At 63.2% G+C, this 51,588-nt stretch carries 51 protein-coding genes; 28 read left to right on the top strand and 23 right to left on the bottom strand.

Annotation, left to right across the window (positions count from 1 at the left end; all coding sequences use genetic code 11):
• The first annotated feature begins 146 nt into the window (after positions 1-146).
• From DNA98_RS17835 to cas6, 6 genes are all read left to right on the top strand, one after another.
• Positions 147-302, top strand: coding sequence for a hypothetical protein (locus tag DNA98_RS17835; protein WP_158531657.1), 156 nt, complete (start codon positions 147-149; stop codon positions 300-302).
• A gap of 95 nt (positions 303-397) precedes the next feature.
• Complete coding sequence (cas3, locus tag DNA98_RS14785; RefSeq protein ID WP_110532081.1) at positions 398-2,956, top strand: CRISPR-associated helicase Cas3'; 2,559 nt, start codon at positions 398-400, stop codon at positions 2,954-2,956.
• Positions 2,947-4,338, top strand: a complete 1,392-nt coding sequence (locus DNA98_RS14780; RefSeq protein ID WP_110532079.1) for a hypothetical protein — start codon at positions 2,947-2,949, stop codon at positions 4,336-4,338. Before cas3 ends, DNA98_RS14780 begins: the two co-directional genes overlap by 10 nt.
• Positions 4,335-5,324: a DevR family CRISPR-associated autoregulator gene (locus DNA98_RS14775; RefSeq protein WP_110532077.1), complete on the top strand. Its 990-nt coding sequence runs from the start codon at positions 4,335-4,337 to the stop codon at positions 5,322-5,324. The genes DNA98_RS14780 and DNA98_RS14775 overlap by 4 nt, the downstream gene beginning before the upstream one ends.
• Positions 5,325-5,332: 8 nt before the next feature.
• Positions 5,333-6,079 (top strand): hypothetical protein, encoded by a 747-nt coding sequence (locus DNA98_RS14770; protein ID WP_110532075.1) that lies wholly within the window; start codon positions 5,333-5,335, stop codon positions 6,077-6,079.
• The gene (gene cas6, locus DNA98_RS14765) at positions 6,079-6,915 is read left to right on the top strand and encodes a CRISPR system precrRNA processing endoribonuclease RAMP protein Cas6 (protein ID WP_110532073.1); all 837 of its coding nucleotides are present in this window, start codon (positions 6,079-6,081) and stop codon (positions 6,913-6,915) included. Before DNA98_RS14770 ends, cas6 begins: the two co-directional genes overlap by 1 nt.
• A 152-nt stretch (positions 6,916-7,067) precedes the next feature.
• On the opposite strand, the gene mmsB is transcribed toward cas6, so the two are convergent.
• The 3 genes from mmsB to chvE form a co-directional block, all read right to left on the bottom strand.
• A complete protein-coding gene (gene mmsB / locus DNA98_RS14760) occupies positions 7,068-8,207 on the bottom strand; it encodes a multiple monosaccharide ABC transporter permease (protein ID WP_304598417.1) in 1,140 nt (379 codons plus the stop codon).
• 11 nt (positions 8,208-8,218) lie between these two features.
• Positions 8,219-9,784, bottom strand: a complete 1,566-nt coding sequence (gene mmsA, locus DNA98_RS14755; RefSeq protein ID WP_304598416.1) for a multiple monosaccharide ABC transporter ATP-binding protein — start codon at positions 9,782-9,784, stop codon at positions 8,219-8,221.
• Positions 9,785-9,845: 61 nt separating this feature from the next.
• On the bottom strand, positions 9,846-10,907 hold the full coding sequence (gene chvE / locus DNA98_RS14750) for a multiple monosaccharide ABC transporter substrate-binding protein (RefSeq protein ID WP_110532067.1): 1,062 nt from the start codon (positions 10,905-10,907) through the stop codon (positions 9,846-9,848).
• Between the two features lie 327 nt (positions 10,908-11,234).
• Here chvE and DNA98_RS14745 point away from each other — a divergent pair, with 327 nt between their 5' ends.
• The 4 genes from DNA98_RS14745 (at position 11,235) to araA (ending at position 16,660) form a co-directional block, all read left to right on the top strand.
• Positions 11,235-11,939, top strand: a complete 705-nt coding sequence (locus DNA98_RS14745; RefSeq protein ID WP_199489399.1) for an L-ribulose-5-phosphate 4-epimerase — start codon at positions 11,235-11,237, stop codon at positions 11,937-11,939.
• A gap of 489 nt (positions 11,940-12,428) precedes the next feature.
• Positions 12,429-13,490: a LacI family DNA-binding transcriptional regulator gene (locus tag DNA98_RS14740; protein ID WP_110532065.1), complete on the top strand. Its 1,062-nt coding sequence runs from the start codon at positions 12,429-12,431 to the stop codon at positions 13,488-13,490.
• Entirely contained in the window at positions 13,483-15,123 is a 1,641-nt protein-coding gene (gene araB, locus DNA98_RS14735) for a ribulokinase (protein WP_110532063.1), read from the top strand. Before DNA98_RS14740 ends, araB begins: the two co-directional genes overlap by 8 nt.
• A 28-nt stretch (positions 15,124-15,151) precedes the next feature.
• Complete coding sequence (gene araA, locus DNA98_RS14730) at positions 15,152-16,660, top strand: L-arabinose isomerase (protein WP_110532061.1); 1,509 nt, start codon at positions 15,152-15,154, stop codon at positions 16,658-16,660.
• A gap of 169 nt (positions 16,661-16,829) precedes the next feature.
• Here the strand turns inward: araA and DNA98_RS14725 are convergent, their stop codons facing one another.
• The 8 genes from DNA98_RS14725 to DNA98_RS14685 all read right to left on the bottom strand — a co-directional run bounded on the left by DNA98_RS14725 (position 16,830) and on the right by DNA98_RS14685 (position 26,381).
• The gene (locus tag DNA98_RS14725) at positions 16,830-17,861 is read right to left on the bottom strand and encodes a zinc-binding dehydrogenase (protein ID WP_110532059.1); all 1,032 of its coding nucleotides are present in this window, start codon (positions 17,859-17,861) and stop codon (positions 16,830-16,832) included.
• Positions 17,862-17,882: 21 nt separating this feature from the next.
• A complete protein-coding gene (locus DNA98_RS14720) occupies positions 17,883-18,392 on the bottom strand; it encodes a gluconokinase (RefSeq protein WP_199489398.1) in 510 nt (169 codons plus the stop codon).
• A gap of 284 nt (positions 18,393-18,676) precedes the next feature.
• Entirely contained in the window at positions 18,677-20,101 is a 1,425-nt protein-coding gene (locus tag DNA98_RS14715; protein ID WP_110532057.1) for an aldehyde dehydrogenase family protein, read from the bottom strand.
• A 4-nt stretch (positions 20,102-20,105) separates the two neighbouring features.
• A complete protein-coding gene (locus tag DNA98_RS14710; RefSeq protein ID WP_110532055.1) occupies positions 20,106-20,879 on the bottom strand; it encodes a glucose 1-dehydrogenase in 774 nt (257 codons plus the stop codon).
• Positions 20,880-20,896: 17 nt separating this feature from the next.
• The gene (locus DNA98_RS14705; RefSeq protein ID WP_110532053.1) at positions 20,897-22,270 is read right to left on the bottom strand and encodes a glutamine synthetase family protein; all 1,374 of its coding nucleotides are present in this window, start codon (positions 22,268-22,270) and stop codon (positions 20,897-20,899) included.
• Positions 22,267-23,757, bottom strand: a complete 1,491-nt coding sequence (locus DNA98_RS14700) for a PLP-dependent aminotransferase family protein (RefSeq protein ID WP_233493236.1) — start codon at positions 23,755-23,757, stop codon at positions 22,267-22,269. Before DNA98_RS14700 ends, DNA98_RS14705 begins: the two co-directional genes overlap by 4 nt.
• Positions 23,754-25,352 carry an amino acid permease gene (locus DNA98_RS14695; protein WP_233493235.1) on the bottom strand — a complete coding sequence of 533 codons (1,599 nt, stop codon included), beginning with the start codon at positions 25,350-25,352 and terminating at the stop codon, positions 23,754-23,756. The genes DNA98_RS14700 and DNA98_RS14695 overlap by 4 nt, the downstream gene beginning before the upstream one ends.
• Positions 25,353-25,730: 378 nt before the next feature.
• Positions 25,731-26,381, bottom strand: a complete 651-nt coding sequence (locus tag DNA98_RS14685) for a GntR family transcriptional regulator (protein ID WP_110532049.1) — start codon at positions 26,379-26,381, stop codon at positions 25,731-25,733.
• A 137-nt stretch (positions 26,382-26,518) separates the two neighbouring features.
• Between DNA98_RS14685 and DNA98_RS14680 the strand changes: the two genes are divergently transcribed.
• From DNA98_RS14680 to DNA98_RS14660, 5 genes are read left to right on the top strand one after another with little or no spacing between them, the layout of a single operon-like run.
• Positions 26,519-27,481: a tripartite tricarboxylate transporter substrate binding protein gene (locus DNA98_RS14680; RefSeq protein ID WP_110532047.1), complete on the top strand. Its 963-nt coding sequence runs from the start codon at positions 26,519-26,521 to the stop codon at positions 27,479-27,481.
• 11 nt (positions 27,482-27,492) lie between these two features.
• Positions 27,493-27,927, top strand: coding sequence for a tripartite tricarboxylate transporter TctB family protein (locus DNA98_RS14675; protein WP_110532045.1), 435 nt, complete (start codon positions 27,493-27,495; stop codon positions 27,925-27,927).
• Between the two features lie 3 nt (positions 27,928-27,930).
• A complete protein-coding gene (locus DNA98_RS14670; RefSeq protein WP_110532043.1) occupies positions 27,931-29,427 on the top strand; it encodes a tripartite tricarboxylate transporter permease in 1,497 nt (498 codons plus the stop codon).
• On the top strand, positions 29,424-30,383 hold the full coding sequence (locus DNA98_RS14665; RefSeq protein ID WP_110532041.1) for an alcohol dehydrogenase catalytic domain-containing protein: 960 nt from the start codon (positions 29,424-29,426) through the stop codon (positions 30,381-30,383). The genes DNA98_RS14670 and DNA98_RS14665 overlap by 4 nt, the downstream gene beginning before the upstream one ends.
• A 9-nt stretch (positions 30,384-30,392) precedes the next feature.
• Complete coding sequence (locus tag DNA98_RS14660) at positions 30,393-32,216, top strand: bifunctional sugar phosphate isomerase/epimerase/4-hydroxyphenylpyruvate dioxygenase family protein (RefSeq protein WP_110532039.1); 1,824 nt, start codon at positions 30,393-30,395, stop codon at positions 32,214-32,216.
• A gap of 24 nt (positions 32,217-32,240) precedes the next feature.
• Here DNA98_RS14660 and DNA98_RS14655 read toward each other — a convergent pair whose 3' ends face one another.
• The 5 genes from DNA98_RS14655 to DNA98_RS14635 all read right to left on the bottom strand — a co-directional run bounded on the left by DNA98_RS14655 (position 32,241) and on the right by DNA98_RS14635 (position 35,472).
• Entirely contained in the window at positions 32,241-32,897 is a 657-nt protein-coding gene (locus tag DNA98_RS14655) for a hypothetical protein (protein WP_110532037.1), read from the bottom strand.
• Between the two features lie 79 nt (positions 32,898-32,976).
• Positions 32,977-33,174 carry a hypothetical protein gene (locus DNA98_RS14650; RefSeq protein WP_110532036.1) on the bottom strand — a complete coding sequence of 66 codons (198 nt, stop codon included), beginning with the start codon at positions 33,172-33,174 and terminating at the stop codon, positions 32,977-32,979.
• Between the two features lie 373 nt (positions 33,175-33,547).
• Positions 33,548-33,850, bottom strand: a complete 303-nt coding sequence (locus DNA98_RS14645) for a metal-sulfur cluster assembly factor (RefSeq protein ID WP_110532034.1) — start codon at positions 33,848-33,850, stop codon at positions 33,548-33,550.
• Positions 33,847-35,016 (bottom strand): hypothetical protein, encoded by a 1,170-nt coding sequence (locus tag DNA98_RS14640; RefSeq protein ID WP_110532032.1) that lies wholly within the window; start codon positions 35,014-35,016, stop codon positions 33,847-33,849. Before DNA98_RS14640 ends, DNA98_RS14645 begins: the two co-directional genes overlap by 4 nt.
• Positions 35,017-35,061: 45 nt before the next feature.
• Positions 35,062-35,472, bottom strand: coding sequence for an Rrf2 family transcriptional regulator (locus DNA98_RS14635; protein ID WP_110532030.1), 411 nt, complete (start codon positions 35,470-35,472; stop codon positions 35,062-35,064).
• Between the two features lie 126 nt (positions 35,473-35,598).
• Here DNA98_RS14635 and nirK point away from each other — a divergent pair, with 126 nt between their 5' ends.
• From nirK to DNA98_RS14605, 6 genes are all read left to right on the top strand, one after another.
• On the top strand, positions 35,599-36,741 hold the full coding sequence (nirK, locus tag DNA98_RS14630) for a copper-containing nitrite reductase (protein ID WP_110532028.1): 1,143 nt from the start codon (positions 35,599-35,601) through the stop codon (positions 36,739-36,741).
• A 203-nt stretch (positions 36,742-36,944) separates the two neighbouring features.
• A complete protein-coding gene (locus tag DNA98_RS14625; RefSeq protein ID WP_110532026.1) occupies positions 36,945-37,169 on the top strand; it encodes a DUF2249 domain-containing protein in 225 nt (74 codons plus the stop codon).
• Between the two features lie 17 nt (positions 37,170-37,186).
• Positions 37,187-37,963 carry a DUF2249 domain-containing protein gene (locus DNA98_RS14620; protein ID WP_110532083.1) on the top strand — a complete coding sequence of 259 codons (777 nt, stop codon included), beginning with the start codon at positions 37,187-37,189 and terminating at the stop codon, positions 37,961-37,963.
• Between the two features lie 3 nt (positions 37,964-37,966).
• Positions 37,967-38,227 carry a ferredoxin family protein gene (locus DNA98_RS14615; RefSeq protein WP_110532024.1) on the top strand — a complete coding sequence of 87 codons (261 nt, stop codon included), beginning with the start codon at positions 37,967-37,969 and terminating at the stop codon, positions 38,225-38,227.
• A 3-nt stretch (positions 38,228-38,230) separates the two neighbouring features.
• On the top strand, positions 38,231-38,482 hold the full coding sequence (locus tag DNA98_RS14610; protein WP_110532023.1) for a 4Fe-4S dicluster domain-containing protein: 252 nt from the start codon (positions 38,231-38,233) through the stop codon (positions 38,480-38,482).
• Between the two features lie 17 nt (positions 38,483-38,499).
• A complete protein-coding gene (locus tag DNA98_RS14605; RefSeq protein ID WP_110532021.1) occupies positions 38,500-38,949 on the top strand; it encodes a hypothetical protein in 450 nt (149 codons plus the stop codon).
• A gap of 40 nt (positions 38,950-38,989) precedes the next feature.
• Here the strand turns inward: DNA98_RS14605 and DNA98_RS14600 are convergent, their stop codons facing one another.
• From DNA98_RS14600 to DNA98_RS14590, 3 genes are read right to left on the bottom strand one after another with little or no spacing between them, the layout of a single operon-like run.
• Positions 38,990-39,784 (bottom strand): YwiC-like family protein, encoded by a 795-nt coding sequence (locus DNA98_RS14600; RefSeq protein WP_110532019.1) that lies wholly within the window; start codon positions 39,782-39,784, stop codon positions 38,990-38,992.
• A 4-nt stretch (positions 39,785-39,788) separates the two neighbouring features.
• Positions 39,789-40,100: a cupin domain-containing protein gene (locus DNA98_RS14595; protein WP_110532017.1), complete on the bottom strand. Its 312-nt coding sequence runs from the start codon at positions 40,098-40,100 to the stop codon at positions 39,789-39,791.
• Between the two features lie 60 nt (positions 40,101-40,160).
• Positions 40,161-40,841: a Crp/Fnr family transcriptional regulator gene (locus DNA98_RS14590; protein WP_110532015.1), complete on the bottom strand. Its 681-nt coding sequence runs from the start codon at positions 40,839-40,841 to the stop codon at positions 40,161-40,163.
• A gap of 279 nt (positions 40,842-41,120) precedes the next feature.
• Here DNA98_RS14590 and DNA98_RS14585 point away from each other — a divergent pair, with 279 nt between their 5' ends.
• Positions 41,121-41,705, top strand: a complete 585-nt coding sequence (locus DNA98_RS14585; protein ID WP_110532013.1) for an MBL fold metallo-hydrolase — start codon at positions 41,121-41,123, stop codon at positions 41,703-41,705.
• Between the two features lie 374 nt (positions 41,706-42,079).
• Here the strand turns inward: DNA98_RS14585 and DNA98_RS14580 are convergent, their stop codons facing one another.
• The 4 genes from DNA98_RS14580 to DNA98_RS18180 form a co-directional block, all read right to left on the bottom strand.
• The gene (locus DNA98_RS14580; RefSeq protein ID WP_110532011.1) at positions 42,080-42,904 is read right to left on the bottom strand and encodes an ABC transporter permease; all 825 of its coding nucleotides are present in this window, start codon (positions 42,902-42,904) and stop codon (positions 42,080-42,082) included.
• Entirely contained in the window at positions 42,904-43,821 is a 918-nt protein-coding gene (locus DNA98_RS14575; protein ID WP_110532009.1) for an ABC transporter permease, read from the bottom strand. Before DNA98_RS14575 ends, DNA98_RS14580 begins: the two co-directional genes overlap by 1 nt.
• A 61-nt stretch (positions 43,822-43,882) precedes the next feature.
• A complete protein-coding gene (locus DNA98_RS14570; protein ID WP_233493234.1) occupies positions 43,883-45,226 on the bottom strand; it encodes an ABC transporter substrate-binding protein in 1,344 nt (447 codons plus the stop codon).
• Positions 45,227-45,408: 182 nt separating this feature from the next.
• Positions 45,409-45,828 (bottom strand): hypothetical protein, encoded by a 420-nt coding sequence (locus DNA98_RS18180; RefSeq protein WP_110532005.1) that lies wholly within the window; start codon positions 45,826-45,828, stop codon positions 45,409-45,411.
• A 173-nt stretch (positions 45,829-46,001) separates the two neighbouring features.
• On the opposite strand from DNA98_RS18180, the gene DNA98_RS14560 reads away from it, so the two are divergent.
• From DNA98_RS14560 to pxpB, 6 genes are all read left to right on the top strand, one after another.
• Entirely contained in the window at positions 46,002-46,412 is a 411-nt protein-coding gene (locus DNA98_RS14560; RefSeq protein WP_110532003.1) for a hypothetical protein, read from the top strand.
• Entirely contained in the window at positions 46,402-47,376 is a 975-nt protein-coding gene (locus tag DNA98_RS14555) for a hypothetical protein (protein ID WP_110532001.1), read from the top strand. The genes DNA98_RS14560 and DNA98_RS14555 overlap by 11 nt, the downstream gene beginning before the upstream one ends.
• A complete protein-coding gene (locus tag DNA98_RS14550; protein WP_110531999.1) occupies positions 47,345-48,064 on the top strand; it encodes a hypothetical protein in 720 nt (239 codons plus the stop codon). Before DNA98_RS14555 ends, DNA98_RS14550 begins: the two co-directional genes overlap by 32 nt.
• 3 nt (positions 48,065-48,067) lie before the next feature.
• Positions 48,068-48,604, top strand: a complete 537-nt coding sequence (locus DNA98_RS14545) for a hypothetical protein (RefSeq protein ID WP_110531997.1) — start codon at positions 48,068-48,070, stop codon at positions 48,602-48,604.
• 490 nt (positions 48,605-49,094) lie between these two features.
• Positions 49,095-49,847, top strand: a complete 753-nt coding sequence (locus tag DNA98_RS14540) for a LamB/YcsF family protein (protein ID WP_110531995.1) — start codon at positions 49,095-49,097, stop codon at positions 49,845-49,847.
• Positions 49,848-49,850: 3 nt separating this feature from the next.
• Entirely contained in the window at positions 49,851-51,392 is a 1,542-nt protein-coding gene (gene pxpB, locus DNA98_RS14535; RefSeq protein WP_110531994.1) for a 5-oxoprolinase subunit PxpB, read from the top strand.
• Positions 51,393-51,588 lie beyond the last annotated feature (196 nt).

Raw genomic sequence — 51,588 nt, 5'->3', positions numbered from 1 at the left:
ATCATCAGCCGCTGGATCTGTTTGCCAAACTCAATCACCAGCAACTCCTGCTCGGCTATATTCTTCCCCTCTCCCAGCCGCTCGTACTCATCCACCAACTGATGCATCCGTTCCCGTATTTCGCTCATTCCAACAGTTTAGGCTGTTTGCCTATTTTCAGGACACACCCCCCCCTCATCGAGATCGCCCTGGAGTTTGTTAATCCCCACGATAGGGAGGCTGCGGCAGCAGCGCTCGAGCAGGTAAAGTCCGATCTAGATTTTGAGTATCGGGTTTTGCCCGAGTACGGCCTGGACGACTAGCCAGAGGAGTGGCCTCGAGATTGTCGAGGCCACCGATTTAGCTTGTTACCGAACGGTGCGACAACCTTTGTTCATATTGAACGTACGGAGGTGCAATGGATTTCCGGTCGTTTCAAACCAGAGCCGCCGAAGCGCTGAAACGCGGTAGCTCAGTGCTGTTGCACGCCCCCACAGGCATAGGAAAATCCGTGGGGAGCGCGTTAGGGTTCACCCAAGCGCTACCGAAGAATCCGGCAGACACGCCTCGCAACCCCCTTTTGGGGACGCGGCTGCTGCACGTCCTCCCTATGCGGGCCCTGGCCAGCAGCGTGGCTAAGGACATCGCGGGGTTACTCGAGCAGCAAGGCTTTGGCGAGATGTACCGACCCGCCATCCACCACGGTCAGCAGCAAGAGAGCGAGATCTTCGCCGAGCGGGTAGGGGTCACCACCATCGACCAGTACCTCGCGGGGTTCGCGGGGGCACCCCTGAGCTTCTCCAGCAGGAGCGGGCACGCCGTGGCAGGGGCGGTCGTGGCCTCGTACAGCGTGTTTGACGAGGTGCACCTCCTGGGGCCCGAGCGCGGCTTGCCCCTGTTGTACGCCGTGCTGCAGCAGCGCAGGCGCTGGGGCCTGCTCTCGACGGTGATGACGGCGACGCTGCCGAAGTCGGTGCGCGATTTCCTGGTGGAGCAAGTAGGTCTAGAGCCCGTAGAGTTGACCTATGCCGACATCCAGGCCCGCGACGGTTGGCGGGAGGTTACCTTGAGCCTGGAAGAGATCGAGGAGCCCGCCGAGCGCGTCCTCGAGGAGTTCAAGGCCCACGGGCGGGTGATCGCCTTCGTCAACACGGTTGAAGCCGCCATCGAGCTTTACCGGCAGCTTCAGGCCAAGCTCGGCCCCGAGGACGGAGAGTTGTTCCTGGTCCACTCCAACTTCGCGCCCAGTCACCGCAAGGCCCTTGAGGAGCGCCTGCTCGAGGTGTTCGGCCGGGGCTCTACGGCCCGGGCCGTCTGCGTCCTCACCCAGGTCGGCGAAGCGGGGATCAACATCTCCGCCCCGGTCGTGCTCTCCGAGCTCGCCCCCATCGACAGCCTGATCCAGCGGGCGGGGCGCTGTGCCCGGTTCGACACCCAGCCGGAAGGCCGGTTCGTGGTCTACCGGCCCAGACGTGAGCGGAGCCACACCCCCTACAGCGAAGACCTGGTGAAACGCACCGAAGTCGCCCTGCACAACCGCGGCGACGGCTTCCGGCTCGACTGGACCGCCGAGAACGAGCTGGTGGATGAGGTCTTGGACGCCTACTATGCACACTTCATCCGCGGCGAGACCGTCAGCCGCAAGGACGCCGAGATCAAGAAAGCCAAAAAGGGCGAGCGAGGGGAACTTCCGCAGCCCGCGCCGAAGACAAAGTCCATCACCATCGCGGACGCGCTCGGCCTGCTCGACCAAACCTTCCACAGCCGCAGCGCGGACGTGCTCGAGGGCACCCTGCGCGAGATCAACAACGTTCAGGTGGTGGTGGTCAGCGAGCCTCCCCGGAACGCCGCAGGCGCGGAGATCGTCGGTGCCGAGGGCACGGAGAACCTCTCGGAGTTCGAGCGCTACCTCGACCAGCAAAACCGGCTCAAGCCCTACCAGCGTGACACCCTCGAGAGCATCCCGGTGAGCTACGGCCGCTTCGCCCGCAGGCTCGAGGAGCAGGACCTGTGGGAGCTCAAGCTAGTGAAGGAAGAAGAGCACGACAAGCCCCTCTACGTGCTGCAGCGGGCCGAGCGGGTGCGGTCCAACCGCACCTACCTTCTGACCCAGGCCGACGCGGGTTACTCACCCACGGTGGGCCTGAGCTTTGGCGAGGTGGACTACGTGGAGCCTGTCCACGGCCTGATCACGCCCGTGGTACCTCGCGACGGTGAGCAGGACCAGCCGCCCAAGCACAACTTTCAGAGCTGGCGGGAGCACTGCTCGAGGGTCTACCGCGCCGTGGACGCGATGCTGAAGTCGAAGTACTTGGCCTGGATCCTCCACATCGCCAAGCAGATGCAGGCGAGAGGGGTGTTGGAAAGCGCTGAGCAGTTCGCCCAGACCCTCGAGAGCATGATCCGCCTGGCCGCGCTGCTGCACGATGTCGGGAAACTGAGCCGGGGCTGGCAGCGAGAAATCGGCTGGAGGGAAGGAACAGGCGAGGAGTTCTGGGCGAAAAGCAAGGAGGGGGTGGAGGTCGGGGAGCTCCCGCCCCACGCCTTCCACGCCCTGCCTGTCCTGCGCTACTTGTTCCGTAAACTCGGCGTGGTCGACGAGCAGGGCAAGGTAGACCGGCTGGCCGAGCTGATCGCCCTGGCCGCTGCGCGGCACCACTCGCTGGGCAACCCGGACGGGACGCTGCAATGGCCGCCCTTCGAGCTGCACGCGGGGGTTCTCGAGGAAATTCGGCAGCTCCTGCAGGACGAGCTCGGCGAGGACTCCGAGCCGATACGGGCGCTGATCACCCCGGAGCTTTTCGACCACATCAACGACGACAGCACTTACAAGCTGGAAAAGGGGAAACACACCTACGTCCTCGACACGCCGAGCCCATCCGAGGACTACTACCCCTTCTACGTGCTCGCCAACCGGATGATCAAGGTGGGCGACTGGGAGGCGAGCGGGGAGCGGGAGGTGGAGCTGTGCCGCTGAAGTTCGGACGGCTAGGCGTAGCGACCAAGACCTACTACGTCCAGAAGACGGGTTTCCCCTTCTACGACGCCTGCCAACTGGTAGGGGCGATGCACCTGTTCTTCGGCTCGGGGGCCTCGAGCCTGCGCGACCTGCGCACGCACTGGGAGCTTTCCGGCCCCGTGGCGGGGGCCAACCCCGCCAACTACGGCGAGCGCCTCAAGGGCAAGGGCTTGGAACGTGTGGAGCAGACAACTCTGGCCGTCCTGGACGAGCTCGAGGCCTCCCGGGGCGATATCGAAAGCTTTTTCGAGGCCAGGCCCCCGAAGGCCGAGGTGCTGCAAAGGGCTAGGCAAGAGGGCGTCTCGCGCTACCTCGAGCCCGCCTGGCAGATGGGAGCTCGCAGCCCCGACGCCGCCCAGCATGGGGTGCTCGCGTCCCAGCGGGGGCTGCCGAGCAAGCGCCCTGTCCCTGAGATCCTCGTGGCGACCTTGGGGCTCACCCAGGCCGCCCTAGCCTACGGCAACGACGAGGTTACCACCGTGCTGCCCGTGTTGGAAAACTCGGTCCAACCCATGACCCCTTTCATCACCTTCAAGCAGCGCTACCAGCACCAGGCGGGTGGTGCGGTCTCGGCGGTGTTCGCCGCCGTGGGGATCCTTGCCGACCTCGGCCTGAGGTACCGCATACAGGACTTTGCCTTCGCCTACCACGGCGGGAGGGGGTTTTACTACAGCGGCCTCCTCGGGTTGCACCGGTTGTGCGCGGCCTTCGCGGGCGTGAAGAAATTCGCCCACGAGGCCCTAGATTACCTCGAGCGCACCCGCAGCCTCGAGAAGGGTGTGCCGCTCGACCTGGCGCGGCTGCTGGCGGACTTCCTCAAGAACCCCTCGCCGGACACCCTGGCGGCGATGGCGCGGGCCAAGGCGAGGGTGCTGGTGGACGAAAGTCTGCCCGTTAATGTGCGGGCGGCGGCCAGTGGGCTTTTAGGTACCCCGGTATCAATACAGGAGGCGATGAGAATGGCAGAAATTAGGCAGATCCCACCCCCCAGCGAGGCTCTGGTGAAGGCATTGGGTGAGGTTTTCCGCGGTGAGGGCAATGGCGATTGGATCGGAGCGTACATCGGCCTCGAGCGCGCCGACAAGCCCGAGAAGTTCTACGCGGAGGTCGCCAAGATCCTCTCGAGGGCACTCGCGAAGGCGGAGAAGGAGCGGAAATGGCTGGCGAAGAACCTCAAGGAGGCCATGGATTCGCTGAGTTCCGAGGAAGTTTTGTCGGCCTATGACCAGCGTACTTTCCCTGCGCATAAGACCGCTTTCTTACTGCGCGTGCTGGCCAGCATGAAGTACCAGTCCGCCAAACTCGAGGCTGTCGAAGCCGCCCAAGGAGAAGAAGCATGAATTACACCAGTCTTTCGATCAGCTTCCGCATCGGCCTGGCGTTTCACGCCATGAACAACGAGGGTAGCAGCGGGACCAACGTGATGGAGCCGCGGCGCATCAGCGTGGGCGGCCACAATTACGACGGCATTTCGGGCGAGATGATCCGCCGCCACGTCTTCGAGAACCTGGTCCAGATCGCCAAGGCTAGAGGCCTCCCGCTCTCGCCCGACGGCGAGGGGTTGCTCCCGGACCGCGGCAAACGGGTCATCAAGGCCTACCTAAGCAGTCCGGCTAGCGAGGTGAAGGCAAAGGGAGAGGTTTTTGAGCTCGAGCCCGCCCACCTCCCCCTGGTCACCAAGGCTGCGCTCGAGCGCTGCACCATCACCGACATCGGCGGCTACCTGGCGGCCTTCGAGTCCAGCGAGAAGGTAAAGGGTGCCACGCCTAAGCGTGATTCGGTTTTCGACGTGGGGTGGCTGATCTCCGAGGAACCAGCCGTCGTGGAGTTCTCGCAGCATGCCGCCTACCGCCCTGACGGACAGCACAACCTCTTTACCCAGAACATGCGGGCGGCAATGTATGGCGGGGTGGCCCGGCTCGACCTGGGGCGCATCGGCTACAACGACTGGGCCTGGCTCGCGCCGGACCGCAACGACCTCCACCTGAGCGATGAGCAGCGTCGCCAGCGGGCGGCGGCCCTGCTCGACGCCTGGGAGCAATGGCTGCTCTCCCCGGCAGGGGCAAAGCAAGCCGGTTGGTTGCAGCACACGGGGCAGCTCGAGGGTGTCTTGGTGCTCTCAAACTTCGGGCCCGCCCCTTTCCGTTCTCCCATTGAGGTCGAGCTCAGGTACGACGCCGAGCGGATCAAGCCCAACCCGCGCTACAGGGCCGAGCTCACCACGCTGGCGGAGGCCAAGCCCGAGCGCTACCGCGCGCTCGAGTTCGACAACCTGGCCGGTTTGGCTAAGGCTTTCGACCAAGCCCGGGCCGCGATCGGCCTGTAGGAGCGGCCATGTCGGAGATTTGGCTGCGGGCCCGCTTCCTTGCGCACTCCTTCCACTACCGCATGCCCGACACGGTAGCCATCAGCGCCGTCAACCCGGCGGTGCCCTCGCCCCTCACGGTGCAGATGGCCATGCTGGCCGCGTACCTGCGCGAGGGTGAGCGGGGAAAGGCCCAGGCCCTGCTGGAGCTGTTGCCCTTGAAGGTGCAGGTGCGCCCCCCGCAGGGTGCCGTCATCTACCGGGGCATCATGCGCTATGTGCGACCGCCCAAGGATGCGGGCGATCTCGACAAAAACACCGGCGCGGGCTACAAGATCTCGCCGCACTTCCGCGAGTTCGCCCTGCTCGACGGGCCCCTCGAGGTCTACGTGCTAGCCCCAGCCGAGCGCCGTGAGATTGTAGTGGAGGCCCTCGAGCGCATCCCCTACCTCGGCGCCAAGGACTCCCTGGTGAGTTGCTTGGGAGTGGAAGAGGTTTCCGGACCCCCACCTGACTGTGCGGTGCTTCTGGAGGACGCCGACGTGACCAGGGTTGCTGACTATGTGGTGCTGCAACTCGCCGATTTCGGAGCGCGCGAGCACCTGTTCCCTCCCCCTAAGGGCAAGCAGAAGGCCCAGGACAAGGCGCTTACCCTGGAGCGGTTACTGCCTAGCCAGAGGCTCAAGGAGCACTACCGGCTGAACACTTACCTGGTCGAGGGGCGGGTTTACTCTTCTGGTAACGTGAAGATATTCCGCCGCAGTGGGAGAGACTGATGCCCCACGCCTTCCTGCTCCACCTGACCTCGAGCGACCCCCGCCCTCCGCGTTACCCCGGGCTTTACGCGCATGGCCTGTTCTTCGCGCTGTTGGGTAAGCTCGATCCGGGCCTGGCTGCCGCGCTCCACGCGGCCCCCCGCAAGCCCTTCACGTTGGCGGCGCTCGAGCCCTCCCCGCCAACGGGTAGGGGAGGGGTTGGCGTAGTCCCTGCGATAGCAGCGGCCAGGTCTCCCGGGGAGGTGGTGCTGCGGATCACCACCCTCGATGACGGTCTGTTCAGCCCGCTGCTGGGGGTCCTCCTCCGCGAGGGCGTGAACGGCTTGGCCTTGGGCGACCACCCCTACCGCCTGGCCCGGGTCCTGGCCACCCCCCAGGGCAGCCCTCTCGCCGGCCGCCGCACCTGGGAAGAGCTGGCCGCGGCGCCGCCTACCCGCTGCCTGCGCCTGCGCTTTTGCACCCCCACCGTGTTCGCGACCTCCAAGCCCGGGCGGCGCGCCCGCCACACCCCGCTGCCGGACCCCCTCCTCATCGCCAAGTCCCTGTTGTCGAGCTGGCAGCACCACAGCCCCTTGCGCTTCCCGGAGGTCGAGGCCGCTGCCCTCCTGGCGGTCTTCGAGCTCGACCTCGAGCTCACCCGCTTCGCTGGCCTCCGGTTCGAGCGGGTCCAGGCGGCCAAGGGGTTCTTCCCCGGCTTCACCGGGGCGGTGGAGGTGTACTGCCACAGCGACAGCCTCGAGGTGCAGCGGGCGCTGGGGATCCTCCAGGCATACGCCTTTTACGCCGGAGTAGGGGCCAAGACCGCCTACGGCCTCGGGCTCACCATCCCCTGCTGAAGCTTCCGATGCTGAAAGGGGCTTTTACCGTCCTGAAGCAGTCAGCCCGGGTTGGGGAAAGTCACCCAGGCTTAGCGCTTTACAAGAAGTGCTTCATGGTGCGGCGAGCGAGCCGGTGCCTCCTTGTCGAAGAAACTCTTTACCAAGCGGGGTCATGCGCGGTTACGGTTGTAGACGTCAACAAACACTGCGGCTAACAACACTAGACCTTTGATGACTTGCTGGTAGTCAATGCCAATACCCAGAATAGACATTCCATTGTTCATCACGCCCATGATAAAAGCGCCGATGACCGCACCCATCACTCTGCCCACGCCGCCTGATGCAGAGGCTCCACCAATAAAGCATGCGGCAATCACATCGAGCTCAAATCCCGTTCCTGCTTTAGGGGTGGCCGTATTGAGTCGTGCCGCAAAGATGATGCCCGCGACTGCCGCCAAAAAGCCCATATTTGCAAAAGTCAAGAAGATCAGCCGGGAAGTATCTATGCCTGATAGACGAGCCGCCTTCTCATTACCACCTAACGCATAGATGCGCCGACCAATAACCGTACGGCTAGCGACAAACTGGTAAAGCAGGATTAGCCCTCCCATGAGTACTAGCACAGTGGGCAATCCCTTGTATGTGGCCAATTGCCAAGCCAAATAGATGATTACGGCCGCAAAAAGCAGATTTCTGATTCCGAAAAGTACTGTAGGCTCATTAGCCAAACCATGCATTCGTGCTCTGACATGCTGGCGCCAATCTATCCCTACCAAGATCCCCGCCAATACTATGCCGATAATCAGCGAGAGCAGACGTATATCCTTTCCCCCTAAGGGGTCAGGCAGAAAACCCGTGCTGATGCTTTGAAATGCTAGGGGGAAGGGGCCTACTGATTGGCCTTGTAGCAACGCTAGAGCGGAGCCTTTGAATACCAGCATACCGGCTAAAGTTACAATAAATGACGGAATACGTGCATACGCTACAAACCACCCCTGAACCGCGCCAATGAATATACCTGCTAACAAAGCCACGATGATGGTAGGGGCCACTGGCCATTCGTAGTGCACCATTAATACTGCAGCCAAGCCGCCAATAAAGCCACTTACTGCTCCCACTGACAGGTCAATGTGTCCGGCCACAATTACTAGCAGCATCCCTAAGGCCATGACCACGATATAGCTGTTTTGCAATATGAGGTTGGTCAGGTTCAGCGGCTGCAACAAGATACCTTTGGTTGCAACCTGGAAAAATCCTATTATGATGACTAAAGAAATCAAAAGTCCGTAATCGCGAAGGTTGGTTCTCAAAGCGCTCGGTCTCATAGGTGGATTTCTCTGTTGTATGATGTTTGGGCTTGAACAGCGTTGACGATGGCGCGCATAATGCGTTCTTGGCTGGCCTCGCTTCTGGGCAATTCGGCTACGAGCTGTCCTTCGCTCATCACATAGATACGGTCACACATACCAAGCAACTCAGGCATCTCGGAAGAGATTAGCAGAATGCCTTTACCTTCCGATGCTAGCTCGTCCATGAGGGTGTAGATATCGTATTTGGCGCCAACGTCAATGCCTCGGGTGGGTTCGTCCAAGATCAGCAAGCGCGGTTGGGTAAATAGCCACTTGCTAAGCAGTACCTTTTGCTGATTACCGCCCGAGAGGTTCACCACAGGTTGCTCGATGCTCGAGCAGCGTATACGTAAAGCTTCACGAAATCTCTGCGTCACCTTGGCTTCGGCATTCTCGTCAATAACCCCCCGCTGAGCAACCTTAGGTAGGTTGGCCAAGGTTACGTTTTTGCGGATTTCCTGTTCCAGGATCAACCCCCAACCCTTGCGATCCTCGGTGACGTAAGCTAAGCCACAGCGAATAGCCCTGCCGATGGTTGAGGCGTCCACCTCCTTCCCGTCAATAAAAATCCGACCACTCACGCGCCTGCCATAAGCACGACCAAATAGGCTCATAGCTAATTCTGTGCGCCCTGAGCCCATTAGCCCCGCAATTCCTACAATTTCCCCTCTACGCACATAAAAACTCACCCCTTTAATAACTTCGCGGTCGGTATATTGTTCGTGGTACACACGCCAATCGCGCACCTCGAATATCACCTCTCCGATCTGTGGGTGACGTTGTGGGTAACGATGTTGCATGTCCCTTCCTACCATGCCTCGAATGATGCGGTCTTCGCTGACCAACTCCTCGGCGCAGTTTAGGGTCTCGATCGTTGTGCCGTCACGAAGTATGGTAATTCGATCGGCTATTTGTGTGACCTCGTTGAGCTTATGTGAGATAAGAATACAAGCGATGCCCTGAGCTTTTAGATCCAATAAGAGTTGGAGTAACGCTTCGCTATCGGTTTCGTTAAGGCTTGCCGTAGGTTCATCGAGAATCAACAACCTTACCCGTTTGGCCAATGCTTTGGCGATCTCCACTAGTTGTTGTTTCCCTACTCCTAGCTTACCTACAATGGCGGAGGGAGATTCTCTTAATCCGACTCGGTCTAAGAGTTCTTGTGCACGGCTATGAGCAGCGTGCCAATCGATCACCCCGGCCTTCGCCGGCTCGTTGCCCAGAAAAATGTTTTCTGCAATCGAAAGCATGGGAACCAGGGCGAGTTCTTGGTGGATGATGATGATTCCTTGGGCCTCGCTGTCTCGAATGTTTTCAAAGCGCTGTAATTTGCCCTCGAAATAGATCTCTCCCTCGTATTGGCCATGCGGATATACGCCGCTTAGCACCTTCATGAGGGTAGATTTCCCCGCCCCGTTTTCTCCCACTATGGCGTGAATTTCACCGGGATAAACTGTCAAATTGACGTTATCCAAGGCTTTGACCCCAGGGAAGCTTTTACTAATGTTGCGCATGGATAGAATGGGTTCTTGTTCCACACTACCTCCTGGCAAACCCCTGGTGGCGTCTAAGCCACCAGGGAGGGAGTTATAGCTTCGTTTATTTGAGTTGCGCTTCGGTGTAGTAGCCGCTGTCTATGAGTACTTGCTTCCAGTTAGAAGCAGTCACCAGTACTGGCTCGAGCAGGTAAGATGGCACGACTTTTACACCGTTGTTGTAGGTTTTGGTGTCATTGACTTTGGGTGGTTTGCCGCTCATTATCGCGTCAATCATGTCGGCTGTGGCCTTGGCCAGTTCACGCGTATCTTTGAAAATAGTCGAATACTGCTCACCACGCAAAATGGATTTTACTGAAGGTATTTCCGCATCTTGACCAGTGACGACGGGACAAGGTTGTTTAGGAGTACAGTAGCCCACCCCTTTTAAAGAAGAGAGAATACCGATGCTCAAGCCGTCATAAGGGCTTAACACCGCGTCCACCTTTTCTGTAGTGTAGTAGGCCGATAGGAGGTTATCCATGCGGGCTTGGGCCGTTGCTCCATCCCAGCGCAGCGTACCCACTTTATCCATGCCCATCTGTTTACTGCGAACCACCAGCTTGCCGCTTTTGATGTACGGCTCTAGTATGCTCATAGCGCCGTTATAGAAGAAGTAGGCGTTATTATCGTCGGGGGAACCCCCAAACAGTTCAATGTTGAAGGGACCTTTGCCTGCTTTTAGACCCAATTTGTCCACGATGGACTGCGCTTGCAGGACACCAACTTTAAAATTGTCGAAGGTTACATAGTAATCTACGTAGGGACTATTTCTGATGAGTCGGTCGTAGGCGATAATCTTTATGTTTGCGTCATGCGCCTTCTTGAGTATATCGGTAAGGGTTGTGCCATCTATGGGAGCGATTACTAGTACTTTGGGTTTCTTGGCAATCATGGCCTCGATTTGCGCAATCTGGTTGGGAATGTCATCTTCGGCATATTGAAGATCGGTGGTATAGCCCTTATCTTTGAGGTACTTGACGAGGTTGTTCCCGTCGGATATCCATCGGGCAGAAGACTTGGTTGGCATGGATATGCCGACCAAGCCTTTATTTTGTGCATTAGCCACCCCTAGCAAAGACAGAGCCACGCTGGCAAAAAAGATGTTTAAGAGCAGACGTTTCATTGACTTAACCTCCTCGAGCCCAGTTTTTCACCTTAGTCGAAATTTTGTGGGTAAGCTTGGCAGAGCTGGTCATCTTTGAGCTATTAACCGATGATTTTTTGATTATCCTCCTCCTTCCCTGTGAGTTTCTAGCAGCGAGAATTTCACGACGCTCCTATAAGGGGCGTGTATGTGGTTTTAAAGCTTAACCTTCTCGCTTACTCGAGTTTTTCATCACAAATTTTGTGATCGCTCACATCCTAACATTAGCCCCAAAAATAGTCAAGACGGGCGGGTTAAGGTACTTGGAGCTTTACCGGGATTGCTATGGTGGCGTAGACTTACGGCATGGTGGCCAAAGAATTACGCGAACGAGCCCTGGAAGCAAATCTGGCTCTGCCCCGGTACGGGCTGGTGGTGTTTACCTGGGGCAATGCTTCGGCCTATGATCCTACGACTGGCCTTTTAGCCATCAAGCCCAGTGGCGTAGCCTACGAGGATTTGCGCATAGAAAGTATGGTGGTAGTAGAAGTGAGCAGTGGTAGGGTGGTCGAGGGCGATTTGCGACCCTCTTCCGACACCCCTACGCATCTGGTGCTGGCTCGGGAGTTCGGGGTAGGAGGAATTGTCCATACACATTCGCCTTATGCCACAGCTTGGGCACAAGCTGGCCTGGACTTGCCCTGCTACGGCACCACCCAGGCCGATTACTTCGGCCATACTATTCCTTGTACCCGTGACCTTACGCCTGAGGAGATCCGCCAAAGCTATGAGTACCATAGCGGGCAGGTGATTGTTGAGGAATTTCGCCGTAGGGGAATTAATCCCTGTGACGTACCTGCGGTGCTACTGCGTAACCATGCTTCTTTTGTATGGGGTAAGGATGCGAAGGAAGCAGTACATAACGCGGTAGTACTCGAGGAGGTTGCCCGGATGGCGCTGTATGCCCGCTTACTCAACCCTGATCTGAGCGAGATCCCTCCAGCTTTGCTCCAGAAGCACTATCGCCGTAAGCATGGCCCCGACGCCTACTACGGACAAAATAACCCGTGAAACCCAAGGCTGTATCAACGCTCCTTAATCGCCTCGTGCCCATTACACACGGATGGATGGGCTATAAAACCCCTGTTGTGGGAGCCCCAATTGTTGGGCGGGTACCTGGATGTTTGGCTTGACTTGACCCTTCTCTCCGAGGATGTTAACATGTGAGCGATCACAAAGCTTCTGGGATTGCCGAAGTAGACGATGTGCTAGACGGCGTTTAAGGCCTTGGAGGTGCTAGATACCATGGGAGAAAAATGCGTGTTGGTCAATCACTTTAGCGTTGAGAATATCCTTGGGAGGGATGGCCGTTGCCCAATAAGTTCGTTTTGGTCAGATACCCAAGGAACTTGGCGATGCCGCCGACAAGCTTTGGATACCCTTTGGCGTTTTTGTCCCTAAACCGTGTCGGTGTGGTCAGAGTTGCCAACTTGCTGTTCCAGCGGAAAGCTACTAAAGGGATCGTAGCTACTGCGGGGTTCATAAGAATAAGATGCTTTTATGATAGACCCTGACCAGAAACCCGCCACTATCAAAGACGTAGCTCGAGCGGCAGGAGTTTCTTATCAAACAGTTTCGAGGGTCATTAACAACCACCCTTCGGTGCGGGAAGACACTCGGCAGCGGGTTAAGGACGCCATCCGTCGGCTTAAATACCAGCCCTCGAGCGTGGCCCGTAGCTTAGCGACCCGGCGCAGCAACCTGATCGGGGTAGTAAGCTTTGGCTCGCCTGAGTTTGGCCCCACCCAGATGCTCTACAACATCGAGCAGGCTGCCCAGATGCGCGGTTATCACGTAAGCATTAGCAGCATCCCCGCTTTGAGCCGGAGGGAATTAGGATTGGCGGTCAACGCCCTGCGGCGCCAGCGGGTGGATGGTATCTTAATCATCGCTCCCCTACTGGAGGCCGAAACCGGGTTTCTACGTGAGTTCACCGTACCGATCGTATTAGTAGACGCTGATCCTTCGGCAGGGCTACCGACTAGCGGCATTGACCAGCTACACGGGGCACGGTTGGGGGTGGAGCATCTACTACAATTAGGCCACCGTCGCTTAGCTTTAATCGGCGGCCCTCAGCAGTGGAATAATGCTCGCCAACGCCACCAAGGCTGGAAGGAAGCTCTCCTCGAGGCGGGGTTAAGGCCAGTATCCCAGGCCTTTGGAGACTGGAGCGCTCGAAGTGGTTACGCTGCCGCACGGGCCCTGCTTGAGACAAAACAGCCCTTTACCGGCTTGTTGGTGGCCAATGACCAAATGGCCTTGGGAGCTTTGCGGGCTTTGCGGGAGGCTGGGTTGAGGGTGCCGGGGGAGGTCTCGGTGGTGGGGTTTGATAACATCCCTGAATCGGAGTTTTTTGATCCGCCCCTTACTACCGTTTACCAAGATTTCCCCAGCTTAGGGCAGAGCAGTTTGGCCCAATTGCTCACCCTCATCGAAGCTCCAGCTGAGGCTAAAGCCCCTCGCCTCATTCAACCAAAACTGGTGGTGCGGGCCAGTACGGCGGGGATCAAGGCAGGAAGGCAAAAGATCTTCTCATCCAAACGGGAGAAAACGAATGAGTGAGCGGTATACGGTAGGCGTGGATTTTGGCACCGAGTCGGGGAGAGCGGTAGTGGTGCGGGTTTCCGATGGATTAGAGTTGGCTAGTGCGGTATGTGTCTATCCGCACGGGGTAATGGACACCGCGTTGCCTAGCGGCAAACCTTTGCCTCCAGAGTGGGCCTTACAGCATCCTGAAGATTACCTTTTGGTCTTCAAGCAGGCGGTGCCGGAAGCCCTAAAGAAAAGTGGGATAGATCCCAGCCGGGTAGTGGGTATTGGTATAGATTTCACTGCCTGTACCATTTTGCCCACCCTTTCCGATGGCACCCCGTTGTGCTTGTTGTCGGAGTTTGCTGATGAACCTCACGCGTATGTCAAGCTATGGAAGCATCACGCTGCGCAGCCTCAGGCTGACCGTATCAACGCTTTGGCAGCGGAGCGCGGCGAGGCTTGGTTACCTCGCTACGGCGGCAAGATTTCTAGCGAATGGCTGTTGGCCAAAAGCTTGCAGCTCTTAGAGGAAGCTCCGGAGGTATATGCTCGTGCCGAGCGGATCATAGAGGCAGCAGACTGGGTGGTATGGCGCCTATGTGGGCGGGAAACGCGCAATACCTGTACCGCCGGATATAAAGCCATTTATCAAGATGGACATTACCCTTCGAGGGAATACTTGGCCGCCCTAAACCCCGAATTTGCCGATTTGGTAGAAACCCGCTTGGGTAGGGAGCTATCCCCTCTCGGGAGTAAAGCCGGAGAGCTGACCGAGGAAGCCGCGGCTTGGACCGGTCTCAGGCCGGGTATCGCGGTAGCGGTGGCCAACGTGGACGCCCATGTGACCGTGCCGGCGGCGGGGGTGGTAGAACCGGGGCGGATGGTGGCCATCATGGGCACAAGTACCTGCCATATGGTGATGAGCGATTCCCTGCGCGAGGTACCGGGGATGTGCGGGGTGGTAGAAGGTGGGATCATCCCCGGCCTCTACGGCTATGAAGCCGGGCAGAGTGGGGTAGGGGACATCTTTGCTTGGTTTATCAAACATGCGCTTCCCCCAGAGTATGCTTCTGCCGATGTGAGCGTTCACGAACGCCTTGAACGGGAAGCTGCGCAGCAAAAACCTGGTGAGCACGGTCTCCTGGCGCTAGATTGGGTCAACGGTAACCGCAGTGTGTTGGTGGACGCGTCGCTCAGCGGGATGATCCTAGGGTTGACCTTGGCCACCCGTCCCCCCGATATCTACCGGGCACTGATTGAAGCCACTGCTTACGGAACGCGCTTGATTATCGAGACCTTCCGGCAACACGGGGTCGCTGTTGAGGAGTATGTGGCGGCGGGAGGGTTGCCCAAAAATCGCATGTTGATGCAGATTTACGCCGATGTGTTAGGCATGCCGATCAGTGTTATAGGCAGCGAGCAGGGCCCGGCTCTGGGCAGTGCGATGCATGCAGCGGTGGCGGCGGGGGTGTATCCCGATATCCGAGCTGCGGCTAGACGGATGGGCAAACTACGCAAAAACGTTTATATGCCCATAGCCGAGCACCAGATCATTTATGACCAGCTTTATGCGGAATACGTGACCTTGCATGACTACTTCGGGCGCGGTGGCAACGATGTTATGCGGCGGCTCAAACGTTTGTCGCAGCAGGTAAGGGCTTGAAGACAAAGCAGAGGAGAGTCAAGTAGCTATGGTTCATTTATCCAAGCCGGAGCTTTGGTTTATTTGCGGTTCGCAGCATCTTTACGGGGAAGGGCTTTTGCGGCAAGTGGAGACCAATGCTCGAGAGATTGCGCAAGCTTTGAACACCTCGAGGCAGATCCCGCTCGAGGTAAAGTTCAAAGCCCTCCTCACTACGCCGGAGGAGATCTATCGGCTGGCCCAGGAGGCCAATGCTGAACCTCGTTGCGCGGGGCTGATCTTGTGGATGCATACCTTTTCTCCTGCCAAGATGTGGATTCGTGGATTGTCGGTATTGAGCAAGCCTTTTGTGCATCTGCATACCCAGGCTAACCGCGACTTGCCCTGGCAGACCATCGACATGGATTTTATGAACCTTAACCAAGCTGCCCATGGAGATCGCGAAGTGGGGTTCTTACACACCCGTATGCGTTTGGGACGCAAGGTGGTAGTGGGGCACTACGCCGATCCCGAGGTGCAGGAGCGGCTTGGTGTGTGGGCTCGAGCGGCCCATGCTTGGCACGATCTGCAAGGAGCCAAGTTTGCTCGTTTCGGTGACAACATGCGCGAGGTGGCGGTTACTGAGGGTGACAAGGTGGCAGCGGAGATGCGCTTTGGCTTTTCGGTCAACGGCTATGGAGTGGGCGATCTGGTAGAGCGGGTGAAGGCGGTCTCAGAGTCGGCGATTGACGATCTTGTAGAGGAGTACCAAGAGCAGTACAGCGTTGCTGGAGAGCTAAAAAAGGGCGGGTCACGACACGACGCCTTGCGCTACGGAGCCCGCCTCGAGCTGGGTTTGAGATCGTTTTTGGAAGAAGGCGGCTTCAAAGGCTTCACCGACACTTTTCAGGACCTGCACGGTCTCCGGCAGCTTCCCGGACTGCCCATCCAGCGCTTGATGGCTGACGGATATGGCTTTGGCGGAGAGGGCGACTGGAAAACCGCTGCCCTGGTGCGGGCTATGAAGGTGATGGGCGACGGCCTGCCGGGCGGGACTTCCTTCATGGAGGACTACACCTATCACCTCGTTCCAGGACAGCAGCGGGTGCTGGGGGCGCATATGCTCGAGGTCTGCCCCAGTATTGCCGCAGACAAGCCTAGGCTCGAGATTCATCCTTTAAGCATCGGAGGAAAAGAAGACCCGGTACGCCTGATATTTGACGCTCCTCCAGGTAAAGCCATCAATGCCTCGCTAGTAGATCTTGGTAACCGCTTTCGGCTGGTTGTTCATGAGGTCAAGGCGGTAGAGCTGCCCCCGTTGCCTAAACTGCCGGTGGCCCGTGCGCTTTGGGAAGTCCAGCCCGATTTCAAAACCGGTATTGCCGCTTGGATTTATGCGGGTGGAGCACACCATACCGGCTACAGCTACGCTGTCACCGCCGAGATGATGGAGGATTTTGCCGAGATTGCGGGGATTGAGGTGGCGGTTATTGACGCGAGCACCGACCTGCGGAGCTTCAAGAACGAGTTGCGGCAGAACGATTTGTACTATACATTGGCTCAGGGGTTACGGGGTTGAGCGTCTGATATCCGGCAACTCGATGTTTGGAACATTGGGTTGCGGTCAGGTATTAGCGCTTTTGGGTGCCGCTTTGCCCTGGCCTCAGCATTCCAGTCTTTGTGGGTTGAGTTACGGATTTCGTCATTACCCCTATTGTTGGTGGTTGTGCTCCGCCGTGGAAAGCCCGTTAGCGGCTTGCCGGATCAATGTGGATGACCGTCTTGATTACGCCCTCGGTGCGGTGGGCTTGCAGAGCGAAGGCCTGCGCTCCTTGCTCGAGAGGAAAGTGATGGGTAGCGACGGCTTTTAGGTTAACCTTTTGCGAAGCCACCATCTGGATAGCCCGGGGGTACACGTGTCCCATGCGGCGGGAGAGCTTGAGGGTTAGGCCCTTGCGGCGCACCATGGAAGCAGTAAGGGTAAAGCGGTCTCCGTCAGGAATTCCTACCAGTACCACCGTTCCGCCGATACGGGCCACCGCGCAGGCGGTTTCGGGGCCTTCTGGGCTATCCGTAGCCTCCAGCACCACATCGGCTCCCCGTCCGGCGGTGGCTTCAAGCAGCGCTTCGGGTTGTACGTACGCGGCATCGGCTCCAAGCCGCAAGGCCAGCTCGCGGCGATAGGCTAGCGGCTCTAGCGCCAGGACTTTGAAGGCGCCAGCGAGCCGGGCTACCTGGAGCAGGTATAGGCCAATCGCTCCCGCTCCCACCACCGCTACTGTATCGCCCAGGCGAATTTTGGCCAAATCTACCCCGTGAATAGCCACCCCGAGGGGCTCGAGCAGGGCTGCCGCCGTAGCATCGAAACCCTCCGGGAGAGGGAATAGCGAACTTGGCTTGGCATAGTAGTATTCCCGCAAGGCTCCGGCTACCGGTGCCGAGCCAGCGAAGCGCACGTGTGGACACAAGTTGGCATAGCCTTGCGAGCACCACTCGCATTCGCCACAAGGCTCAGCGGGGTCTACCGCCACCAGCGTGCTAGGGGGTAGCCCCCAACGTTCTCCATCAGGATCGTCTACCACGGCGGAGAACTCATGCCCTAGCACAAAGGGTTCCTCTGCTATAGCGCTGCCGATGCGCCCTTCTTTGTAGTAGTGAATGTCGGATCCGCACACGCTCACTGCCTGCACCCGCAGCCGTAAGCGCCCTTCAACGGGCTGGGTTTCCTGAAACTCTCCCAGCCGCATAACTCCCGGTCGGTCTAAGAACAAAGCCCGCATGCTTCTCCTCGCTCGTCATGGCTATCGGTGGAGTTCCTGAAGCACTTTTCGTACGCTCGCCGGAAGCGGATCTCTGACGTCGATCCAGATAGCTTCTCGAGGGGGCTCGAGGGTTTCCAGCTGGCTTTTTAGCAGATTCACCGGCATAAAGTGCTCCCGTTGCTGCATCCGTACAGCGATTAGGTGAGGATCCCCGTGTAGAAAGACAAACCGAACGCTTTCCAAGCCCTCGCTCAGTATGGCCCGGTAGCGTTCTTTTAAGGCCGAGCAGGCCAGTACCAGCGGCTTGCCCTTAGCCAGATGCTCCTCGATTAGGGCCCGTAAGCGGAGCAGCCAAGGCTCGCGATCGGCATCGTTGAGCGGCTCACCCCGACGCATTTTGTCCCGGTTGCCCTGGGAGTGATAATCGTCGGCATCAGCAAAATCCCAGCCCAAGCGCTGGGCGAGGGCTCTCCCCAGGGTGGTCTTGCCCGATCCTGAAACCCCCATCACGATGACCACTCGAGCTTTTACCCCACCTTCCAAGGCCATTCCACACACGTCCTTATCTCGGGAAAGAGTACCAGATCAGCCTTGCCTTTGCAGACCAGGGGGGTGATGGTTGGCGTCGTCGCGGTAGTTGATGGGCATCACCACCAGCGGCGTACCTAGCTGGTGGGCTACCATAGCCGCAGGAATAGTATTGAGCCGCGCCGTTACGTCTCCGCCCAAGGTGGGGGGCCAGTATTTGCCCGCGATATCTCTGACTCACTCCTCAGAGGTAATGCCCACCAGCTTGAGTAACCGTGTTTCATCCGAGGGGGGGGTCTCCAACACTAAGGGGAGAAGCCTTCCGTGAGGTACTTAGAGCGAAGGGCACGCATGTGGAATGACTTGGGTCGGGTTAGCTGCTCATAGCCGACCACCGAGAGGGTGCATCCCTTTCCGGAATCCTTCACCCCAGTCCAGGCCAGAGCCGGATCCAGATAGTCACAGCGGTTCTGGAAGCAGGTTCCGGTCTCGAGCTGCTCCCCCAGGCGCAGCGCAGCCTCGAGGTCTCGGCTCCAGATCGAGGCAGTGAGCCCGTAAGGAGAGTCGTTCATCAGCTTTAGGGCTTCCTGGTCCCCCTGTACCGGCATGATCCCGACTACGGGGCCGAAGGTCTCCTCGCGCATAATCCGCATACGGTGGTTCACCCGGATTAGCACCTGGGGAGCCAGATAAGGCGTGCCCGGCGCGTCGGCGGGGAATTTTCTAGGATCGATGAGGGCCTGGGCGCCCTGGCTCACGGCTTCGGCTACCTGCGCCCGGATAGCTTCAGCGGCGCTGCTGCGCACCAGAGGTCCTAAGGTAGTTTCGGGCTCGAGGGGATTGCCCAGGCGATACTGTAAGGTGAGGGCTACGAAGCCCTCCACGAACTCTTCGAAGCGGCTGTGATGGACATAGATGCGCTTGACCCCACAGCAGCTTTGCCCAGAGTTGAACATGGCGCCGTCCACCAGGTTTTCCAGGCTGAAGCTCAAGTCGGCATCGGCCCGCACGTAAGCGGGGTCCTTGCCGCCGAGCTCGAGGCCCAGCCCGATAAAGCGGTGGCTGGCGGCTTGTTGCACAGCCCTACCTCCTTCCACCGATCCGGTGAAAGCCACGAAGGCGATGCGCGGATCGGCGATCAGCTGGGCTACTTGCGGATGGCTCAGGTGAAGGTACTGGAACACTCCCTCGGGTAAGCCGGCCTCGGCAAAAGCCTCCGCGTAGCGCTCGGCCACCAGGGGGGTCTGGGCGGAGTGTTTGAGCACCACGCTGTTGCCGGCCATGATGGCGGGGATCACCGTGTTGACCGAGGTCAGGTAAGGGTAGTTCCAGGGAGCCAGCACCAGCACCACCCCCAAAGGTTCCCGCCGGATAAAACGCACAAAGCCCTCTCTGGGCTCAGCGGGTAGGTCGGCTAGGGCGGTATGAGCGGCGGCGATCATGTAGCGAGCCCGCTCGGCAAAGCCCCCCAGGATCTCTTTAGGGGTGTAGCGCACCGGGCGGCCCATCTGCCAGGTGAGCTCGAGGGCCAGGTGGTCGGCCCGGCGGGTCAGGGACTCCACCATGCGGCTGCAGATTTCGGCCCGTTCGCTCAAGGGGACGCTGCGCCAGCGGCGCTGGGCTTGGACTGCGACCTCGAGGCGGCGTTCGACCTCTGCTGGTGTGGCCAGGGGGCGCTCCACATACACGCTGCCGTCTACGGGGGTGATGGTCAGCTGGATCTCGGCCACAGCGTCACTCCGGGGTTACGTATGCGGCGGTGATGCCGCCGTCAACCAAGAAAGTGCTGCCGGTAACGAAGGAGGACTCATCGGAGGCCAGATAAAGCGCGGCTTGGGCAATCTCCTTAGCCTGGCCAAAGCGGCCCATGGGGATGTGTACCAAGCGCCGCTGGCGCTTTTCTGGGGTGTCGAGGTACTTCATCAGCAGCTCGGTCTCTAAGGGGCCGGGGCACAGAGCATTGACCCGGATGCCCTCGCGGGCGTGGATCACCGCCAGCTCTCGGCTCATCGCCAGCACGGCTCCCTTGCTGGCGGTATAGGCCAGCTGCGGAGTGGCGGCGCCCAACAGGGCCACAAAGGAAGCGGTGTTGATCACCGAGCCCCCTCCCGCCCGCCGCAACGCGGGAATGCCATACTTGCATCCTAAGAACACGCCCTTGACGTTGACCTGGAAGGTCAGATCCCACACCTCCTCGGCGGTATGAACGGCGTCGTCGTCTTGGGCATGGGAGATTCCGGCGTTGTTGAACAGGATATCCAGTCGGCCAAAGCGCTCCTCGGCAGCCTTGACCATGCGCTCGGCGTCAGGGGCCCGGGAGACATCGGCCTGGACGAAGAGGGCCTGCCCTCCGGACTCGCGGATCTCCTGGCAGGCTCTTTCCCCGGTTTCCGGGTTGAGATCCACCCCCACTATCTTGGCCCCCTCCCGGGCGAACAGCAGGGCCGATGCGCGGCCAATGCCGCTGCCTACCCCGGTGATCAGGGCCACTTTGTCACGCAGTCGCATAAAGCTCTCCTTTCGCTTTAGATACGCTCGAAGTAACGTTGCCGCTCCCAGTCGCTCACGGCTCGGTGGTAAGCCTGCCATTCGCTGTGAAAAAAGTGCGCGTAGTGCTCCTGTACCTCAGCGCCCAACATCTCGCGCACAAACGGGCTTTGGGCAAAGCGCTGGCAGGCTTCCCCCAGGGTGTAAGGAACCCGCGGCAGGTGTTGGGCCGCGTAGATGTCTCCGCGGAAGGCAGAAGGGGGCTCGAGGCGCTGACGGATACCGTCCAGGCCGGAAGCCAGGGCTGCGGTGAAGGCCAGGTAAGGGTTGCAGTCGGCCCCGGGAAGGCGGCACTCGATGCGCAGGCTCTGGCCCCGGCCCACCACCCGGAAACCGGCGGTGCGGTTGTCGAGGCTCCAGGCCAGGCGGGTGGGGGCCCAGGAGCCATCCTCGTAGCGCTTGTAGGAGTTGACGGTAGGGGCATAGAAGGGCATGAACTCTTCGGCGTGGGCGATCCAACCGGCTAGAAACCAGCGAAACACTGCTGAGCCCTCGGCCCCCTGCCCGGCGAAGGCGTTTTGTCCATCCCGCCAGAGGCTCAGGTGCAGGTGGCTGCTGGAGCCGGCCTGGCCGTTGGCGAATTTGGCCATGAAGGTCACCGAAAGCCCCATCTGGTCGGCAATCTCCTTCATGCACTGCTTGTACAGCACGTGGCGGTCGGCCATCTCCAGCACCTCGGCGTAGCGCACGTTGATCTCGTGCTGGCCCAGCCCCCACTCTCCCTTGGAGTTCTCCACCGGGATTCCCGAGAGCTTGAGGTGGCGGCGTACCGCGCCGGTGTACTCTTCAACCCGGCTGCCCTGCAGCAGGTGATAGTCCTCGATGTACCATCCGGCGGGCTCGAGCCCCCGATACCCCTGGGCCTGGGCTTCCCGATACGGGGTGGTGAAGAGGTAGTACTCCAGCTCGGAGGCGGCCAGAGCTTGGTAACCCAACTCTGCCATCCGCCCCGCCTGCTCCTTGAGCAAGGCGCGAGGGGCTACCCGGACCGCCCCTTCGGATTCGCGCTCGAGATCGCACAGGACGATGGCGCTCTTCTCCAGCCAGCTCGCCAGGCGCAAGGTGGAGAGGTCGGGCACCAGGTGAAAGTCGCCATACCCCAGCTCCCAGCTGGCGAAGCGGTATCCCGGCACCGGATTCATCTCCATATCGGTGGTGAGCAGGTAGTCGCAGCCGTGGGTGCCGTGCTCGCCTACCTCCTCGAGGAAGTACTCGGCATCGAAGCGCTTGCCCAGCAGGCGGCCGTAGTGATCGGGAAACGCGGCGATCACGGTGTCAATGGCTCCCGCTTGCACCTGCTGGGCCAGGGCCTCGAGGCTGAGCAGACCTTGGGCTTTGGGTGGCTGACTCATGGTACCTCCGTTATCTGGGTAAGCCGGGCGGACTGTTCGTGTAGCAACTGGCCAAGCTGGGCTACTCCCTCGCGTAGCGCCTCGAGGCCCTGGTAGCCAAAACATAGCCGCACATGGGTGAAGTGCTGGGTTTGGGTCAGAAAGGCCTCTCCCGGGGTGATCGCCACTCCCCGGCGCAAAGCCGCCTGGTATAGCGCTCCTGGAGGGAAATAGGCCGGTAGGCTCAGCCAGCAGGAGAAGCCCCCCTTGGGCCGAGTCCACCGTACTGCCCCGGGCATATGGGCCCGGAGCGCATCGAGCAAGACATCCCGGCGCTCGCGGTAGACGGGCACCACCTTGCGCAGGTGGCGCTCGAGGCTCCCCTGTTGGATAAACCGGGCCGTGGCCCGCTGCAAAAGTAGCGGTGGGCCGCAGATGTCCGAGGCGCTGTGCAGGGCCAGCAATCCCTCCAGCAGCCTGGGCGGTGCCAGCACAAAGCCGATTCGCAGCCCCGGCATCAGCACCTTGGAGAAGCTGGAGAGATAGAGCACGTGGGAGCGGTCCAGCGCCCGGAGCGGCAGTGGCGGGGGCATATCGTAGGCCAGGTGGGCATAGGTATCGTCCTCCACCAGCGTCAGGCCATAGCGGACGGCCAGATCCACCAGCGCTTGGCGCCGTTCGGGGGTGAAGCACATTCCGGTGGGGTTGTGGAAGTTGGGTAGGGTGTAGTAAAAGCGTGGCCGGTGTTTTTTCAGCAGGGCCTCGAGGTGGCGCAGGGAGGGGCCTTCCTCGTCCAGCGGCACCGGGAGCGGGCGCAGCTTCAGGGTGTGGAGGATGTTGAGGAAGCCCAGATAGGTAGGTTGTTCGATGATGACCTCGTCCCCTGGCTGACAGAGCATCCGGGCGGTCAGGGCCAGCCCCTGCAATCCTCCCACCGTGATCAGCACCTCTTCGGCCGACACTTCCAGGCCCCGCTGCGCCAACATCCCGGAGATGGCCAGGCGCAGGTGCGGGTCGCCGATCACCGGCCCATACTGAAATACCTCGCTGCCCTGAGGGTGCAATGCTTCCAGGCTCGCCCAGAACTCCTCGGTCGGGAAAAGGTGAGGATCCGGGCTGGCCAGGGCCAGGTTGCGCACTCCGCGTACCTGCTGCACCTTGTGTACGTCGTGGAGGACTCCCATCGGGGTAAGCCGCTCGCCCAGGTGCAAGTGCAACAGCGAGGGGTGGGTTTCTGCTCCTACAAAGGTTCCCCGCCCTACCGTGGCCTCTACCAGACCTTCGGCTTGGAGCTCGCGGTAGGCGTTTTGTACCGTCAAGCGGGTGACCCCAAGCTCGGCGGCCAGCGTACGGATGGGCGGCAAGCGGGCTCCTCCGGGCAGCTCTCCGCTGGCGATGCGGGTCTTGATCTGCTCGGCGATCTGCCGATACAGGGCCTGGGGGTGGCGCCGGTTGAGCTTTAGATCGGGGCGGGATTTGGGCTCGAGCATCGCCAGTCCTGCGCTCAATCCGTACTCGAGCTTGCCGGGGCGGCCTTGCCCAGATTCTCGAGCTCGCGCTCTATAGCCGCGAGTTCCTCGGGAGTGCCCTGCACCTTGGGCCCCTTAAACCAGCGACGGGCCGAGAGCAACCACCACCCTCCCGAAAAAGCCAGCACCACCGCCACCGCTACAGGGGCATAATTGAAGGTGCTCCAGGTGATGGGGCTGACCTGGGGCAAGCAGAACAACACCGAGATAAAGGCCACCCAGACCACCGCGATCCAGCCCACTATCAAGCTCCAACGTCCCAGGTGCCAGGGTCCGCGCTGGAAGCTATTGCCAGCCCGCACCCGCAGATAGACCGGGATGATGTAGGCGATGTACAGGCCAATCACCGCGATGGAGGTCACCGCGGCGTAGGCGGTGGCGTTCCAGAGGTAGGGAAGGCCCAGGATAAAGGAGAATACCACGCAAAACCAGATGGAGTTGGTAGGGGTGCGGGTTTTGGGGTTGATCTTGTGCCACAGCTGGGCTCCTGGCACGGCCCCGTCGCGGGAGAAGGCGTAGAGCATACGGCTGTTGGCGGTCACGCTGGACATACCGCAGAAAAACTGTGCCCCGATTACGATAAGCAGGAGCAGTATCCCGCCGGTTTTGCCCACCGCGTCGATAAAGATCTGTACCGGAGGTACCCCGGTGGCGGTGCCTAGCACGGCTTTATAGTCCTGGATGGCAAAGTTCAGACCGATCAGCAAGACCCAGCCCGCTACCAAGGAGACCAGGATGGAGTTGACGATGCCGCGGGGAGCGGCCACCGCGGCGTTGACCGTTTCCTCGGCCATGTGGGCCGAAGCGTCGTAGCCGGTAAAGGTGTATTGGGCCAAGAGCAAGCCCAGCAGGAACACATATAAGCCCGAAGCGAAGCCAGTGTTGTTGACGAAGTGGGTAAATACCCATTCGGGGGAGTTCAAACGGGGAGCTCCAAGCATCACCGCGGCCACGATGATGACCACTCCCAGCACATGCCACCAAACGCTCACGTCGTTGAGCAGTGCCACCAAGCGGATTCCCAAGGTATTGAGCAGCGCGTGGGTCAGTAACACCAGGCCGTAGATGGTGATGATGACCGGTGGGGTGGGGTTGAGTCCGGTGGTCAAGTAGAGCAAGGCCCCGATGGAATAGGCTAGCCCGAAGTCAATCCCCGCCGTCACCGCCACCTCGCCCAGCAGGTTGAACCAGCCGGTGAACCAACTCCAGGCCGCGGGGTTTTTGCGGGCCAGCTTGGCCGACCAGAAGTACAGCCCGCCGGCAGTCGGATAGCTCGAGCACACCTCGGCCATGGCCAGGCCCACGAAGGTCACCAGCAGCCCCACCAGCGGCCAGCCCAGGGTCATCACCACCGGCCCGCCGGTGTTCATGCCGTAGCCGAACAGGGTCAAGCAGCCCGAGAGCACCGAGATGATGGTGAAGGAGACGGCGAAGTTGGAAAACGACCTCATCTGTCGGCGCAGGACCTGGGCGTACCCCAACTCGTGCAGGCGCTTCACGTCCTCATGGTGGGCTGAAGATTCGTCCTGGCGCATCCGTCCCTCCTTGAGCCGCAAGCCAGCGGTAAACGGCATGGGGATGCCTTCGCATCAGCTTGCTGGTGGCGTTGCTAGGCACTATAGAGGGCGCGGGACGGATTGTATAGATACAATTTCGCCGTTTGAGCTAGGACAAGGGGTCTGGTTACTGACCCAGCCCGGCCCAGACCTGGTCGGCGGTCAGCACCGGCATCCCCCGGCGCGGCGGTGACCTCGTCAAAGGGCAGGACCTCGGCGAGGTTGACCGCCCCGATCGCGGCCCCCTCGCGGAGGGCGGCGCGGACGACCTCAAATCCCGGCTCCCGGTGGAGGTAGGCAAGTAGGGCCGAGGCGTCCAGCAGTACCCGTTCAGCCACCCCCTGCCTCTCGGCGCCGGTCCTGGACGACCTCGAGGCCAGGCCGAAAGCCACGGCCTTATGTTCCTACCAACAGCGACTTGATGCGCAGGATGTGCTGCTCGATAAGCTCTGTGGCTGCTTGCCGTTGGCCTTCGATGATGAGACGGGCGAGGGTCTGGTGCTCGACAAAGCTCTGCTCCCGGCGGCCTGGGTGCTTTTGAAAGATGCGCATGGCGATGCGGTAGAGCATCTCCTGCTGGCGCTCGAGGGCCTGCACGATCTGGCGGTTGCCCTTGAGGGAGGCCAGGAACTTGTGGAAGGCCATGTCGGCACCCACCAGGGCCTGGCGGGTGCTCTTGGGGTCATGCACGACCTGGGCCTGGGCCAGCAGGTGCTCCTCCAAAGCCCGCGCCTGTTCATCACTCAGCGCCCCGGTGAGGCTGCGCACCACGAAGCTCTCCAGGGCCAGGCGGTAGTCGATGTAGTCTAGGATGTCCTCCAAGGTCAGCGCCAGGACCACGATACCCTGCTGGGGGGAAACCCGCACGTAGCCCTCGTTTTCCAGGCGGGCGATGGCCAGGCGCACCGGAGTTTTGCTCATGCCCAGCTGCTCCGCCAGGGTGCGCTCGGAGAGAAAGCTGTTGACCGGAATCTCCTCGTCCAAAATGAGCTGTTTGATGCGCTGATAGGCTTGCTCGCGCAGGGGGAGGGCCTCGAGGGCGGTCACAGGAACAGTCTATCTCAAATCCTTCTGAGATGCCAGTTGAACTTTAGCGGGACTTCGGTTATATTGACCCTGCTTCTCTTACAACCAAGTCCTTTTCCCGCTGGATCTTGCTGTGAGCGAAGCCAAGGAGGAATGCGATGAAGAGGTGGTTTGTTCTGCTGGCCGTCCTGGGGGTAGCGCTGTCGGCGGCGACTGGAATTGCGCAAAGGTACCCTGCGCGCCCCATTACCCTGATCGTGCCCTGGTCGGCGGGGGGGTCGACGGACCTCACGGCCAGGGCCCTGGCGCCGGTGCTGGAGAAGATCCTGGGCCAACCGGTGCAGGTGGTCAACCGCACCGGGGGTGGGGGAGCAATCGGGCACGGGGCCATCGCCCAGGGCCGACCCGACGGCTACACCCTCGGCATCATCACCCTGGAAGTGGTCCTGCCCCCCTGGGTCGCCCAGACCAAAATCGACGCTTCGGCCTTTGCGCCCGTCTCCTTGCTGGTGCTCAACCCGGTGGCCATCGTCGTACGCAAGGATGCCCCCTGGAAAAGCGCTCAGGAGTTCATCGCCGACCTCAAGCAGAACCCGGGGAAGTACAAGGCCTCCGGTACGGCCAAGTGGGGTTCTTACGACTTCGCGCGCCTGGGTTTCCTGTGGAAGTTGGGCCTCAAGGACGAAGCCCTTCCTTGGGTGCCCACCCAGGGGGCGGCGGCGGCGATGCAAGAACTCCTTTCCGGGGGAATTAACGTGGCCTTCGTCTCCATTGGCGAGGCCAGCGCGTTGGTCAAGTCCGGCGAGGCCCGCTTCTTGGCCTTCATGACCGATAAGCGCTTCCCCAGCTTTCCCGAGGTGCCCACCCTCAAAGAAGTGGGGGTGGATTGGACGTTCGCCTCTTTCTTGATGGCCGCCGCGCCGAAGTACACGCTACCTTCGGTGATTGACGTGCTGGACAAGGCCTTCGCCCAGGCGGTTCAGGATCCAGATTTTGTGCGCTTCATGCAGAACGCCAACCTGGTCATCAACCACCTGGACCGCAAACAAAGCTTAGCCTTCCTCCAGGAGCGAGCGAAGACCATGAACCAGATCACCCAAGAGCTGGGGCTTAAGTTCTAAAGGGAGAGAGGATGCAACAACAACGGGTTTGGGAAGGCGTCGTAGCCCTTGTCGCCGTGTTCCTTGGCCTCGCCGCTTGGTACCTGAGCGGGAACCTCCCTCCGGGCCAGGGGGGTACCCCGGGTCCGGCCTTCTTCCCCAGGATCCTGGCCGGGATCCTGGTGCTAGGGGGCTTGGCCCTTCTCGCCGCCGTCGGGCGGCAAGGTGGATTTAGGCCCGTACGCGCGCCCAGTATGGGTTCATTTTGGCGGATGGGTTTGCTCTGGGGGGCCCTTTGGCTGGTGCCCTGGCTCCTTCCCAAGCTCGGTTTAGTCCTCACCGCGGTCGTATACAGCATGTTGACCGCGGCCCTGCTGGGGGCCCGCTGGTCAGAGGTCCTTTCCCTCGGCGTGGTGGTGGGTGTGCTGGTGCAGCTCGTCTTTGCCGAACTCCTCAAGGTGAGGTGAAGCGTGTTTGGTCTTGACGCTTTTTTTGCCCTGCTCCTGGGAGTGGTCTACGGCCTCCTCAAGGGGGTTCTCTTCCCGGGCATCCCGGCCACCTTAAGCCTAGTCTTGGTCCTCCCCATCCTGATTTTCCTGAGCCCGGCCGAGGCCTGCGCCGCGGTCATCGGCCTCACCACCACGGCCATCTTCACCGGGGACGCCGGTTCGGTGATGGTGCGGGTTCCGGGCACGCCGGCCTCGGCGGCCTACACCGAAGAGATCCACGAGGTGGGCCGGACCCGTTCCCCCGCCTTTGCCCTGGGTCTTTCCACCGTGGCGGCCACCGTGGGGGGGTTGATTAGCATCCTGTTTTTGGTGGTGGGTTCCTTGGGGCTTGCCCAGGTGGCCAAGCTCTTCTCCTCGGTGGAGAACACCTGGGTGGTGATGATGGGGGTCATCAGCGGTATCTTCGGGGCTGCTTCCTTGCTGAAGGGGGTGTTGGGGTTCGCCTTTGGCATGCTCTTGGGCACCGTGGGGGTGGATCCCTCCTTCGGCACCCCTCGCTTCACCTTCAACAACCCCTACCTTCTGGGGGGCATAGAGTTTATCGTAGCGCTGATCGCTCTTTTTGGGGTTAGCGAGGGGCTTTATGCCTTGTACGCTTTCTCCTCCCGAGAGGCGCGGGCCCGGGCCCAGGCGGGCTCCGGCTTCCGGCAACTTTTGCGCACCTTCTTCCTCGAGGCCCCCAGGGCGGTGCTGCGGGAGCGTTGGCTCCTTTTGCGCTCGAGCCTGATCGGCGTTTTTATAGGCCTCATGCCGGGGGCGGGGTCGGACACCGCGGCCTGGATGAGCGCCAACTTTGCCCGGTTACGCCGGGACCATAAACCGGAACAGGTGACGATCGCCGGGGCAGCGGGCAGCGACTCCACCATCGCCGGGGACTGGATCCCTACCCTCGCCCTGGGTATCCCGGGGGACACCATGACTACCGTGGTGCTGGGCATGTTTATGGCCCTCGGCATCACCCCGGGCCCGGCGCTGTTCAAGGACCAGCTAGGTCTGGTCTTCCAGATCTACCTGGCCTTCTTCTTGAGCGCCGTGGTATTCAGGCCCGTGGTGGGCTTCCTGGCGGTGATGCTGGTGAGCCGCATTACCCAGATCCCTCGCTATCTCCTTCTGGGTGCGGTGACGAGCCTGTGCATCGTGGGGGCCTACGCCATCAACCGCAACCCCGACGACCTCTACCTGCTGCCTGTGCTGGGGCTTTTCGGTTTCCTGCTCCGCAAGAGCGGCTTCACCCTGGGGCCTATCGTGCTGGGTCTGGTGCTGGGGCCGCTTTTGGAGCAGAACGTCACCATGAGCCTGATCAAGGCCAACGGTGACCTGCTGGCCTTCTTTGATCGTCCTCTGGCCGCAGCCTTGGCGCTGGTCGACGTGGTATTGGTGCTCAGCCTCCTATACCTGCGCCGTCGGGAAGCCGCCGCCAAGCCTCAGACCAGCCTGGTTGGGGGGTACGAGGAGTGAAAGCCTGGGTTCTGCAAGACTACGGGAGTCTCGCCTTAGAAGAGCGCCCCCTGCCGGAAGGGCCTGGACTTTTGCTCCGGGTGGCGGCCGCCGGGATCTGCGGCAGCGACCTCAGCGTCTACAAGGGCACTCCCGCCATGCGGGCCCGCTGGCGCCCGCCGCTGGTGTTGGGGCACGAGATCGCCGCCACAGTGCAGGAAGGCCCGCCGGAGTGGCTGGGCCGGGCGGTGACGGTAAACCCGTTGGTGGCCTGCGGCCGGTGCGACCCTTGCCGCCGGGGACTCTCCAACCTCTGCGCGAACCGCACCAACGTGGGTTTTCACTACCCTGGGGGCTTTGCCCAGCAGATAAGGCTGCCCCCAACCCAGCTTTATCCGCTGCCCGAGGGCTTGCCCCTTTGGAAGGGAGCCTTATGCGAGCCGCTGGCGGTGGCGCTGCGGGCGGTGGAACTGGCGGGCGCGGTGCTGGGGCGCCGGGCGCTGGTGCTGGGCGGGGGGGCCATCGGCACCCTGGTGGCCTGGCTGTTGCACCGGGGAGGAGCGCAAGTCCAGGTGGCCGAGCGTAACCCTCTGCGGCGGGAGTGGTTGGAGGGCTTCGGCTTCGCCCCAAAGGTGTTGGAGGTTCCGGAGGGAAGCTTCGAGGTAGTGCTGGACTGCGTGGGTAGCGCCAAAACGGCGGAGCTGGCGGTCGACGCGGTGGAGCCGGGGGGGGTGGTGGTGCTGGTGGGCCTCGAGGCCACCTCGGCGGCCCTGCCTTTGCAGCGCGTGGTATTGCAGGAGATCAGCCTCAAGGGGGCTTACGTCTTCACCCACGACGACTTTTCCCGCGCGGTGGGGTTGGTGGCCCAGCTACCCGACGCGCTGGCGGCGGTACGCCCGTTTGGCGCCTGCCCGCAGACTTTTCAGGAGCTGCTGGAAGGGCAGCTGCCCCAGGCCAAGGCGGTATTGGTTTGGTAAGGAGGAAGCATGCGCACCTCCATCGCCACGGTATCTCTCAGCGGCGACCTGCGGAGCAAGCTCGAGGCCATCGCCGCGGCGGGCTTCGACGGGGTCGAGATCTTCGAGACCGACCTGCTGACGTTCGAGGGTCAGGCCAGGGATGTGCGCCGCCTCTGCGAGGATCTGGGCCTAGAGATCGTGACCTTGCAACCTTTTCGGGATTTTGAGGGCTTGCCCGAACCGCTGCGCTCACGAGCTTTTAGCCGGGCTGAGCGCAAATTTGACCTGTTACAGGAGCTGGGCACCGACCTGTTCTTCGTCTGCTCCAACGTTTCTCCCCACAGCCTGGGCGGGCTGGAGCGCATCGCCGAAGATCTCTACGAGCTGGGGGAGCGGGCACGGCAGCGGGGCCTGCGGGTGGGCTATGAAGCGCTGGCCTGGGGCCGGCACATCCACGACTACCGCGACGCCTGGGAAGTCGTGCGCCGCGCCAATCACCCTGCCGTGGGCCTTATTCTGGATACCTTTCACATCTTTTGCAAAAACCTCGAGCTCTCGACGCTGCGCCGGATCCCCGGGGAGAAGATCTACCTGGTCCAGGTGGCCGACGCGCCCGCCCTGGAGATGGGAGCCCTGCCCTGGAGCCGCCACTTTCGCAATTTCCCCGGGCAGGGTCAGTTCCCGCTGAGGCAGTTCATGGCCGCGCTGCGGGAGACCGGCTATGGGGGTTATCTCTCCCTGGAGGTCTTCAACGACCAGTTCCGTACGGCGCCCCCCAAGGAAACGGCGCTCGACGGCTACCGCTCGCTCGTCTATTTGCAAGAGGACGAGCCCCCCAAGATCAGAACTTCCGGAGTGGCCTTCGTGGAGTTCGCGGTAAGCGAGCAAATGGCCCCCGTCTTGGGGGATTTCCTGAAGGGCTTAGGGTTTCGTAAAACCGGCCAGCACCGCTCCAAGGAGGGGGTGAGCCTGTGGCAGCAGGGCCAGATCCACCTCATTCTCAACGCCGAAGCCGGCAGCTTCGCCCAGGCCTACAACCAGCTTCACGGCACCTCGGTTTGTGCAGTTGGGCTCGAGGTCGCTGACCTCCCTGCGGTGTTGCGCCGTGCCCAGACGTACAAAGCTTCTCTGTTCCTGGGTCCGACCGGCCCCAATGAGCACCAGATACCCGCCCTGCGCGGGCCGGAGGGCATCCTGATCTACCTGCTCGAGCCGCCCGCAGACTACCGCCAGTTTTGGTCGGTGGACTTCGTGCTCGAGGAAGGCCTGCCCCTCCAAGCAGGCCTGGAGCGCGTAGATCACCTGGCCCAGGTGATGCCTACGACCCAAGTTCCCTCGTGGGTGCTGTTCTACCGCACCATCCTGGGGCTCGAGGCCTCCAACCTGCTCGACATCCCCGACCCCGCCGGCCTGATCCAGAGCCAGGCGGTAGAGAACGCCGACCGGTCGTTACGGCTGGTGCTCAACACCTCCCAGGGCGGGGGTACCCTGGCCTCACGCTTCCTGAGCGAGTCCCATGGCGGTGTGCAGCATATCGCGTTTTCGACCCGGGACATCTTTACCACCCTGGAAAACCTCCTCGCCGCCGGGGTTAGACTGCTGCCGATCCCGCCGAACTACTATGACGACCTGGAGGCCCGCTACGGGCTGGACCCAGAGCTCCTGCAGCGCCTCAGGCGGCTGAATATCCTCTACGACCAAAGCCCGGAGGGCGAGTTCTTCCACGCCTATACCCAGACCTTCGACGACCTGTTTTTCATCGAGATCGTCGAGCGCCGGGGTTACAACGACTACGGAGCGGTCAACGCGCCCGTTCGGATCGCGGCCCAGAGCCGCCTGATACGCTCATAAACGCGGGCTGGGTGGGGGGGTGAATCACCTGCGGCAGTCCAGCCGTACCCGGAAGCTGGGGTCGGCGACGCTGTAGCGGATCTTGAGCGAGGTGTTCATCTTGTTGGGGTCGAGCAGCAAGAGCAGCTTGGTGGGGGTTTTGTCGGTTTCCTCGGAGTAGAACACCGCCTCCTGCACCATGCCGGTACCCGGGGCAAAGGGCTTGTCGCGCATCTGGACGTAGCCCGACTCGATGGTGTTGCCGTTGTCAAGCGCCAGCAGCAGGCCCTGCCAGCCGGTGCCGGCCAGGGCTGCGCCGTTGGCGGTGGTGCCGTTGCGCAGCTCCACCATGGCCTTCCAGCCCCCGCGCCCGCCGGCGGGCAAGGGCTCCACCGATAGCACCCTGAAGCGCCAGATGCCGTTGAAGAGCCACTCGTTTACGCAGCCCTCCAGCGCCGCCACCTGGTTGGCCCCGCCCTGCGCCTGCGGGGCACCCGGCAGGGTGAGGCTGAGGGTGGAGCCCGAGACGCTCACGCTCACCCCGGCGGCCTTGAGGGCCTCGAGGGGCACGTAGGTCTTGCCGCCCACCACGATGGCGGGGGTGCTTGAGGCCTTGCCGTTGATCACCAGGCGGTAATTCGTCGCTGCCAACCCCGCGCCCAGGGCCAACACCGCCAGTGCTGCCAATTTGAGCTTGGACATCCCGACCTCCTTTGACCTAGTTACACCAATTCTAGCCTCACGCTCCGGGGGGGTGAACCCACCCCCCCGGTCTCGGGCTTCAGCACAGCAGATAGCCCCTTACCCGCACCACGTCGGTGCCGATCTGGCCTGCGCTGTCGCGCGCGGTGAGGGTGATGAGGTGCTCGTACTGCGCGGGCGAGGCGCAGTAGTTGGCGAGCGCTTGAACCGCAGGCTGTGGCCGCTGCCCAGCTCGGCGGAGCCGCCCGGCTGTACCGAGGCCAGGCTGGTGGTTCACTTCAGGCTGGAGCCGGGGAGGGCGCCGTCTTCGGGATCGCTGCCGGTGCCGGCGAGCTCGAGCTCGCAGTACGGGCCGTGCGGACTGGTCGGCCCAGACCTCGAGGTCGGTGCCGCGCCCGATCACGGTGTAGCCGCCCGCCGGGAGGGCCTGGCTGTGGGTGTGGCCAGTGCCGCTGAGGCCCGGCCAGGCGATGGCGCCGTCGGGCGGGTTGTTGGGGTCGTAGCTCTCGGCCCGGAAGGGGATGGGCTGACCGGCGCAGTAGGTCTGGCTGGCGGAGGGCTCGAGGATGCGCAGGGTGGGCCTATCGTTCTTTTACCCTGGCGGCGGCGGGATGGCTCCCTCTACGTGCGCTTTGTTTCCAGGACTCGGCTTAGTCCCAACCCAGTGCCTTGCGGGCCTCGGGCGAAAGCCTTGCGGGGGTCCAGGGCGGGTTCCAGACGAGCTCGACCGTGACCGCCTCGACGCCGGGGAGCCCGCCGAGGGCCCGGCGCACCGCTTCTGGCATGGATTCGTGCAGGGGGCAGCCGGGGGTGGTGAGGGTCATACGTACATAGGCGGTGGGCGGCTCCACGCGGATGTCGTAGATCAGGCCGAGGTTGACCACGTCGAGGCCAAGCTCGGGGTCGTAGACCTGGGTGAGCAGGCGACGGGCTTGTTCTTCCAAAGGGTTCATGAGCGGAGCACCTCCTCGAGGGCGTAGGCGCACAGCAGGCCCCCGGCCAGGCACAGCCAGAAGGCGGGTGGCCAGAAAGGAGCGAGCAAGGCTCCCAGACCCAGCAGCATTCCCGCCCAGCCCGCGGCCTGCTCGGGGAGCATGGCCTTGAGCGCGGGCACGGTTTCCAGGCCCACCCTGGGCGCATAGCGGTAGGTCCAGACCAGGAACGGCACGATCTTGTAGAGCATCCCGCTCACGATCAGGGTCAGAAAACCCAGGCCAAACCACAACCCGGCCCACAGGGCCTGCCCAGCAAGCAGGGCCAGCAGCGCCAGCACCAGGAAAGCCAGCCCGGCCAGGTAGTGCCGCACCCCCACGTCCAGCGCCCGCTTCACCCGGTGGCGCAGGATGCGGAAGGTGTCGTAGCAGGCCAGCCCGACCCCCACAGCCAGCAGGCCCAGCCCCATGGGTTGCTTCAGGGCCAGGCCCAGCAGGCCCAGGTTGAGCAGCCACAGCAGCAGCCCCAGCAGGCTTTCATCCACCCCGTGGCTGAGGGTGAACATCGAGACCAGCTTGTGCCCGACGCCCAGGATGGAGAGCACAAACACGCCCACCAGCCCGGCCAGCACATGCCAGCTCAGGCGCTCGGGGTTGTAGAAGCCCATTCGCAGGGTGAGGGCTTGCAGCATTCCCAGCAGGGGGGTGAGCACCAAGTAAAAGCTCACCCAGGCCAGCGCGGTGGCTACGGGGCTCCACCTCGAGGCCCGCCGGAAGGCCAGCGCCATGTGAGAGGCGAAGAGCAGCAGGCCCAGCAGGACCAGGCCGCCGCCCAGCGCGATCCAGCGGGGCTCGGCCTGGAGGAAGCCCCACACCTGCAAGGGCAGGCCCGCCCCCCACAGGGCCAGCGTGGGGTAGCCCAGGGCGGGGCGGGGGAGGGGGGACTCGAGCACCACCGGCACCAGAGGATGCATGGCCCCCACCAGCACCCCCACGCCAAAGCCCAAGAACAGCAGGTGGCTCGCGGCCAGCAGCACCGGGTGGCGGGCGGCCTGCAGGGCTTCGGGGTGGATCGCCAGCAGCAGCAGGCCCCACAGCAGGAAGGCCGTCCCCGCCGCGAAGAAGCCCAGCGGCAGGCTGAGCGGCACCGCGGGGGTGGGGGTGAGGCTGGGGGCCCGGCCGGTCATCGCTTCCACCTTAGTTCGGCACGGGCCGAGGGGCCATGACCCACGTCAAGCCATCATCTGGTCGAGGGTGTAGCTGCCGAGCACCTCGCGCACCTTGCGGCTGCTCTCGTTCCACACCGGCTTGAGGTAGCAGAAGCCCCGCCGCTGCTCGGTGGCGCAGCGGGGCTTGGTCTGGCAGGTGTCCATCACCACCGGCCCGGACAGCGCCTCGATGACGCTGAGCAGCGAGATGCTCTTGGGGTCGGCCTTGAGCCACACGCCCCCCCCGCGCCCGGGGCGGTTCTCGATCAGCCCGGCCTTGGCGAGCTTGGCGAGCACCTTCGCCAAGAAGGCAGGCGGGGCTTGCAGCCGCTGGGCGATCTCGGTGGCGGGGATTCCGGGGCTCTCGGCGGCGCTCATCAGGGCGTGCACGCCGTAGCTTTCTTCACGTTTTAACAGGGTGCGTAAGGCTCTCATGGGCCCTCCTTACCTAATTTGCTCGAGCCCTTTTGGGACATTATTCCCAAGACATCTGTCCCGACGCTCGTGGGCTAATCTTATCTCAGACAAAAAGGTCCGAGTTTAGGGCCGAAAGGAAATAAGATGATCGAGACGAAAAAAACCCAACGCAACGCCGCCCCCCTCCTCCTCATGCTCATCCTCGGGGCGCTGGCCTCGGCGGCAGTCCTGCTCACGGTTCAGATCATGGCCGGCAAGGGCGGCAACGCGGCGCAGGCCCCGGCGCCCGCCCAGGCCCAAACCACCGCCCCGGCGGCCGCGGCCCCCGTCGCCCTCGAGCCCGTCCCCGCCAACCTGCCCAAGATCGCCCATGATCCGGCCGACATCCCCGCCCCCATCGGCAAGCGCGCGCCTGGATTGGTCAAGGTCAGCATCGAGGCGCTCGAGGTCGAGGCCGAACTAGCCCCCGGCGTGAGCTACACCTACTACACCTTCGGTGGCAAGGTGCCCGGCCCCTTCATCCGCGTCCGGGTGGGCGACACGGTCGAGGTGAGTTTCACCAACAACGCCAAGAACAGCATGTACCACTCCGTGGACTTCCACTCGGCCACCGGCCCCGGCGGCGGCGGCGCGGTGACGCAGGCGGCCCCCGGCGAGACCAAGGTCTTCAGCTTCAAGGCGCTGGCCCCCGGCCTCTTCGTCTACCACTGCGCCACCCCCCTGGCCGCCCAGCACATCGCCAACGGGCAATACGGCCTGATCCTGGTCGAGCCCGAGGGCGGGCTGCCCAAGGTGGACCGCGAGTTCTACGTGATGCAGGGTGAGATGTACACAGCCGCCCCCTACAACACCCCCGGCCGCCAGAGCTTCGATATCCGCAAGCTCCTCGACGAGCGCCCCGAGTACTTCGTCTTCAACGGTTCCACCACCGCCCTCACCGAGGATTACCCCTTGAAGGCTAAGGTGGGCGAGACAGTCCGGCTCTTCTTCGGCGTCGGCGGCCCCAACGTGATCTCCACCTTCCACGTCATCGGCGAGGTCTTCGACACCGTCTACAACCAGGCCTCCTTCAGCAGCCCCCTCACCGGCACCCAGAGTGCTATCACCGGCCCCGGCAGCGCCTCCATCGTGGAGATGAAGCTCGACTACCCCGGCAAGTACATGCTCGTCGACCACGCCCTCTCCCGCGCGGCCCGCGGCCTGGTGGGGTACTTGGTGGTCGAGGGCAAGGAAGACCCCAGCATCTTCCACGCCCAGACCCCCGTGACCAACTCCGGCGGCCACTAGAGGCGCCGGTAGTTGCGGACGGGTGCGGCTATTCACCGCACCCGTCGCTTTTGCTCCACGACCCAGCAGCCGACCGCATCATCCGGGCAGGCCGCGAGCACCTGCTCAGAACCTTCGCCGCCCGGTAACCGCCAGGGGGTTTGACTCAAGTCATCGCGCGGGGGTGGGGCTTGGGCCAGAGTGGGGGCGTGAAGGAGGCAAGCATGAAAACCCTGGACGTCCGCACCATCGCCCCCCGTGAGCGCCACCCCACCATCTTCCACCTCTTCGACAGCCTCGAGCCCGGCCAGGCCTTCGAGCTCGTCAACGACCACGACCCCAAGCCGCTGTACTACCAGTTCAGCGCCGAGCGCAGCGGGCGCTTCGCCTGGGAATACCTCGAGCAAGGCCCCGAGGTCTGGCGGGTGAGGATCGGCAAAAAGGAGTAGCGGTGATCCGGCCCGAGATGCGGGTGAGCCAACTGCTCGACGAGCACCCCGAGCTGCTGGAGGTGCTCATCGAGGCCAGCCCGGCCTTCGCCAAGCTCAAAAACCCCCTGCTGCGCCGCACCATGCCCCGCCTGGTCACCCTGGCCCAGGCCGCGCGGATTGGGGGGCTCGAGCCTGCCGTGCTCGTTGAGCGGCTCAACCGGGCGCTGGGCGTCCAGACGCCGAGAGCGGAGGAGGCTTCGGCGGGCAACGAATCGAAATTGGGAACCCCGCCACCCGACTGGCTGGCCGCTCCGGTGGGCTTTCACCTCGACGTGCGGCCCATCCTGGCCGCCGGGGGCGAGCCCTTCGGGGCCATCATGGCCGCCGCCCGCGAGGTGGCCCCGGGCCAGCGCCTGTGCCTGGAGGTCCCTTTCGAGCCGCTGCCGCTGTACCGGGTGATGGAGCGCAAGGGCTTCGAGGCTTGGTGCGAACAGGAGGGCCCTGAGCACTACCGGGTGCACTTCCTGCGCCTGGGACCAGGGGCGGAGGAGCGCGTGGCGCGAACCCTGAGCGAAGCCGACTGGGCGGTCTACGCCGCCGAGGTCACTATCGAGACCAACCTCGAGCCCCCCCTGCCCATGATGCGGGTGCTGGAGGCGTTGGCGCGCCTCGAGCCCGGCCAGCGCCTGCTGGTGCACCACGTGCGCCGCCCGGTGCACCTGCTGGCGCGGCTGGAGCAGGATGGCCACCCCTACGCGCTGCGCGATTTGGGGCCAGGCCGGGTGGAGTTGCTCATTGAGAAAGCGAGCTGAGCCATGCCCCACGTGATCGCTGAGCCCTGTATCGGCGTGAAGGATCGCAGTTGCCAGGAAGTCTGCCCGGTGGAGTGCATCTACGACGGAGGCGACCAGCTTTACATCCACCCCGACGAGTGCATCGACTGCGGCGCTTGTGTGCCGGTCTGCCCGGTTTCGGCCATCTATCCCGAGGAAGACCTGCCCGAGCAGTGGGAGAGCTACATCGAGAAAAACCGCCTCCTCTCGCAGGGCCCCAACCTGCACCGCCTCGAGGACTGAGCCGTGGCCTACGTGATCGCCGAACCCTGCCGCAGCCAGCGCTGCGCGGCCTGCTACGCGGTCTGCCCGGCGGAGGCCATCGGCGGCGATTACCACGAGGAGCAGATGTACATCGACCCCGACCGCTGCATCGAGTGCGGCCTGTGCCAGGAGGTCTGCCCCAGCGGGGCCATCTTCCTCGAGGAAGACCTCCCCGAAGCCTGGGCCGAGTATGCCCGGCTCAACCGGGAGTACTTTCGCCGGCCCACAACCTGACCCCTGAGGAGTTCCCCGTGTCGTTCTGGCAATTCCTGTTCGTGCGCTCGAGCCTGTTCTACCTGCTCTACACCACCCTCACCGGCTCGGCCTTCTATATCTGGCCCGCGTTGGTGGGCTACTTCAAGACCACCCACGTCCACGCCGGGCTGGTGGGCTTTTTCCTCTCGATGGTGATGGGCGTGGCCTACTGGATGATGCCGCGTCCCGGTCAGATCCGCCAGGAGGGCCTCGAGGGCCTGACCTATGTGCTGCTCAACGCCGGGTTGCTGCTGCGGCTGGTGCTCGAGCCGCTGATGCTTTACACCGGCAATGCTGACCTGCGCCTGGTGCTGGCCGCGAGTGGGCTGTTGCAGGCCGGGGCGGTGGCGGTGTTCGCCTACGCCATGAGCCGGCGGGTCTTCACCAAAGAGCGCCTGTTCCAGATGGCCGAGGAGCGCAAACGCCGACAGCAGGGGTCTTCCTGAGCCTCGAGTTCGTCTTTTCCCTCCTGCACCCAGCGTCGGGCTATGCCCGCACGCCCAGCGCCGTGAGCACCACCACCAGCAGCCCGAAAGCCATCTGGCTCCAGCCCACCACCCTGGCGGGCACCGGGGGATGGGCGAAGGTGTAGGCCGAGAAGGGCAGCAGCAGCCCCACGGCCAGCAGGCTCAGCCAGGGAACCCAGCCGGCGGCGGCCCCCAGCAGCAGCCCGCCGATGGCGATGAGCTGGGCCAGGTAGGCGGGGCGGAAGGGGACGGCGAGCCCCCTGGCCCGCATCACCTGGGTGCGGGCGTAGTGGATGGCGGCATACGCACGGGCGGCCAGCACCAGCCACAGGCCCAGCGCCACAGAGGGCTCGAGGCCCCCCGCCAGCCCCATCCCCGCCGCCACCGAGCCCATCGCGATGGCCCCGGCAAGCTCGGGCAGCAGGTTGCGGCTTTTGTTGTGCGCGTCGAACCAAAGCTGCACGGCGATCAGCGGGAGGGCGGCAAGCAAGGGCCAGTAGAAGGGCCCCTCGGCCCTCACCAAGGCCAAAAGCAGGCCCAGCACCCCGGCACTGCCGTAGGCCAGGGCGAAGCGCCCCGCGACGGGCGTGCGGGGGAAGCGCTTGCCCTTACGCACGTCGGCGAGCCATAGCTTCAAGGGGTGGCGGGTGAAGAAGGCCGCCAGCGCGAAGAGGCCCAGCCCCAGCCCGGCGAGTGTAGGGGCGACGAGCAGCCCCAGCAGGATGGGCTCGAGCGTAAATCCCCAGCCCCCGTGTTCGTTGGGCAGGGCCACGGTCTTGAGCGGAACTTTGACGGTGTTGGGCTGTGCGGTCATGGGTTCACTCCTTGGGCAACAAGGTTAGCAGCAGGGTGAGGGGGCTTTCGGCCCGGACGGCGTGGACCAGCCCGGCGGGCAGGTAAGCCCAGGTGCCGGGGCGGGCCTCGAGCTCGTCCGGCCCCAGCCTGAGGGTGCCCGTGCCACAGAGCACCTGGACGATGGCGGGCCTGCTGGCGGTGTGCTCGGTGAGCTCTTGACCTGCGTCGAAGGCGAAAATTACTACGCGGACGCCGCCCTCGTTGTGCAGCACGCGGCTCAAGATGCCGTCCGGCTGGACGGCGGCTTCCCGGTGGAGGTCGGGGGTCGCGGTCATGGCCTCATTGCACTCCCGCCGCCGGGGTGCGGGCCATGACCTGGGTCAAGGCCTGGAAGCTTACCCTTCGGCCAACTCGCGCAGGGCGGCGGGGTCATCGACCCAGACCCGGCGCTCGGCGAGCCGGATGAGCCCCTGGCGGAACAGCTCGCCCAGTTTGCGGCTGACGGCCTCGGGCACCGTGCCCAGCAGCGCGGCGAGTTCGGGGTTGGTGGGCAGGCCAAAGCCCTGCCCCTCGGCCTCCAGCCGTCCCAGCAGGTACTCGGCCAGGCGGGCTGCGACCTCGTGGAAGACCAACCGGTCGAGCAGGTGCACGAGCTGCCCCTGGCGGCGGGCCAGGAAGCGGATGAGGGCGCGGGAGAGGGCGGGGTGGGTCTCGAGCAGCCGGTGGAAGGCCTCGGTGGGCAGGGCCAGCAGCAGGCTGTCCTCCAGGGCTTCGGCCGAGGCCGGGTAGCGGGGCTGCTCCAGGAAGATCGCCACCGCGGCCACCGCTTGGTAGGGGCCGTCGAGGTGCAGCACCATCTGGCGCCGTCCCTGGGGGTCCATCTTGTAGACCTTGATCATCCCCCGGGCCACGATGAACAGGGTGCGGGCGGGGTCGCCCTCGAGGAACAGGCTCTGGCCCTTGGACAACCGCCGCAGGCTGGCCACGGCAGCTAGGGCCTCGAGGGCGGCGGGCTCGAGGCCCTGGAAGAGGGGGCTTTGGGCCAGGATCTCCTGGATCTGGGGGCTATGGGTCATACCGGTTGTACCAGTCTGACAAGCTCGGGGTTGATGGGCAAGTCCGCGGGTCTCGAGCCGTGGGATCGGAGAGGGGTCTGGCGGGTTGATTGTTGGGGCGCTGTGCGCCGTCCATCGTACGCCAAACGCGGTGGATCAGCCTCAGCAGAGAAGGGGGTGCGAATCTTGTTGGATGGTCGGTGGCTTTTTCTCGATCCTTGACGGACACCCCTGGCGCTGCGGCAGGTAAGATAGCACTGTAGGGCCATTCTCTACAACGGCCGCGGGTTGTGCGAGACCATGGACCAGACCATCGTGAACGTTGGCTACCGCTCAACCAACTACTGGGTGATAAGCGCAGGCCCTTCTCGCTTGCTGGTTGACATCGGCTGGCCAGGGACCCTCGGGACCATGAAGGCGAACCTCAGGAGGATGGGCATACCCCTCCACGAGATTCGCTACGCCCTCGCCACCCACTACCACATAGACCACACGGGGCTGGCCGAGGAGTTGAAGAGGGAGGGTGTTCCCCTGCTCGTGCTCGAGGTTCAACTGGGCGCCATCCCCAGGATGAAAACCTGGACCAAACCAGGGGACAACTACGTGGATATCACCGAGAGGGGCAACGTCCTCATCTCGTGCGAACAGAGCCGTTCGTTGCTGGGCCGGATCGGAATTGCCGGAGAGATCCTGCATACGCCCGGCCACACCGATCATTGCGTCTCGCTTCTCCTCGACGATGGGTCGGCCTTCACCGGGGACCTCCCGCCGGAAGCCCATGCTTTCGACAATCCTGTGGCCCTGGCGAGCTGGAGGCTCCTGCGGGAGAAGGGGGCCACCCGGGTGTACCCCGGGCACGGTCCTGTCAGGCCGATGCCATCCTGAGCCCCTTGGTCGGTCACCGCTTCCCCGGGGTTTCTGGGGCAAGGTTCTCGAGCTCAGGACGCGGGATTTCACCGCCACGTCCTCCCTGGAGAGGGCTCTTGGGGCGGGAGTTTACCGCGGGTTCGCTCACGGGAGAAAGTCCACGGAGATCGAGCCCCCCATGTTGAATTGCCCCCCGTCTCCGAGGTGCGCAGGTGGGCTTGGGAGGGCACTTTCGGCCTTACGGCCTGGACATCGGGTTTCAGGGAGACCAGATGGCGGCCAAGGCCCTGAGAAGAGGCTACCAGTTCTGCTACGCCCTTATCGCTGCAACCACCGTCTACCTCAGGAAGAGAGGGGTGCACGCTGCTTCCAGTTGCAGCCGAGCCTTCCCCTTACCGGCTGCGCGGATCGAGCACTTCCGCCAGGGTGTCCCCAAAGAGGTTTATCCCCAGCACCAGCAGGCTGATGGCGATTCCGGGAAAAGTCGCCACCCACCAGCCGCCGAAGAACAGCACCTCTCGTCCGTCGGCGAGCATCTGCCCCCAGCTGGGGATCTCCGGGGGAACTCCCGAAAGCCCCAGGAAAGAGAGCGCGGCCTCGGTGACGATAAGGCGGGCTAGCTCGAGCGTGGCCACCACAATCAGAGGCCCCGCCGCGTTGGGCAGAAGGTGGAGGAGCATGATACGCGGACCCGATGCCCCCAGAGCGTGCGCGGCCTGTACAAACTCGCGTTCTTTGAGCGACAGCACCTCCCCCCGCACCACTCGGGCGTACAGGACCCAACTGGTAATCCCCAACGTCAGGATGGTATTGATCAAGCTGGGCCCTAGGGCAGCGATGATAGCGATCACCAACAGGATAAAAGGCAAAGAGAGCTGGATATCGCCCAGCCGCATAAGGAGGTCATCCGCCCGTCCACCAAGGTATCCGGCCATCAGGCCTAAAGGCACCCCTATGGCCATGCCGATCAACACCCCGGCTACCGCGACGACGAGAGAGAGCCGGGTACCGTAGATGATCCTCGAGAGCATATCTCGCCCCAGCCGATCGGTACCTAGAGGGTGCCCTTCGCTTCCGGGAGGTTGGGTGATGGCGGTGAGATCCTGACGGGTGGGGTCGGTGGGGCTGATAAGGGGGGCCGTAACCGCCATCAGCACGAAGACCATAATCAGCAGCAGACCGACGATGGCGGAGGGGGTTCGCAAAACCCGGCGCATCAGTGGTACCTCACCCGGGGATCCAGCAGCGAGTAAAGCAGATCCACCGCCAAGTTGATAACCGCCAATAGCACGGCAAACACGATTACCGCCGCTTGCACTACGGGGAAGTCTTTCTGAGTGACCGCGGTAAGCACCAGCCGCCCCACCCCCGGCCAGGCGAAGATGGTCTCGGTGATGACCGCCCCGGAAAGCAGGTTGCCGAGCTGCAAGCCCACCACCGTGACCACCGGGATCGCCGCGTTCCGGAGGGCGTGCTTGTAGATCACCACCCGCTCGGAGAGCCCCTTGGCCCTTGCGGTGCGCACGTGGTCGCTGCGCAGCTCGCGGAGCACCCCGCCTCGGGTGAGCCGGGCGATGGCCGCCATCGAGAAGGTTCCAACCGCGAGGGTGGGCAGAACCAGGTGTTGCCAGGTGCCATACCCGGATATAGGGAGCCAGCGCAGCTCGAGCCCGAATACCAGGATGAGCATCAGGCCCAGCCAGAACACCGGCATCGATTGCCCCAAAAGCGCCAAGAACAGCACGATGAACTCGGAGGCCGTGCCTTTACGTACGGCCGCCAGTACCCCGGCCAACACCCCGAACACCACCGCAAACAGCAAGGCGGCGGCCGCCAGGAGCATGCTCGCGGGCATGCGCTCGAGGACCAGCCGCAGCGCCGGGGTCTGGTTGCGCAACGAGACGCCCAAATCGCCCTGGACAACCCGGCTCAGATAGTGCAGGTACTGCTCCGCCACGGGTCGGTCAAAGCCATTAGCCCTACGGAACTGCGCGCGCACCTCGGGGCTTGCATCGAGCGGCAGCAGCAAGTTAACCGGGTCTCCCGAGAAGAAGAGTAAGAAGAAAGCCAGGGTCGCTGCTCCCCAGACGACGACCAGCACCAGGATCAGGCGGCGGGCAAGGTAGGCAAGCATGATGGGGTGGTAGAGCCTTACGCCTTATGGGCCGGTATCTTTCATTGCCACAAACCACGATCTACTTGATCGCCATGTCCGCAACCAGCAGCCGCTCATCGGGTCTGGGCTTCCAGTCTATGCGCTTGGACACCCCGTAGAGGTCTTCCTGCTGATACAGGAATAGCCAAGGAGCCTCGGCGCGCAGCACTTTCAGGGCGTCCAGGTAGAGCTTTTTGCGTTGTTCGGGGTCGATGGTGCGCTGGGCCTGCAACAGAGCGTTGTCGAGGGGGACCGAGCGCACGTAGCTGAAGGCCACCTGGCGGGGGCCACCCCGCACCGTGCCTCCGTAGAAAAGGCTATAGAGCGAGTTGTCGGCGTCGAACTCGTTGTTGCCCCAGCCCAGCAGCACCGCATCGGTGGGGATCTTACGCTCTAAGATCTGCCCGACATAGGTGCTCCATTCCTGCACCCGCAGCTCCACCTTTACCCCGATCTGGGCCAGCTGGCCCACGATGGCCTCCGCCACCTGGCGGTCGTTGAGGTAGCGCCCGTTGGGGGAGCCCAGGGTCATACTGAATCCGCCTGGATAACCGGCCTCGGCCAGCAGCTGTTTGGCGCGCTCCGGGTTGTACTCGTAGGGCTGGCAGGCGCGCGGGTCGTAGCCGAAGATGTAAGGGTTGAGCGCACACCCGGTGGGTTGGCCGAAGCCTCCCAGCACGTTCTTGACGATGGCCCGTTTGTCTACGGCATAGTTGAGGGCCAGGCGCACCTTGGGGTTAGCGAGCGGGCTGCCGGGCTTGGCCTGGGTATTGAGGATGACGAATATGTTGCGGATGCTGGGCACGGTGCGCACCTCGGCGACATTGGAAGCCCGCACCGCGCTCACCGCCTCGGGGACCAGGTTGGTGATGATGTCCACCCCGCCCGAGATCAGCTCGGCCACCCGGCTGCTCGCCTCGGGGATCGGACGGAAAATGACCCGCTTGATCTTGGGGGCACCGTTCCAGTAATTAGGGTTGGCCTCGAGCTCAAACTGTTGATCCCGCACCCAGCGCACAAACTTGTAGGGGCCGGTGCCGACGGGCTCCTGCAGGTACTTGTTGCCGTTTTCGGTAACGTACTTCTGCGGCAGGATAAAAAATCCGGTCAGGCGGGTCTGGAACAGCGGAAAAGGGTTCCGGAAAGTAAAGCGCAAGGTAGTGGGGTTGACCACTTCTACCTTGGATAAAGCCGCCCAAGAGTTAGATATACGCAGCGGCTTAGCCGGGTCGATCACCCGGTCGAAGTTCCATTTGACCGTCTCGGCGGTGAGCTCTTCGCCATTGTGGAACTTGATCCCCGGGCGGATGGTCATTTCCCAAGTGGTGGGGTTGACGGCCCGCACCCCGGTTGCCAGCCAGGGCTTGGCGCTGCCGTCGGGCATACGAAGATACAGAGGGTCGAAGATATTGGACAGAACGTTGGCCGTAGGGGTCTCGAGTTGGTTGTTAGGATCCAGAACGGTTACATCTACCCCTTGAGCGATTACGACCGTGTCAGACCTGCTTTGCGCAAAAGCCCCACCTATAAGCGCGAATCCCAACAAAGCACCGATCCAGCGTTTCCTCATGTGGCCCTCCCCAAGTTTGACGAGTATCTTATCGAATTTGCCGGGTTGTGCAAGCTATCTTCACGCCGCCCACCGGGCGGCGTGGAGGTAGATCTGGGTGGTGCTGATGGAGGCGTGGCCAGCAGGTCCTTGACCGCCTCCAGGCTCACCCCCGCCTCGACCTGCGCGGCGAAGTAGGCGGGGGCCGGTTCTTGGGGGTTGAGGGAGACGAAGATCAGGCCGCGGGTGCATTTGAGGTCGTAGAGGTAGCGCCGCACCCCCCGCGGGCTGTGGCCCCGCTCGAGCTGGAGGTAGCGGGCGTAGGTGGATGGGAATACCTTGCCCCCGCGGTGGGTAGGAGGGGGGCAAGCGGCTGTCGTGATGGCTTTTCCGCCGCGCCCGACAACCGCCGGCGTGGTGCGCGACCTGGGCGGCATCGCCCGCTCAAGCGCCGACGGGTTCGGCCCGCAGCCTGAGCCCCAGCGCCTTGAGCACCTTCATCCTCCCTGACCACGGCCGTAGACCTCGGTCGTTTCAGAGGGAGACGGCTTGTTTTTAGGTGCACATATCACACGGTGTAGCCCAGCCCTGGCTAGAATTGGTCTTGGTTATGCTTTGGCGGCGTATGGGTTCGGAGGAAGCCCGGTCGCGTTTTCTTTTGCTCAAGGAAAAGGTAGGGCGGCAGGTGGTGGACCTCGAGGCCCGCCTGGCCCAGAGGAAAGCCCCCTTGGAACAGGCCCTCCAGGAGTACCGAAAGGTGCTGGAGCACCTTGGGCGCCTGGGGGCGGAGGGCCGTTACCCTGAAGCTGCCCTCCGCCCCGCTTTGGCCCGGGAGGAGTTGCGGATCCGGTATGTAGAGCAGGAGATCGCCCGCCTCGAAGCAGCCCACCGAAGGAAGGTAGCCCGGATTCTGGCCAAGGCCCGGCTTAGGGCCGCCCGGCTAGCGGTCTTGGCCGAAGCGGAAGGGGAACTAGACCGGCTTTTCCCCTTGGATAAGAAGGAGGAACCTTATGCTCACTAGGCTTCGTATCCTCCGCGCCTACTGGATCGGCCACAGGGACAGCAAAGCCTTGGCCAAGAAGCACGCCAGCCTAGCCTACCTCACCCCTAACCCCTACCCGGGGCAGCTCAAGGAGCGGTTCGGGCACTGGATGGAAGGGGTGGTGCGCCGCTACCTCTCCCGGCGCGGCCACCTGGAGGAGCGCCTCAACCAGGTGCGCCACCAGCGAAAGGCTTTGGAGCGGATCGTAGGCCAGGACGAGCCCACCCCCGAGGTCTTCGCCCACGTCTGGGGGTATGCGGGACGGTATGGGCTCCTGGCAATGGTGTTTTTCGCCGAGCTGGTCTTCAACAAGCTGGCCATGGACACCCTGGAACTCTCCCAGATGGAGGCTTACATCGTGGCCTTCATCGCCACCCTAACCATGTTCTGGCTGGGGCACGAGGCCGGCAACCAGTACCGCAAAGGCCACCCCCTCCTGGCGGCGGGCACGGCTGTCTTTCCCGTTCTCATCGCGGTCACCTTCGCTGTGCTGCGGGCGGAGTTTTCCCGGCGTATGGCCGAGGTCCAGGGCGACCCCCTTCCTTCCCCCTGGACCCTACCCGCCCTCCTGATCCTGGGCCTCGGCCTGGTGGCCTTCACCTTCTTCCTGGGCTACAAGAGCCCCCACGAGCGGGAGTCCCTCATGCGCCGGCTCTTCCTCACCGCCCGCGCCGAAAGGCGGCTCTGGGCCCGGCTCCAGGCGCTACACCGCAGCACCGAGCGAACCCTGGACCAGCTTCTCGCCTATTACCGCGAGATCGTGGCCGCCTACTGGCGGGGCTTTGCCCGGGCCTGGCCCCGGTGGGACCCGGCCCCCGAGTTCGTGGGCTACGTTCCACCCCTGAACCGGCCCGCCCTGCCGCCTCTGGACCTCGAGCCCCCCACCGACCCCCTCACGCGGGAAGATGCCGATGATCGCCTGGTTCCTCAGCCTCGCCCTTAACCTCCCTTTCCTGGGAGGGGTGCAGGACTACCAGATCCTGGTGGCCCTGGGATGCAGCGCCCCCCGGTACGTGCAGAACGGTTACCGGGAGATGCTAGCCCAGGAGATCCTTCCCAACCTGTCGGCGAAGCTCCTCAACCAGCGGGTCCGCCTCACCCTGGCTCCTATCACCGGCAGGAGCTATACCGCTCCCGCCCGGATTCTAGAAACCCCCGATCCCCTGAATACCCCTAGGTTCAAGCTGGAGCGAGAGAAAAAAGGCTGGAAGCAAGAGGTCCTCCGGGCCTTTGACGAGCTGCGCCAGCAGGCCACGGCGGAGTGCACCAAAGGCACCGAGATCCTGGCCGCCCTCGAGGCAGCGGGGGAACGGGTTAGGGGACCCGGTTACATCCTGGTCTTGGTCCACGGGTTTGAGCAGTCGGAGTTGGTGAACCTCTACGACTACCGCCTGCGGCTCGAGCGAAGGGAGGTGCGGCAAAACCTCCTCGAGCGAGCAAAGGTGCGTCTGGGGCTTCCCAAGCTCAGGGGCCAGGAGGTCTGCATTGCCGGGATCACCGCTGGAGACGACCGCAACGCCAACGCCCGGTTGACCACCTCCATTAAGGCCTTCTGGGAGGAACTCATCGCCGCCTCGGGGGGGAGGCTGGTGGGCTACGGGGCCTCGCCCCGGGTCTGCCCCTTTTTGTAGACCATGGAAGCCGTTTGGCAGCGCACCGGCGACCTCTTGGGGGATTTCGTGCGGTTGGTCCTCCTCCTGGAGGAGCTCCTGGAACGCCTCGGGGCCCCAAAGGGGGAGACCCTGGGGGGCAAGCTGCGTTCGGGGGCGGTGGAGGCTTTCCTCCAGAGCTACCCTGATCGCGGAGCCCTGCGAGGAAGGCTCTGGCGCTTGGTGGAGCTTCGTAACGCCGTCCTGCATGAGAGAGCCGAGGTACCCCCCTGGGCCTTCCTCGAGGGAAAGGCCCTCGTGGGAAGGCTTCTCGCCGCCCTGGAGCGCCAGGGGTTGTACAGCCGCGAGGAGTGGGCGGCCAGGGTAGCCTTCCTGGAGAGCCCTGCCCCGCCCGCGCCCCAGGCTTTCCCCGAGACCATCCCCCCAGAGGCAGCCAGGGCACCGGAGGTCAGGGAACGTCCACCTATGGCCTGGTGGATGCTACGCTGGCCGGGCCTTCCCCTTCCGCAAAGGTTCCTAGGTGGAAGAGCTTTGGCTTTGCCCCGGCGCAAGATCCGCTAACCCAAAACTTGCGCCTACACATCCCCCAGGACCGCCTGAAAGAGGCCGCCCGGAGGACCCCACCCCAAGCCCCCTTCGGTTTTGTCAAAACGGGGCCTGTGGGCATGCGGCCTTGGGGAGGGGACGATTCCCTTGACCCTGAACGAGCTATGGCGGAGGGTCAAGACCGCGCCGAACACCCCTCGCGGGATACAGGAGATCGTGAGGCGCTATAACCGGGGAGGCCCCGACCACGCGAAAGCGTACCTTGAGGCCCTGAAGGATCGGCAGCACCACCCCCCGGGCCCAACACCCGCGGGGCCGCCGACCTCCTGAGCGTGCCCAAGATGGGCCGCTCCGAGGGCTGTCCTGGAAGCCCCCTACCTCTTCCAAACCCTCCTGAGGCAGCTGGGGACGCTCGGGCCGGGATATACTCTTTATTGCCCCTTCGGCGCCGCCTTTACCCATCCTGCGGCTGGCCTGTGGGTCACCCAAGCCCTCGAGAGCCTCTATGCGTATAGACCTGAATGCCGACGCCGGCGAATCCTTCGGCCCCTGGAAGTTAGGCCGGGACGAGGCGCTGTTTCCCCTGATCAGCTCGGTCAACCTGGCCTGCGGCTTTCACGCCGGCGACCCCCTGACCATCAAACACACCCTGGCCCTGGCCCAAAAAACCGGCCTGGCGGTGGGAGCCCACCCCGGCTTCCCCGACCTGGTGGGCTTTGGGCGGCGCGAGCTGGCGGCCACGCCCGAGGAGGTCTATGCCGACGTGCTCTACCAGGTGGGGGCCTTGAGCGCCTTTTTGAAGGTGATGGGCATCCCCCTGCACCACGTCAAGCCCCACGGCGCGCTGTACAACCGGGCCACCAAAGACCCCCAGACGGCCAGGGCCATCGCCCAGGCGGTCAAGGACTTCGACCCCAGGGTTCCGCTGGTGGTGCTGCCCGGTACGCCGCTGGAGTCCGAGGCACAAGAGCTGGGGCTCTCCACCGTGGCCGAGGCCTTCCCCGAGCGCGGGTACAGCCGCGACGGGCGCTTGGCTCCGCGGGGCAGCGCCGGGGCCTGGATTCACGACCCCGCCCTGGCCGCACGACGGGCCGTGCAGATGGTGGTCGAAGGCCAGGTGGAGGCGGTGGAGGGGGGCCTGGTGCCGGTACGCGCACAAACCCTATGCATCCACGGCGACAACCCCCAGGCGGTGGAGATCGCCAAGGCCGTGCGGGAGGCCCTGCTGGCCGAGGGTGTGGCCATCGGGACCTACTGACGCATGACCCTCACCGGCCTCTACCTGCGCTTCTCCGAGCGGCTCGACCCCTCGGCCAATGCCCGGCTGCTGGCTTTGGTACAGGCCTTGCTCTCCGACCTGCTGCCGGGGATCAGCGACATCGTGCCCGGATACGTCAACGTGTATGTCGAGTTCGATGCCGAGCGGGTTTCCAGGGCCCAGGTGGAGCGCTGGCTGAAGCAGCACCTGCACCACCCCCCCGCGGCGGCGGAGGGAAGGCGGGTGGAGGTTCCGGTACGCTACGACGGGATAGACCTGCCCTGGGTAGCGGCGCAGACGGGCTTGTCCGTGGACGAGGTGGTTCGCCTGCACAGCCAGCCCGAGTACCGCGTCTTCGCCACCGGCTTCACGCCGGGCTTTCCCTTCCTGGGACCTTTGGACGAGCGTCTGTGGCTGCCCCGCCGCCGCAACCCGCGCCCGCTGGTACCGGCCCATGCGGTGGCGGTGGCCGGCAACCAGACCGGCATCTATCCGCTAGCCTCGCCAGGCGGATGGCACCTCATCGGCACGGCTTTGGTACCGATGTACGATCCCCACCGCGAGGAGCCCTTCTACCTGCGCGCGGGCGACCGGGTGCGCCTGGTGAGCGCCGAGGGCCCTACCCCGGCCCTGCCACAGGCGATCTCCCTGTTGCCCACAGCGCCACGCCATCCGGTCTTGCAGGTGGAGGAACCGGGACTGCTGGACCTGGTGGTGGATCAGGGACGGCGTATGGGGGGGCGCTTGGGGCTGGCCATGGCGGGAGCGCTGGATGGGCACTCGGCCCGCATCGCCAACGCGCTGCTGGGCAACCCCGCCGATGCACCCTTGCTGGAGATCACCCTCAAAGGCCCCGTCCTGCGCGTGCTCTCGCCGGTGGTGGCGGCCTTCGCCGGCTATGGTCTGGTGCCGCTGGTCAACCGTGAGCCGGTGGAGCCGGCCCGGAGCTTTGCCCTGCGCAAGGGGGATGTGCTGAGCTTTCGGCAGACCCCAGAGGGGGTGCGGGGCTATCTGGCCCTGGCCGGTGGCCTCGAGAGCGGGGTGTTCTGGGGCAGCGCCAGCACCGACGTCAAGGGCCTGATCGGCCAGCCCTTGCGGGCCGGGGACGTGCTGGGGGTGGTAGAGCCTAAAGCGGTGCGGGCCGGGTTTGGCTTCGCTCAGACTGCGCTGCCCGCCCAAGCCCGCATCCGGCTGCTGCCCGGACCGCAGTACAGCCCGGAGGCCCTGCGGGTTCTGTGCAGTGCCCCCTTCACCCTCGAGTCGGGGGATCGCATGGGTTTGCGGCTCGCGGGGCCCGAGGTGCCGGGCGGCGAACTCATCAGCGAGGCCACCCCGCTAGGGGCCTTGCAGATCACCCCCCAGGGCCAGCCCATCGTTTTGCTCAACGACCGGGGGCGCCTCGGCGGCTACGCCAAACCGGCGCTGGTTCATCCAGCCGATCTGCCCCAACTGGCCCAGTTGCGCCCGGGGCAGCGGGTGTGGTTCGTGGAGGGCCTCGAGCCCCAGCACAGGGCCGAGCTATCGGCTTCACAAGTCGGTGTATGACGAGCTAGAGATGAAACGATCAAATCGCTCTGCGTTTCCCGGAGTTCCTTTGGTAGTCTGAAGTTGCGCGAACCCCAAGCAAGCACCAAAACCCGGGGGGGTTCGCGCAAGCCGAGAAATCGGCTAGGGGACATTGAAAACCCGTTTTCCCCTCACCTTCCCCCACCCTGCGTCGGAACCCTTTTTAGGGGGGTTC

The organism is Meiothermus sp. Pnk-1 (assembly GCF_003226535.1).
Classification (GTDB): domain Bacteria; phylum Deinococcota; class Deinococci; order Deinococcales; family Thermaceae; genus Allomeiothermus.
The sequence above is the reverse complement of the archived record's forward strand: the minus strand, read 5'-3'. Positions and strand labels throughout refer to the sequence as shown.

Coding starts and splice junctions, on each gene's coding strand:
- cas3 (WP_110532081.1), top strand. CDS start 398: ATGGATTTCCGGTCGTTTCAAACCAGAGCCGCCGAAGCGCTGAAACGC.
- DNA98_RS14775 (WP_110532077.1), top strand. CDS start 4,335: ATGAATTACACCAGTCTTTCGATCAGCTTCCGCATCGGCCTGGCGTTT.
- DNA98_RS14770 (WP_110532075.1), top strand. CDS start 5,333: ATGTCGGAGATTTGGCTGCGGGCCCGCTTCCTTGCGCACTCCTTCCAC.
- cas6 (WP_110532073.1), top strand. CDS start 6,079: ATGCCCCACGCCTTCCTGCTCCACCTGACCTCGAGCGACCCCCGCCCT.
- chvE (WP_110532067.1), bottom strand. CDS start 10,907: ATGAAACGTCTGCTCTTAAACATCTTTTTTGCCAGCGTGGCTCTGTCT.
- DNA98_RS14745 (WP_199489399.1), top strand. CDS start 11,235: ATGGTGGCCAAAGAATTACGCGAACGAGCCCTGGAAGCAAATCTGGCT.
- DNA98_RS14740 (WP_110532065.1), top strand. CDS start 12,429: ATGATAGACCCTGACCAGAAACCCGCCACTATCAAAGACGTAGCTCGA.
- araB (WP_110532063.1), top strand. CDS start 13,483: ATGAGTGAGCGGTATACGGTAGGCGTGGATTTTGGCACCGAGTCGGGG.
- araA (WP_110532061.1), top strand. CDS start 15,152: ATGGTTCATTTATCCAAGCCGGAGCTTTGGTTTATTTGCGGTTCGCAG.
- DNA98_RS14725 (WP_110532059.1), bottom strand. CDS start 17,861: ATGCGGGCTTTGTTCTTAGACCGACCGGGAGTTATGCGGCTGGGAGAG.
- DNA98_RS14720 (WP_199489398.1), bottom strand. CDS start 18,392: ATGGCCTTGGAAGGTGGGGTAAAAGCTCGAGTGGTCATCGTGATGGGG.
- DNA98_RS14710 (WP_110532055.1), bottom strand. CDS start 20,879: ATGCGACTGCGTGACAAAGTGGCCCTGATCACCGGGGTAGGCAGCGGC.
- DNA98_RS14705 (WP_110532053.1), bottom strand. CDS start 22,270: ATGAGTCAGCCACCCAAAGCCCAAGGTCTGCTCAGCCTCGAGGCCCTG.
- DNA98_RS14695 (WP_233493235.1), bottom strand. CDS start 25,352: ATGCCGTTTACCGCTGGCTTGCGGCTCAAGGAGGGACGGATGCGCCAG.
- DNA98_RS14680 (WP_110532047.1), top strand. CDS start 26,519: ATGAAGAGGTGGTTTGTTCTGCTGGCCGTCCTGGGGGTAGCGCTGTCG.
- DNA98_RS14675 (WP_110532045.1), top strand. CDS start 27,493: ATGCAACAACAACGGGTTTGGGAAGGCGTCGTAGCCCTTGTCGCCGTG.
- DNA98_RS14660 (WP_110532039.1), top strand. CDS start 30,393: ATGCGCACCTCCATCGCCACGGTATCTCTCAGCGGCGACCTGCGGAGC.
- DNA98_RS14655 (WP_110532037.1), bottom strand. CDS start 32,897: ATGTCCAAGCTCAAATTGGCAGCACTGGCGGTGTTGGCCCTGGGCGCG.
- DNA98_RS14645 (WP_110532034.1), bottom strand. CDS start 33,850: ATGAACCCTTTGGAAGAACAAGCCCGTCGCCTGCTCACCCAGGTCTAC.
- DNA98_RS14640 (WP_110532032.1), bottom strand. CDS start 35,016: ATGACCGGCCGGGCCCCCAGCCTCACCCCCACCCCCGCGGTGCCGCTC.
- DNA98_RS14635 (WP_110532030.1), bottom strand. CDS start 35,472: ATGAGAGCCTTACGCACCCTGTTAAAACGTGAAGAAAGCTACGGCGTG.
- nirK (WP_110532028.1), top strand. CDS start 35,599: ATGATCGAGACGAAAAAAACCCAACGCAACGCCGCCCCCCTCCTCCTC.
- DNA98_RS14625 (WP_110532026.1), top strand. CDS start 36,945: ATGAAAACCCTGGACGTCCGCACCATCGCCCCCCGTGAGCGCCACCCC.
- DNA98_RS14620 (WP_110532083.1), top strand. CDS start 37,187: ATGCGGGTGAGCCAACTGCTCGACGAGCACCCCGAGCTGCTGGAGGTG.
- DNA98_RS14615 (WP_110532024.1), top strand. CDS start 37,967: ATGCCCCACGTGATCGCTGAGCCCTGTATCGGCGTGAAGGATCGCAGT.
- DNA98_RS14600 (WP_110532019.1), bottom strand. CDS start 39,784: ATGACCGCACAGCCCAACACCGTCAAAGTTCCGCTCAAGACCGTGGCC.
- DNA98_RS14595 (WP_110532017.1), bottom strand. CDS start 40,100: ATGACCGCGACCCCCGACCTCCACCGGGAAGCCGCCGTCCAGCCGGAC.
- DNA98_RS14590 (WP_110532015.1), bottom strand. CDS start 40,841: ATGACCCATAGCCCCCAGATCCAGGAGATCCTGGCCCAAAGCCCCCTC.
- DNA98_RS14585 (WP_110532013.1), top strand. CDS start 41,121: ATGGACCAGACCATCGTGAACGTTGGCTACCGCTCAACCAACTACTGG.
- DNA98_RS14580 (WP_110532011.1), bottom strand. CDS start 42,904: ATGCGCCGGGTTTTGCGAACCCCCTCCGCCATCGTCGGTCTGCTGCTG.
- DNA98_RS14575 (WP_110532009.1), bottom strand. CDS start 43,821: ATGCTTGCCTACCTTGCCCGCCGCCTGATCCTGGTGCTGGTCGTCGTC.
- DNA98_RS14570 (WP_233493234.1), bottom strand. CDS start 45,226: ATGCCCGACGGCAGCGCCAAGCCCTGGCTGGCAACCGGGGTGCGGGCC.
- DNA98_RS18180 (WP_110532005.1), bottom strand. CDS start 45,828: ATGCCGCCCAGGTCGCGCACCACGCCGGCGGTTGTCGGGCGCGGCGGA.
- DNA98_RS14560 (WP_110532003.1), top strand. CDS start 46,002: ATGCTTTGGCGGCGTATGGGTTCGGAGGAAGCCCGGTCGCGTTTTCTT.
- DNA98_RS14555 (WP_110532001.1), top strand. CDS start 46,402: ATGCTCACTAGGCTTCGTATCCTCCGCGCCTACTGGATCGGCCACAGG.
- DNA98_RS14550 (WP_110531999.1), top strand. CDS start 47,345: ATGATCGCCTGGTTCCTCAGCCTCGCCCTTAACCTCCCTTTCCTGGGA.
- DNA98_RS14545 (WP_110531997.1), top strand. CDS start 48,068: ATGGAAGCCGTTTGGCAGCGCACCGGCGACCTCTTGGGGGATTTCGTG.
- DNA98_RS14540 (WP_110531995.1), top strand. CDS start 49,095: ATGCGTATAGACCTGAATGCCGACGCCGGCGAATCCTTCGGCCCCTGG.
- pxpB (WP_110531994.1), top strand. CDS start 49,851: ATGACCCTCACCGGCCTCTACCTGCGCTTCTCCGAGCGGCTCGACCCC.